Here is a 56,754-nt window from a genome sequence, read left to right on the forward strand (position 1 = left end):
CAACTCGCATGGCACTTGGGCGCGGCGCAATCGGACATCGCCTTCCTTGAGGCCGAGAACATTGATTGGGAGCACAACTTCATTTCGTTCGCGCGCAAGAAGACCGGCTCAATCGCCATCATGCGCTTCGATGAAGACGTGTCCGACGTAACGTCCGTCGAATTATCCGCGCATCTTCAGGTGAACTATCCGGCCAATAGCCGGGTATATTCGGCCAGCATCCGGGTAATGGACGGATAGCGTCCGAGCCGATGCTGGCGAATGTCCGGCACGATGTCCGCAGCCGCATTCAGTCCATGCCCACGGAATGTCCGCGCAGCATCCGCTCAACGTCCGATGAATCGTCCGGGCAATGGCCATCCATAAGTTGCATGCCGCCCTGGCAGATGGAAGGAACCAGCGTGGCGGCCTTGCAATTACCGTGTGATGTGCCGACGCGCACACCGGCGTATCTGGGTCAAGCTGGTTTTGCCACTCCTCTGTCGAAGGGAGGTTAGGCGGGGGCGAGGCGTGCGTGCGCGATGTGGGGCAACCAAGTGGCGATCCCACGGGATGCTATTTGTTGTAGAACAGGGTGCAGAAGATGACGATGGCGGTTCCTCCTTCAGTGGCAGCGCAATTACACTCCAGTAAAGGCGCAGCGGCTCCGCGGACGTCCTGGCTGCAGGTAAGAACAGGAGCAGTGTGTCGGTGAAACTGGCCACCATGCTAAACAGTGAGAGGATCAGCCCGATGGAAACGGCGGCCGGCAGGACTACCGCCAGACGGGTCCCAAACACGGCTTTCCACCAGGCAAAAGGCGTCTTAATTTTCATGTGCCGGGCCGTTTGTCTTTCATGACCTCACCCCGGCGGTGTGACGCAAGCGACAGCGGATTCGGGCGGCACTGGTTTCGCCCCCGCTTCTCAGACCCGCTTGAGCCGCAACACCAGCAACACGACTCCGCCGACGAGCATCAGCGCACCGACGACAGGCGGGATGAAATGGTTGTCGGTGGTCTCAATGTGCATCCCGAGAAAGTCGATTGGTTTGCCTGGCGTCTTAAAATGGACGCCCCGAGTAGGCGAGCACCACGATGCCAAGCGCAATCAAGATCACGGCAGCAATGGGTTTTACCTTCATAATGGTGATTCAATCCCTGTGCTTCGGACGACCGGGACTTAACTCAACCGCCGACGGCCAAACAGGAAGTCGACGAGGATCATGATGACCGCCAGCACCAGCAGGAGGTGAATGAACGAACCCATCGTGTAGCCAGTGAGCAGACCGAGCAGCCACAAGACGACCAAGACAATCGCAATGGTGTATAACATGGTTTTCTTCTTTCCATTGGCCTTGGATCACTGCCAGCGGGTGCATTTTCCGCACGCCGATGGCAATGAGGGTCAGACTGGATTTCAGTTGCCGACAATTCTCAGGTTCGTCGCCGGGGCAACGGGAGAAATCCACGCCGACACTGGCGCCGCGATCGTCATGTTGTTAATCACGCTGGTCACTCCGTTGATGTCGTTGACCAGCTTGGTGACGAGACTCTTTTCGGCGGAATTCCTGGCGATGCCGCTGACCGTAACCACGCCATCCGTCGTCTCGACCTTCGTCTTCAGGGCGCTGGTCGAGTGGTGCGACAGCAACTCCGACTTGACCTGGGCCGTAATGGAGGCGTCGTCAATCTTGTCGCCGATCGTTTCCTTCACCGGGGCTTCCGCCTTGTCAATCGTCATGTCGTTTTTCACGGATTTGACGCCTTCAACATCACTGGCGTATTCGGTGGTCAGTTCCTTTTGGGCCAGACTGGAGGCCTCGCCGCTCAGGGTGACGACGCCGTCGGCCACATTTACATCCGTTTTGGTGGCCCTCACGTTGCGATGGAACAGGAGCGTGGTTTTCACCTTCGTGCCCAGCCAGGCATCCGAATGTTCAGCGGGGCCTTCCCCTTTAACGGTCAGTTGATTGTCCACGCTGGTAACGCCGGGCAGACTTTCAACGGTGTCTTCGGCCAGCGATTTGTGGTTCGCTTCGGCAACGGTTCCGGTCAAAGTAACGGCCCCATCCTTGGACTCGGTCTTGATGGCATCGTCCTTGAGGTAGGTTTTGAACACATAGGACTTGCTGGCGGATGCCTCGATGCGGTCGTCCGTATCAGAGGCGCGCAACGAGGTGGTGGCCACCAACAGGGCGCCCGTGGCTACGAGGAGTGCGAGCGGATAGATTCGTTTCATAGGGTGCTTTGTCATTCTTTCTCTTGAGGAGTTTTGGTTTTACCGACAGATACACGCTACTCAGCGAGCCAGCCATCCGCTATGGGGTGTAACCCTACCAAGGAGCTGAACTCGAACTTCCGGCTCAAACCCGGGGGCACAGCCCGGCGGAGCCGCAACCAAAGGAGCGCGAGTCGCCGAGTCCGCCAGTGCGAGTTTCGTCCGAGTTGTCTCGCGGACTCGGCGGTCCGCGCTCCTGACAAATCCTCGCGCCGCATGGACGTGGTTATCGTGTAAAATCGCGCGGCGAGCGAAACGTGTTTACCGGCTGCTTTTGCGGTGCGACGGGTTCGTAGGGCGGATGGAGGCGCGGCGGGTTCGTTTTGTTCACATATTTGCGGAGGAGCCAGTGGCGTTGCATGGCTTCGATCAACCGCTCCAGTTCGCGCATTGAGGACTGCGTTTGCTCGACGAGGCCGGGCAGATCCTTCGCCTCGTTGGCCACGGCATCGGTGATTTCCGGGAGGCGGGTTGTGCCGGCCTGGATGTTCGCAACGGCAACATTCAGGTTGGTCACCACCCCGCGCAATTCGCCCATCGCTTCATTCGCCCGCGTCAGGAACTCCCGCGCGTCGTTGGCAATGGCGTCATTGGTGATCAACTGGCCGGCCGTGCCTTTGCCGGCCTCAACACCCGCCGCCATTTTGTCCAAGCGAATCGCGAGCTGATCCAGGTGTTGACGGGTTTCGCCCAGGTCCGCCCCCAGCTTGGTCCAGGTATCCAGTCCGCCGTTCACCTTCTTCAACACGAGCATCGCCTCGGCGCGGACTTGCTCAACGGCCGCTTCCAGCGCGCTCTGAAATTGATCTTTGCACACAATGGATGCGTTTCTTTCCGGGAGCGGTTGGCCCTCGCCGCGGCTGATTTCAAAAAACGAATCGCCCGCCACGCCAAATTTCTTTTTGACTACCGCCGACGAGTCCGCGCGCACGAACCGGAAGAAGTCGCGCCGGATGTTCGCTTTGGCTTCCATGCCGCCTTTCTCATCCACCAAAACGTCAGAAACAGTGCCCACGAGCGTGCCCAGAAAGTAAACCTCCGAGCCTTGCCGGATGCCCGCTGCCCCGGTTTCGGGCAAAACGATCCGCAACGTGACATTGCTTTTGAACCAGCGCTGGCTGCGGCCCGTCCACACCACGGCGGCGATCAGCACCGCGACCACCACGAGCACGAGCGTCCCGGTGATTTCGTTGACGTGCCGGAATTTGAAGCGATCTGCCAGCCGCCGGCTTCGGTCATCACGGGGCGAAGGTTCAGGGGCGTTAATCGTTTCGTTCATGGTCACAGGTAGGTCAGCAGTGAGACCACGGCGGAGATGACAAACAGCCCGGCGACGGAGCGGGTGAGTGCCTGTTGCGTGGCCCGCGGGATTCTCGCGTCCGACGCGCCGACCCCGAGCCCGCCGATGCAGCAAGTTGCAGCCGCGAACAGGGCGGGCAGGATGCTTTTGGCCAGGATATTGAGAATGTCCTTGGGTTGAACCGCGCCGGAAATGGTGTCCGCAAACAACAGCACATCCCGGCTGCCGGCGCCCAGCCACGCCGCGAACAGGTAACCGCTGGCGAACGCGATCAGGATGAACAGGATCGTCAGGCAAAACGCGGACGCCGCCATGCCCAGCACGCGCGGCAGGACCAGATGTGTGAATGGATCGCGGCCCTGGGCCTCCAACTCGCGCACACCGCCATTGATCTGGAGAACGCCCAGTTCGGTCGCCATCGAACTGCCGCTGCGGATGATAACGATGAGGATGATCAGCAGCGGGCCGAGTTCGCGGGCCACGACGGCCACCAACAGAGGTCCGAGCAGTTGCGATTGCCCCAGTTCGCCCGCCCAGAAAGTGAGCTGCACGACCACCGAGATGCCGACGAATACGGCCACGGCACTGACAAACCAGAGCGGTTCGACGCCAATGGCCAGCACCTGCCGCGCGAAAGCCCTCCGCACCGGGCGCACCCAGCAACGCGGTCGAAGGCACACGCACAACACGGTGCCGATCACCGCCGCCGTGTGTCGCAGCTCATCCCATTGCGCCAAAACTTCCGCGCCCAATCTGCCGGGGAGGCGCAGGGGAGAAGTCCAGAATGAGCCAACAACTTTGGACGCTTCCGTGGGCACGGTGGGCCGTGGTTATTGGGTGCCGTGCTGAATTCCCTGGCCGGCATCCTGCATATCTTCGCCGAAGCCGTGAGCCGTATGGCAGCCCGTGCTAACGAAGGCCAGCACCGCGGTGAGACAGAAAAGAACGATGATGCGTTTGAATGATGAGGTCATAATTGTTCCTTGGTTACATTGGGTTTGCTGACTGGATCAGGTTAGCCCTCCGTGTCACGCTTCACTATGGGGTAAAACCCTACCGTGGATGGGTCAGGGCAATCCGTTTGAAGCCCGCTTCGCGATCCCGGTTGGCCTGGCAGTTAACGGAACAACAGAACCAAAACGACGATGACCAGCAGGAGTCCGACGCCGCCGCCGATATAGAGCGTGCTGGCCAGTATTGGTGTGAATAATATGGGCATAGTTTTGCTTTCGTATTGAACAGCGAGGCGTTCGCCGTCCTTTTTCGAATCACGTTAAGTCGTGGGGTGGCCGTTAGCTATGGGGTGTTACCCCATCAAGAGTTTGCTCGCTTTCCGGCGAGCCGCGCCGGCCCCAAGAGCCGTTGTGTGGACAGACGATAACTGCATGAAGAGAATGCCGCGCTTGGAGTGTTCGTAATCTCCTCCGGCTTCGTTCACGGCGCGATTTTATCGCTCACCCACTGGCGCGCTTGGTCGAACCCGTCCTTCAAATCTTCATACGCTTTTCTGGAACCCGCCTTGACGCTGTCCCAGGTGGACTCGTTGGCGTTCTTGGCCTGCTCCAGTTGCTGGTTCAGTTGGGCTGCTTTTTCTCGCAGCGCCTTCAGTTTGGGAGTGGCTTCGGCTTTGACCACGTCACTAGACTTTTCAATTTTGGCGGAGAGCGCATCCAGGTCCGTGTTAATTGCGGCCAGTTGCGCCTGCATTTTTGCGGTGAACTCCGCCTTCTGGGCGAAGGTGTAATCCTTCATGTCCTCCGTTGCGGCGGTGGTCTTTTCCTGGACCTGGTCGAGTTGTTGCGTGGTGGTTGCCGGTTTGTCGCAGCCCGCCATGACAGCGGCAGCGGCGAGGGTTGTTAGGAGCATGGTTGCTTGTTTCATAAGTGTTCGTTCAACGGGGGGTTGCATTTCACTCGAACGTTACGCTACGTCCGGCGCGGGCGCCGGGCCATAGGGTGTAACCCCACCTCCCTGAGCCCCGTGCGGCAGGGCATCAGAGTTGCGCCCGGCCGGCGCAGACATCTTCCGGGCGGCGCGTGGCTGGGACATGTCCACGGAACCATGGAGCCCTTCCGCGCGGGTCAGTTCGAACCGGCGCAAAGCCAGACCAGCGCGGGAGTTGGAAGCAGCAACCGTGGCGAAGGCGTGTGGATACAGGGCGACCAGGGTTGTCAGGGTGCTTTCCTGGTCTGACGGCGTTTTTTCTGAATTCATCATCGCCCATAGTTTGGCGGAAAGGCGCTCCCAATACCATGGGGTGTTCTCCCCATGTTCACAACTCGCGCTGTGAGCGCTGCCGGGCCAACTGGGTCGTGGCCCGCCCGGCCAGCGCCGCATTACAACCCCAGCACGCGGCACGTCTTGCGGAAATGATGGCCGTAGATGGAGAGCGTGACCGCCAGCGGAAACAGCGTCGGACGCCGAAAAAAAGTCCAAAGGAGCAAACCCCAGTAGTGGAAACGCTCGCGGCCCAGGATGCCAAGCCGGATGCTTGCGTGCAGGAAGGCCATGAAATAGCGCCAGCTAAATGGCCCCGCATTTTTTGGGCGCTGATATTCGCGCAGAAATGTGCGAATCCGCTGGTAATACGGCCCGGGCGCATACAGGTATCCCATGAGACTCCGGTAGCCCGCCAGTAGCGTCTCCCGGTTCATTCGCGGAATGAAGTTGGTGGTCCCGTCCAGATTGTTGCCGGTGGTCGGACCGACCAGCCGCCCCTCGCCGTGCAATCGCTGATACAGCTTCGTGCCGGGGATGGCTTGCAGCAGGCCGACCATCGCCGTAACGATGCCGCTCGTTTGGATGAACTCGATCTGCCGCGCAAAGATCAAAGGCGTGTCGCTGTCAAAGCCCACGATGAACCCGCCCTGCACTTCCAAGCCCGCGCGCTGAATGCGTTTCACATCGGCCACCAGATCGCGCTGCTGGTTTTGCCGCTTGTGGCACTCGGCGAGACCCGCGTCCTCCGGCGTTTCGATGCCGATAAACACCTGGTTGAATCCCGCCTCCACCATCATCCGCATCAGCTCCGCATCGTCCGCCAGGTTGATGGACGCCTCAGTGAAGAACGGAGTGCCGCGCCGGCCCTGCTGCCACTGGATCAGCGCCGGCAGCAATTCCTCCCGGATCGCCCGCTTGTTGCCGATGAAATTGTCGTCCACGAAAAAGACCGCGCCGCGCCAGCCCGCCCGACGCAGTCCGTCCAGCTCGGCGATTACCTGGGCCGTCGTCTTCGTGCGCGGTCGATGGCCAAACATCGCCGTGACGTTGCAAAACTCGCAGTCAAACGGACAGCCACGCGAAAATTGCACGCTCATCGAGGCATAACGCCGCAGGTCCGCCAGCTCCCACAAGGGCGCAGGCGTCTGACGGATATCGGGGAATGCGAGGGAGGAATACACGCGCCGCGCCGTGCCCCGCTCGAAGTCGCGCAGAAACTCCGGCAGCGTCACCTCCGCCTCGTTCAACACGAAATGGTCAACGTCGGGAAATTGTTCGTGGCCCAGGGTGAAGAGCGGCCCGCCCGCCACAATGGTTTTGCCGGCCGCGTGGCAACGAGCGATGAGTTCATGCACCGAGTTTTGTTGGGCGATCATTCCGCTGATGAACACCACGTCTGCCCAGGCCAGATCTCGCGTGCGCAGGTGCCGCACGTTGACATCCACCAGACGCTTTTCCCAATCCGGCGGGAGCATCGCCGCCACAGTCAACAGCCCCAAGGGCGGCAGCGACGCTTTCTTGCGGATGAATTTCAGCGCGTGCTTGAAACTCCAGAACGTGTCCGGGAATTCCGGGTATAGCAGCAGGACGTTCATCCGTTGGGGAATATATGTCAAACAGACTGTGCGGGGCACATGGGGTGTTTACCCCATGGGCAAGTTGTTGGATTTACCCAATAACTATGCTGAGTGCCGGTGCGCCATGGAGCGCACCTGAATATGGCGCCCGATGGCCACCGGGCAGGGACGCAGCGTTTATGCCGCTTCAGCCCGACGTCGCCCGCAGTTCAGCCTGTTTTCCGGTCTGCCAACGGACGGTGAAGCGGCCTGAATGCCGCGCATAAGGGCCCCTGTCAGGATGCGCGCGCATTTGATTTGACCTGCGGCTTTTCGGTTGAGGTCGTCAGGGCCAAGGCGCAAGCTGGTTTTACCGCGATGAAGACTCGCCCCGCACGGTGCCACCGAATGGGCAGCCAACGGCAGAATCAGACTTTGCGAACGGACCCATGGGAAACATGAAACTGAAATCTGGACCAAATCTCCGACCCAAACGCCTGGCCCGCGCGGCCAGCCGAATCAAGGCAGCCCGCGAGCCCGGCACCCCGTTTCCCATCGTCGGCATCGGCGCCTCCGCCGGGGGGCTGGAAGCCTTGGAACAATTTCTCACCCATGTGCCGGCCCGCAGTGGCATGGCGTTTGTCATCGTCCAGCATCTGGACCCCACGCACAAGGGCATCATGCCGGAACTGTTGCAGCGCGGCACGGGCATGAAGGTCGTGCAGGTGAAGGACCGCACCCGGGTGCAGCCGGATTGCGTCTATGTGATTCCGCCGAACAAGGACATGTCCATCCTGCACGGCGTTTTGCATCTGCTCGCCCCGGCAGCCCCGCGCGGGCTGCGTCTGCCGATTGATTTTTTCCTCCGCTCGCTGGCGCAGGACCAGCAGGAGCACAGCATCGGCGTGATTCTTTCCGGCATGGGGTCGGATGGCACGCTGGGCCTGCGCGCCATCAAGGAGAAGGCGGGCGTGGTGCTGGTGCAGGATCCGGCGACGGCCAAATTCGACGGCATGCCGCGCAGCGCCATTGACGCCGGGCTGGCGGATATTGTGGCTCCGGCGGACGAACTGCCGGCGAAACTCACCGGTTATCTTGACCGCACGCCCCTGATCTCCAAGACGGAGCCGTCCTTGGAAGACAAGACGCAAACCGGCCTGGAAAAAGCCGTCATCCTGCTGCGCGCCCACACCGGCCAGGATTTTTCCCTCTACAAGCGGAACACCCTCTATCGCCGGATCGAGCGGCGCATGGGCATTCACCAGATCGGCAAGATGTCCACCTATGTGCGCTACTTGCAGGCGAATTCACAGGAGCTGGACCTGCTCTTCAAGGAATTATTGATCGGCGTGACGAATTTTTTCCGCGATCCCGACGTCTGGGACCAGATGCGGGAACACGCCATCCCGGCGCTGCTCGCAAGCCGTCCATCCGGTCAGGCGCTGCGGGCGTGGGTGCCCGGCTGCTCCACCGGGGAGGAAGCCTATTCCCTGGCCATCGTGCTCAAGGAGGCGGTTGAGGTGGCCAAACCCAAACGACAGTTCACGATTCAGATCTTTGCCACCGACCTGGACCGCGACGCGATTGACAAGGCCCGCCAGGGATTTTTCCCCGAGAACATCGCCGCCGACGTGTCGCCGGAACGCTTGAAGCGCTTCTTCATCAAGGAAGACCACGGCTACCGCGTGCGCAAGGAAATCCGCGAGATGGTGATTTTCGCCCCGCAGAATCTCATCATGGACCCGCCGTTCACCAAGCTGGACATTTTAAGCTGCCGCAATTTGCTGATCTACCTGGCTCCGGAGGTGCAGAAGAAACTGATTCCGCTCTTTCATTACAGCCTCGCGCCCGGCGGCATTTTATTGCTGGGCAGCGCGGAAACCGTGGGCGGCAACGGCGCCCTGTTTGCCCCGCTCCACGGCAAATCGCGCATCTATCGGCGAACGGAATCCGTCCTGCGGCCCGAGCCGGTCGAGTTTCCCTCGTCTTTCAGCGTCAGCCCGACCGTCGGTGCCGAGGCGCGCCCGGTTCCCAAGCCGCCCGCCAGTCTCCAGGCCCTGGCGGATCAACTGGTGTTGCAGCATTACGCCCCGCCGGCGGTGCTCGTCAATGACAGCGGCGACATCTTTTACGTCAGCGGCCGCACCGGCAAATATCTCGAACCCGCCGCCGGCAAGGCCAACTGGAACATCTTTGTCATGGCCCGTGAAAGCCTGCGCTATGAACTCTCCAGCGCTTTCCAGAAAGTGCTCCGGCAAGAAGAAAAAGTGGAGCTCCATGGACTCAAGGTCGAAACCAATGGCGGAACCCAGTGCGTGAATGTCACCGTTCAGCGGCTTAATGGGGCCGGCCCGCTGCACGGGCTGGTGATGATTGTCTTTACCGACGTGGCCGCGCCCGTGGCCGATAAAACGCCGGGCCGTCCGGCTTCGCCGCCCGCCCGCCATGCGCGGTTGCGGGAAGTGGAACAGGAGCTGTTGCGCGTGCGCGCCGAGGCGCGCAACACCCACGAGGAAATGCAGACCTCGCAGGAGGAATTCCGCTCCGCCAACGAGGAGCTGCAGTCCACCAATGAAGAACTCCAGTCCACCAACGAGGAACTCACCACCTCGAAGGAGGAGATGCAGTCGCTGAACGAGGAATTGCAGACGGTCAACACCGAGCTGCAGGCCAAGGTGGACGAACTGTCGCGGGCGAGCAACGACATGAAAAACCTGCTCGACAGCACGGACATCGCCACCCTGTTTCTGGACAAGGATCTCAACGTGCGGCGGTTCACCCCGCAGGCGACGAAAATCATCAAACTCATCCCGGCCGACGTCGGGCGCCCCATTACCGACCTGGCCACGGACCTGCGCTATCCGGAACTGGCCGATGACGCGCGGGAGGTGCTGCGCAAACTGACCGCCGCGGAAAAACCGATTGGCGCACGAGACGGACGCTGGTTCACCGTGCGCATCATGCCCTACCGCACGCAGGACGACCGGATAGACGGCGTGGTGATCACCTTTACGAACATCACGGCGTCCCGGACACTGGAAGCGCAATTGCGGGAAAAGAACGACCAGCTCTTAAATCCGAACCGGGGCGAAACAATCACACGAAAAAAGCCGTCAAAAAACGGCCAAACCAAAACGGCGCGGCGGCGCCGGAGAAATTCTCAAGGGGGATGAAACATGAAAAAGCAATCCCAGCCCATCGCGCCGGAAGGCTCGCCCGAGGCCGCCAAACTGCGGCAGCGTGCCGAAAAACGCCTGCAAGCGCGGCATTTGGAAGCAGGGCCGGCCCGGACCGAAGCCGACACGCAACGACTGATCCATGAATTGCAGGTTCACCAGATCGAGCTGGAGATGCAGAAGGATGAACTCCAGCAGGCGCGGAACGAGCTGGAGGCGGGGCTGGAAAAATACCGGGACCTCTATGATTTCGCCCCGGTGGGTTATCTGACGCTCGATTGCGAGGGAACGATCCAGGAGGCGAACCTCGCGGCGGCCAGCCTGCTGGGAATTCCCCGCTCCCGTTTGCTCCAGCAACGTTTCGGACATTATGTGTCCGCGTCCGACCGACACGCATTCAGCGACTTTCTCACGCGGATTTATTTGCACCAGACCCGGGAATCCTGCGAGCTGCATCTGCTCAAGGACGGACGCCCCGCAATCGAAGTGCGGATGGACGCGGCGGCGACAAGCAGACAGGAATGCCGGGTGGTTTTGGAGGATCTCACCGAACACAAACGGGCCGAGGCGGACCGGCTCATCCTGAACAAACTGGAGTCCACCGGCATCCTGGCGGGGGGCATTGCGCACGATTTCAACAACCTGCTCACGGTGATCCTGCTGGATCTGGAGCTGGCTCTGGAATCCACCGCCTCGGACATGAAGTTGACGGAACTGTTGGAGGAGGCAAAGAAGGCTGGCTGGGCTGCCCGTGGTCTGACCCAGCAGTTGATCACCTTTGCCAATGGCGGCGCGCCGGTTCGTCAGCCGGTCCATCTGGCCGGGCTGATTCAGGAAGCCAGCCAGGCGGCATTGAGCGGTTCCACGGTGCGATGCAATTTTTCTCTGCCCGACAATCTCCGGCCCGTGAATGTGGACGCGGGACAGATCGCACAGGTCATGCGCAATCTGGTTCAGAACGCGCGCGAAGCAATGCCCAATGGCGGCGTGGTTTCCGTCCGGGCGGAGAATGTCGTTCGCAAAGCCCGCGAAGAACCCGCGCTGCCGCCGGGTGAGTATGTGCGGGTGAGCATTGCCGACCAGGGCGACGGCATCGGGAAAGACGTCCTGCCGAAAATTTTTGATCCCTACTTCTCGACGAAAGTAAAGGGCAGTCAGAAGGGCATGGGGCTGGGCCTGACGATCTGCCATTCGATCGTTCGAAAACATAATGGCGCGATCACCGTGAAGTCCGAAATCGGAGCCGGCACCACCATTCACCTCTTGCTTCCAATTTCCCGCCCGCAGCCGGGACCGGAGCCGGCGAAAAAACACTCAAACCAGCAGGCCCCCAACGACCCGCGAAAATCCTGGTGATGGATGACGAGGAATCATTGCGGAAAGCGGTTGGGGCGATGCTCCAACAGATGGGTCATACGGTGGAACAGGCGGCGGAGGGCGGGATGGCCATCCAAGCTTACCAAGCCGCCAAACGTGGGGAAAATTCGTTTGACGTGGTGCTGCTGGATTTGACGGTGCAGGGAGGCGTTGGTGGCCTGGAAACACTCCAGGCGCTGCTCCGGTTTGACCCGGCGGTGCAGGCCATTGTCATGACCGGTTATTCCCATGATCCCGTGCTGCTCAATCCCAAATCCCATGGTTTTAAGGCCGGCCTGGCCAAACCCTTCAACCGCGAACAGCTCCAGAAAATACTGGTCGAAATTATTCCCGACCGTCCCGCGCCATGAAGAAAAAAGCGGACACAACCCTGCCCGCCGCCCAACTGCGGCGACGGGCCGAAGCCCGCTTGCGGAAACGGAAGCGCCTTCAGCGGTCCGGGATGGGCGCGCCAAAAACAGCCGCCGATTCGCAACGGCTGCAACACGAATTACAGGTTCACCAGGTGGAGCTGGAGATGCAGAATGCCGAGTTGCAGCAGGCCCGGGACCGGATGGAGCCGCTGCTCGAAAAATTCACCGACCTCTACGACTTCGCGCCCGTCGGTTATTTTTCCCTGAACGAGCAGGGCCGGATACAGGAGGTCAACCTGACCGGGGCCGTCCTGCTCGGCGTGGAACGTTCGCGGCTGCTCCATCAGCCTTTGCAGCGTTTTATTGACCGGCCGACCCGGCGGGTTTTTCTGACCTTCCTGGAACGAACCTTCGCCGGCAACGGAAAACAGGTTTGCGAGGCGAAGCTGCTGAAAGAAGGCGGGTCCGCTTTCTGGGCCGACTTTCACGCCATGCCCGCGCTTTCACTTACGGCCCAGCCGAAACGGTGCCGGGTGGCGGTTTCCGACATCACCCCCCTCAAGCGGGCGGAGGAAGCGCAACGGCGCATGGAGGCGCTCGCGGCCAAGAATCTGGAGTTGCGTCGGGAAATTCTCCGGCGCGAGAAGTTGCAGAAGGCTCTCTGCGTCAGTGAACGGCATCTGGGCCGGCTGCTGGAGCAGTCACGTTCCACGGCGGAACAGTTGCGGCAACTTTCCCATCAAATCTTGCACGCCCAGGAGGAGGAGCGGAAGCGCATCAGCCGGGAGTTGCATGATGAAATCACCCAGACCCTGATCCTCATCAATGTGCACCTGCAAAATCTGTCCCAAAAGGCCCGGATCAATCCGGCGATGCTCAAGAAGGAAATAACCCGCACGCAGGAACTGGTGGAACATTCAGTAGAGATCGTGCATGAGTTCGCCCGGGAACTGCGGCCGGCGGCCTTGGACGACTTGGGGCTGATTGCCACCCTTCACGATTTTCTAAAAGATTTTACAAAACGAACGGGCATCCGCGTTCATTTAACCACCTTCACCAACCGCCGGATTCGCGGCATGGACAACGCCTTGCGCACGGTATTTTACCGCGTCGCCCAGGAAGCGTTGACCAATGTGGTCCAACATGCGAATGCCAGCCGGGTGGATGTGCGCATTAAAAAAATTCCCCGGGCCATTCAAATGGAAATCACCGACAACGGTAAAGCCTTCAAGGTGGAGCGGGTGTTGCACCGCAAACGAAACCAGCGCCTGGGGCTGGTCGGCATGCGGGAACGGGTGGAAATGGTCGGCGGCCGGTTTGAAATCGAATCCCAGCCCGGCAAAGGCACCACCATTATCGCCCGGGTCCCTTTGGGAAAAATCCGGGGGGGGCGCAAATTCAGTCCGTTGAAATCCAAGCTTGAATTTGTATGAAGCGAATGACTTTTCGACTGGCGCTGCTCGCCGCCATTTGCGGCAGGGTCTGCGCCGCATCGGTTGAGACCAACTCCGCCGCGCCTGAGCGCATTCTCCTGATTGATCCCAGTTCCATGCCAGTGGCCGCAGGCAAAGCCACGCTGACCATCGGTCCGCTTCAGCGCGCGAACGGCGTTTACGCGGGCGATTACCAGTTCAAGGTGATTCCCTATTTTTGGAAAAACGAAACGGGCCGGCTGCCCATCGCCGTTTCGGATGCGAAACTGGCCGAGATCGGCCAGGGCAAGACCGTTGCGATCACCGGGACCGCCGTCACCAGCGGCGAGGACGGCAAGAGTCGGCCCATTGCCGCCACCGCCACGCCGGTTGATCCCGACCACGGAAAGCTCAAGCTGTGGTTCACGGCGGGAAAAAGGAAAATGCTTTTCGAGCCGGCCTATCAATTTGTCGGCCAAAAGATTACCGGGGATCTGGCGGAGACACACCAACTTTGAATGATTATGAAAAAAATCACCATTCTGCTCGCGGAAGACCACACCATCGTGCGCGAAGGATTTCGCCGGATGCTGGAACTGGAAAGTGACCTGGCCGTGGTGGGCGAGGCGGCCGACGGCCGGACGGCAATCAATCTCGCCAAAGAACTCAGGCCCGACGTGGTGTTGATGGACATCGCCATGCCGCGGCTCAATGGTTTGGAGGCCACGCGACAGTTGCTCAAGATCATCCCCGCCACCAAGGTCATCGTTCTCTCCGCGCACGGGGATGATTCGTATGTTCAGGAAGCCACCGCGGTCGGGGCCGTGGGTTTTTTGCTCAAACAATCCTCCGCCCACGAGGTGTGCCAGGCGATCCGCGCGGTGCAAAAGGGGAAAATCTTTTTCAGTCCCGCCATTTCCAAACGGCGAAAAAATCTCCAGGCGCAATCCCCGGGCCGCCCCGGGGAGTTCAACCTGAAAACGATCAAACTCACGGCGCGCGAGATGGAAGTGCTGCAGCTCATCGCCGAAGGCAAGGCCAACAAGGAGACGGCCGCGGAACTTGGCATCGGCATGAAGACGGTGGAAAAGCATCGGGAGCATCTCATGCGCAAGCTGGACATCCACGACACCGCCGGCCTCACCCGCTACGCCATCAGCGCCGGCATCATCGAGAGCAGCGTGCAGGTGACAATTATTTAGCCAACGAAGCAGCAGGAACAACGGCATTTCGCGTGCCGAGCGGGCACAGTAGGGTTTCACCCCATGGCGTCCCGCGGGTTGGCATGGAAGTGTGCAACACGTTGAGCGCCGCAGCTCCTTGCGTAAAACCATTTCAGGGAGCTGCACGGCTCGTGCGATATTCGCCCATGCAAGTATTCTTTGCCCGATGGAAGGTCGCGTTCCTGACTGGACTGGCCGTGATTCTGCCAGCGGCGGTTTCCGTCGCAATCGTCATCTGGATGTTTGGCGTCGTGTCCCACTTCACCAATACCTTGCTCGTCTTTGTGCCGTCAGCTTGGATGCAGACACGGGAGGGCGTGGGGCTGCTCTATTGGAACTTGCTGGCACTGGCAGCAGCGATTCTGCTGATCAGCCTGGCGGGCGGGATTGCGCGCTACTATTTCGGCCGGAAGTTGATCCAATTGGTGGACAGGATTCTCCTGCGCGTGCCCCTCTTCAACAAACTTTACCGTTTGATGAAACGTGTGAATGAAGCGCTGACCGCCAATCAGGCCAATACTTTCAAACAGGTGGTGCTGGTGGAATTCCCGCGCCCGGGCCTCTACGCCCTTGGATTCCTCACCAGCATGCACAATGACGAAATGCGGGCCCGAAGCCACAAGCCCCTGGTCAGTGTGTTCGTGCCCGCACCACCTCTTACCAGTGGGTCCGTTGTCCTGGTGCCGGAGGCGGATGTCATCAAACTCGAAATGTCCGTGCCGGAGGGCATCAAATTCATCATGAGCTTGGGAGCGGTGTCGCCATCGTATGGCGATGCCTTTCAGGGCAAGGAAGGAAACCGCCCAGCTACAGGTGTAAGTGTGCCAGCCCCCGCGCTCTTGGAACCCCAGACCCGTTGAGGAAAAATCATCATGACCAACACGCTGATGACCCACCTAAACTTCCTCTGGGCCGGTCTCCGGCAACATGGGCAGACTGGGGGCCTCGTTCCCTCCCAGCGATTTCTCATCGCCAGAATGATTGCTCCGGTCGCAAAAAATTATTACGGGGAAATCATTGAGTTGGGATCGGGCAGTGGCGCGCTCACCTTGCAGCTGGCCCGTCGCTGTCCCCGGGCGCGCATCCTCGCCTCCGAAATAAACCCAACGTTGGCGCGTGATTGCCGGCGAAATCTGACGCGTGCGGGCCGTGCTGATCAGGTTGAAGTGGTCTGCATTCCGGCCGAACGCCTGCTCACAGAGCTGGGGCGGCGCAGAGCCGCGCCCGCTGACTTCATCATTTCAGGGATCGCCCTTGGAAACCTCAGCAAGCAGAGGGCGGCAAGCTTGCTCGACGCCATCCGCCAAAATCTTGGTGCGGATGGGATGTTCATTCAATTTCAACACTCGCTGCTGGACCGGAAAAACATCCAGGCCAGATTCCCGAACACCCGCACCGTGCCCGTGTGGCTGAACTTCCCGCCGGCATTCATCTATTTCGCGCAGCCGTAGTGCCTGCCGCCCCGAGGGGACCGCATGGTTAGCACCCCAACCACGACGCAAGGAACATTCGGGCTTGGCGCGGGCAACGATCCTGTGCCAGTTCAACGACGAGCGGAAGGGAAGCTTTAGGCCGGCGTGTCAATAGTGTTCCGTTCGAACCCGATGGTTAGCGTGGTCCTGTGGCTCCAGTCCCAGTCACGGGTGGCACACCGTGACCTCATGGGCGCGGTGACGACCCCGATTATGAGACTGTTCATTTGAGACTTGGCTCCGCAGCCCGCTCCGACTCCACAAATTAAAGCTTCTCTCTGGCCGCGCGGGAAATTTCGCGTGCATCCACGTCGGCCTTTTTGTGTTGGTTTCACAAGAATCCCTCTAAACGCCATCGCTTCAAAAGCCCAATAAAAGCGGCCTTCGTCTTTCGGCCATGTTTCTTATGAACTGCAAGCAAGGAAATTCGCACCAGACAGACTCAATGACTGGGTAATACACCCCATGGTAGAACCACTTCGCTTCTGCTTTGGTTGTGCGCATGAAAGCCAAACTTGCAGCAGCATACGAAGCTCCCCGCGCGCCCAGCCAGTCCCTCCCCACCCCTCATTATCGCATTCTGTTGGTGGAGGACGACGAGGACATCCGGCGGCTCAACACCGAAGTGCTGATCCGCCACGGTTATCAGGTGGATGCCGCCGAGGATGGAGCTGTTGCCTGGGATGCGTTGCAATCGAACAGTTATAATTTGATGGTTACTGACAACGCGATGCCGAAGGTGACAGGCTTGGAGTTGCTGAAGAAGCTGCATGGCGCCCGGATGGCCCTCCCGGTCATCATGGCAACGGGGACACTGCCGACGGCGGAATTCATCTGCTCCCCCTGGCTGCAGCCCACGGCCACGATGTTCAAGCCCTACACGCTGGACGAGTTGGTGGGAACCGTGCAAGAGGTGTTGCGCGCCACCGAGGATGCCTGCGAGCGACCGGCACAACCGCCCATCCAACCCACGGTTTGATCCGCCAATCCATGGATTTATCAAACGATTTTGACCTGCCGGATTTCACTGCTTACGCCCGGTCGGCACGGCCGATGCAGCCGCGAACCGCCGGGCGGTGGTTGCCATACTCAACGAGTATAAGGCAGGCGTGCTGCATACTTTCCGCGACGAACCGGCAGAGGTTCTTAAGCTCGTTCAGTTGGCGATCAATGAGGCCGAGGGCCTCGCCTGGTCCACACCCAATGCTAATTTGATGTTTCCTTCCCTCGTTCAAGAGAAAATCCAGTCCAGCCAGCGATGGGCCGAGCACCAGCATTGGGCCAGTCCCGGACTTCATCCGGGCACCCACGTCAACAAGTCTCTTGATGTGATGCGGCGAGCAAAGCCGCCTATAGGGAGAACACCCCATGGCTCCCGAAACATTTCCCGTTCACTCTCATGCCTTCAATAACCGGGGTATTCACCCAATTTCAATTTCCTCTGCGGCGTGTCGCCGCAGAGGAGCAAGAACGGAAACAAGAACAGAATAAAACGCATATGAAAAACAGGATCCCACAACGTAACGGAACAGCGATGATGAAAATCTTCATCATCGGCATGTCGCTTGGTCTCGCAGTCATCGCGCCCGCGGCCATCATTCCATTTGACCTCTCGCCCGCCGGCTCGGGCGCGGCCGTCGGGTTGAGCCCCCTCAATGAAGTGCCCGCCGTCACCAACAGCGCCGGCAGCGGTGGTGAGATTTTTGGCGGCATCAGTTTTGATACCGACACCGCCTTGCTGTCGCTGGCCGTGGGCTATGGTTCCGCGGCAGGCTTCACCAACCTGACGGGGGTGGCCACGGCCATGCACATTCACGGTCCTGCCGGACCAGGAACCAACGCGGGTGTGGTCATAAACCTTGCCCCGCTCTCGTTCACGGCAGCAGATCCGACCAACGGTGGCATCATTTTTGGAACGGTGCCGGTGCCGACGAACGAAGTTGCCAATCTGCTCGCGGGGTTGAGCTACCTCAACATCCACACGGCCACCAATTCGGCCGGGGAACTTCGGGCACAATTAATCCCCAAGTCGGGGAGCCCTCCGGTTGTTTCCTGCCCCGAGCCGGTGACGGTCGAGTGCGGCAGTGTCACCACGGTCACGGTGCAGGTTTCCGATCCTGACAACGACGCATTGCAGGTGGTCTGGTCGGTGAACGGTGCTTCTCTTCAGACCAACGAGCTGGCGGCGGGGTCCACTGCTGCGCCGGTGGCGGTTTCATTCGCTGCCCAATATCAACTGGGCACGAACCTCGTCTCGGTGGCGGTCACCGACTCGACGAATCACTCGGCGGAGTGTTCTGCCACCGTCACCGTGGTGGACACAACCCCGCCGGTCATTACGGTGTTGACGGCAAGCCCATCCACTCTCTGGCCGCCCAATCACAAGATGGTCTCCATTCAGCTTGCGGCTACGGTCACGGATCTATGCGGTGACACGACCTGGAAAATCACCTCCATCACCAGCAGCGAGCCGGCGGATGCCAAGGGCAGCGGCAATACCTCCCCCGATTGGGAAATCACGGGAGATCATACCGCGAAGTTGCGCGCGGAACGCTCCGGCATTACTGGTTCGCGCGTTTACAACCTCACGGTGGAAGCCGTCGATGCTTCAGGAAATGTCTCCCTGCCGAAAACAGTGATCGTGACCGTGCCGCACAACTCGCGGTAACCAGCGCCGGTATTAAGCATGAGTTCTTAAGACTGTCGAACAAGGGGATGGGCGTATCGGAAGCGTGGCCCGGGACGCTTTCATCAAGTGGTCAGGCGTCCCGGACCAACCATGGCGCAAGAGAAAGCCCTCTGGAAGCCGCCGGCGCCCATCCCCAAGCGGTGAAGCAAACCACCGCCCACCACGGGACCAATTTATGAAGACAAATCGATCGAAGGAAGGTGCGTCGACTGAAAATTCCGCCGGTTCCGGAGCACGATTAAATGCTCCAAGCCGCCGGAAACCTGAATAACAAGGCTGAACCAGAATCGAGCACCACTTCACCTACCACCCACAAAACGAATCCCCGGCCACCGCATGCTGCAGTCCACTGCCATTCGCAGAGTAGCCTTTCTGGGCGATTATCCACCGCGCAAGTGCGGCATCGCCACGTTCTCGACCGTTTTGCGTTGCTCCGTTGCAGCGGCATTTCCCGCGATCCAATGTCTCGTCGTGCCGGTCAACGATCTTGCGGGCGGCTACGACTACCCCGGTGAAGTCCGCTTCGAAATAGCGGAGCAAGATCTGACGTCCTACCTGCGCGCGTCCGACTTCCTGAACATCACTGACGTGGATGTGGTTTGAGTGGAGCACGAGTTTGGCATTTTTGGCGGTCCGGCAGGCAGTCATGTGCTTGCGTTGTTGCGCGAACTGCAAATGCCCATCGTCACAACGCTCCACACCGTATTGCGTGAGCCGAACGAGGAGCAGCGCCGTGTGATGCGTGAGCAGACCCGGCTCTCGACCCGCCTGGTGGTCATGACCGAACGGGGCAGGGAATTCTTGCTGAACATCTATCAGGTCCCGGCAGCGAAAATTGATCTGATACCGCACGGCATTCCAGACCGGCCGTTTGCGGACCCCAACTATTTCAAGGACGAGTTTGGCGTGGCGGGCAAACAGGTGTTGCTCACGTTTGGCCTGCTCTCGCCCAGCAAGGGCATTGAATTCGCGCTGCAAGCCTTGCCGGACATCATTCGAGAGTATCCCAACATCGTTTACATCGTGCTGGGTCAGACGCATCCGAACCTGCTCCGCGATGAAGGTGAAGCCTACCGCTTGAGTCTGGAGCGCTGGGCGAAGGATCTCGGCGTGCAGAAGAACGTCGTGTTCTTCAATCGCTTCGTGGAACTGGACGAGTTGATGCGGTTCATCGGCGCGGCGGACATCTACCTGACACCCTATCTTAACGAAGCGCAGATCACCTCTGGCACGCTGGCTTATGCGTTTGGCGCCGGCAACGCCGTGGTGTCCACGCCATGCTGGCACGCCGCCGAAATGCTGGCGGCCGGGCGCGGCAAACTCGTGCCTTTCCGCGATGCGAAGGCGATCGCCATCGCGGTCTTGGAATTGCTGCGTGATGAACCCTTGCGGCACTCGATGCGCAAGCACGCCTACCACCTCGGTCGGGATATGGTGTGGAGCCGGGTGGCGCAGCGTTACGCGATATCCTTTGAGCAGGCGCGGAGAGATCATAGTTTCGTGGGCCGAAAATCATCCCCCATCAAGACGCTCGATGAACAGCCCGGGCAGTTGCCCGAATTGAAGCTGGACCATCTATTTCGCATGAGCGATTCGACCGGCATCTTCCAGCACGCGAGCTTTACGGTGCAAATTTTGCCGAGGGCTATTGCACGGACGACAACGCGCGTGCGCTGGTGCTGGCGCTGTTGTTGCAACGGCTGGGCCAGGGCTTGCCGCGTCTCGGCGCACAGGCCGCAACCTACGCGGCGTTTCTCAACCGGGCTTTTGATTCCCAAAGCGGACTCTTTCGCAACTTCATGAGCTTCGAGCGGCGCTGGCTGAATCAAGTCGGCTCAGAAGACTGCCAGGGGCAGGCACTGTGGGCGCTGGGTTTGTGTGTGGCACAGGCCGGCAGGGGCAGTTTTCAGATGCTTGCGGAACGACTCTTCGAACAGGCGCTGCCCGAGGCGGCCAAATTTACATCCCCACGTTCGTGGGCCTTCACGCTCATCGGCATTGATGAATACCTGCGCCGGTTCGGCGGCGACCGGCGGGCGAACCACATCCGCGACGCGCTCACGGCAAAGCTCATGCAGCGCTACGCCGATGCCGCCACCCCGGACCGGCACTGGTTTGAAGAGGTTGTCTCCTACGCCAACGCCAAGCTGCGCCACGCAATGATTCTGAACGGTCGCTGCCTGAAAAGCACAACGATGCTGGAGCTTGGGCTGAAAACACTGCGCTGGTTGATCAACGCTCAAACCTCCGGCGCGGGCTCGTTTCGACCGGTCGGCTCGAACGGTTTTTATCCAAGGGGCATGGCGCGCGCAATCTTCGATCAACAGCCCATCGAAGCCAAACCACGATTTCCGCCTGCATTGAGGCTTATCACGCCACGGGCGACATGTTCTGGGTGGCGGAAGCATGCCGGGCGTTCGAGTGGTTTCTCGGACGCAATGACCTGAGGCTGGCGCTTTACGACTCCACCACCGGCGGCTGTCGTGATGGCTTGCACGTGGACCGTCTCAGCCAGAATCAAGGGGCGGAATCCACCCTTGCCTTTTTGTTATCGCTCGCGGAAATGAAGGCGCTGCAAAACGCGCTCGTCAGTTTTAAGGAACCTGTTGGGAAATAGCTGGTGCAAGTATCCGCGGAAACCATGGTGAATCCGAAGACTATATGATATTAATCAAAACCAAGATGGTGAAGAAAGGCCTGTCATGGCTTGCCTGTTTTTGGACATCAGTGGCGTCTTGCTGATCAACGGCTGGGATCATCGCGCCCGTCGGCGGGCGGCGAAGATGTTTCAACTGGATTTTCGGCGATGGACGCTCGCCATCACCTCGTCTTTGGCACTTACGAATTGGGCAAGCTCAGTCACAAAAAAACCATTGGAGGAATTGCATCGCATCAGCCCAAACGACCCGGATCATCTGCCGCGCGAGATAGAATTGATTGAGACGTTCCGTCACCGGCATCCAAAACTGTCCCAAGTGGCCTGCTTCGACACGGCGTTCCACCAGACCACGCCGCACGTGGCCAGGCTGCTGCCAATTCCGCGCCGCTTCGATGCCAAAGGAATTCAGCGCTACGGTTTTTACGGCTTGTCCTACGCCTACCCGATGGAAGAACTCGCGCGGCTTTCGTTCGCTCGACGTCGCGCGGGCCGAGAGCGACGGACACTGGCAGTTTCCGGGCGTGTTGCCGCCGTTCGATCCGCCGCGCGATGATGCCAAAGCGACCATCGCGCCCGCGCGGGCGATGGGCGTAAAGATAAGATGGTGACGGGCGACGCCTTGGCTATCGCGCAAGAGACCGCCAAGAAGCTAGACATGGGCGCGAATATTTTGGATGCCAGTGGTCTCGGTGACTCGAAGAAGCTGGAAGACAATGCGGTCGCGGAATCCATTGAGAAGGCGGACGGTTTCGCCCTAGCATTTCCCGAACACAAGTTCCACATCATGGATGTGCTCCAAAAGCGCGGCCACATCGTCGGCATGACCGTCGACGGCGTGAACAACTCGCCTGCACTGAAGAAAATCGACTGCGGCATCGCCGTTTCGAGCGCGACAGACGAGGCGCGCGGCCCGTTCTGGTCGATCCGGCCCGCGCGGATTCTGCTACTGATGGCGTTCGGCACGCAAATCGTGGCAACATTGATTGCCGTTTGTGGATTATCCATGCCACCCATTGGCTGGGGGTGGGCGGCCTTGGTTTGAGGCTGCTCGCTGGTGTGGTTTCTCGTAAATGACCGCGTGAAACTGCTCGCGTATCGGATTTTGATCCGGTCAAAGCCAGCACGCCGCCCGACTTGACGCCGCAAATCACCAAACTTGCCTATCAATTTTACGATCGGCGAGGCCGGCAGGATGGCAGTGCGGCTCAGGATTGGGACCATGCGGAACGAATAATTCTGAAAAACGAACCTCGCGAATAAAATGAAACGAGCAAATTTGAAATGAACGACCGGAGTCATTGCTCGCTTTCCCGCCCATTCAGGCGAGACTATAAAATTGAAAACCGCCGCCCTCCACGCCAAACGCATTGGACCAACATTGACCCCGGACTGGTCGCGGGTGCTGATGCGTCCGTTTAACCCGAGCACCGACGACATCGTGCGATGCATCGTCGCCCGCGTCATGGCTCTTTCCGAGGATGAGGTCGTGCGCCTGCTGGGCCAGGCGCTGGGCGAATTTGAGGACCGGCACAAAAACGTCGCCGAAATCCTCTGCAATCGCTTTGAGCAGGTGCGCCATTTTCTCGAACCCGGCGCGCAGCCTTCGCCGGAGCGGCAGGCGCTCATCGGCTCCTATTTGACGCACGAATATTCCCCGGAATCCGCCGCGCTCTTCAATCCATCCATCGTGCCGCATCCGGACCAGTCAGGACTGCCAAGAGGTTCGCAGCGCTTCATCCTGAGCCTGCGCGCCACGGGCGAAGGGCATATATCCTCCATTACTTTTCGCGTCGGCGTCGTCAGTGCGCATCAGCACATCACGCTGACGCCGCCCGTGCCGTTCGTGATGGAGCCGGAACGGGTGCCCAACGTCGCATACCTCAAGGGATTGTTCGCCCATAAGCTGGAAGAAGCTGGCGTGCAAAATGACTTCTGCCGGCGCGTGCTCGACCAGTTGCACGAGGATTTCACGCTCAAGGAACTGCGTGCGGTTCTGGCTGCCTCGGGCCTGACCGAGGACACCTCGGACGCCACGGCCACCCGCGCAGCGCGCGGCACCCTGCTGCTGGCGGAATCCAATTATGAAGTAAACTTCGCGCCCGACAGCAAGGTCTCGCAGCGCGTGCTCTTTCCCGCGGCGCCCAGCCAGAGCAACGGCATCGAAGATGCGCGTTTCGTGCGGTTTGAGAACGACGCAGGCCGCTTCACTTACTATGCGACCTACACGGCCTGCGACGGCAAGATCACCCTGCCGCAATTGTTGGAGACGCCGGACTTCTTGCATTTCAAATTCAGCACACTGAATGGTCCCGCAGTGCAGAACAAGGGGATGGCACTGTTCCCGCGCAAGCTAAACGGTGAATACGTCATGCTCTCGCGCCAGGACGACGAGAACATCCTGATTATGTTCTCTGACAACCTCCATTTCTGGCAGACGCCGAAGGTGCTGCTGTCGCCGGCGCAACCGTGGGAGTTCATCAAGATTGGCAACTGCGGCTCGCCCATCGAAACCGAACGCGGCTGGCTGGTGTTGAGCCACGGCGTCGGTGCGATGCGAAAGTATTGCATCGGCGCATTCCTGCTTGACCGGAAAGACCCCACGCGGGTGATTGGTCGCCTGCGCGAACCACTGATCTGCCCGAATGCCGCCGAGCGCGAGGGCTATGTGCCGAACGTCGTTTACACCTGCGGCGCCCTGCTGCAAGGGTGCGAACTCATCATCCCCTACGCGATGAGCGACTCCGCCACGAGCTTTGCCACGGTTTCTTTCGATGACATTTGGGCGGCGATGGCCTGAGACCGGGTGCGCGGACGGGCTTCCGGGTAGGGTTATACCCCATGGCACTTGTTCCCACTCCGCCTTAGCTTTAGGGCGTGAAGCTAACCATACCGAACCCAACCAAAGGCAGCCCATGTCACTGATATCTCTGGTCGTCACCCTGGTCGTCGTCGGCGTGTTGCTTTGGCTGATCAACGCCTACATCCCGATGGACGGAAAAATCAAAAAGATCCTCAACATCGTCGTAGTCGTTTGCGTCATTGTCTGGCTGTTGTTCGCCTTTGGCATTCTCAGTCACGCAAGCGACATCAGCGTGCCGCAAGTCCGTTAACCTTCGCCGTCAACGCCAGCAATGCCATGATCGCCAATCACGCCCAGTTCATCGCCGCCCTTGAGGAGAAACGAAAGGTGCGGGTGCAGTTCTACTCGCTGCCCGACAACGGCGTTCTCGACCGTGTCTGTGCCCCGATCGATTATGGCCCTGGCGCCGATAATAAAGACGGGCTCAACCGCTACTGGCTCTGGGATTACGCCAGCAATACCGGTTCACACACCCTTGGCCTGATGCCCCAGCAAATTGAGGATTTGCAGGTTCTCGGCGAGGTGTTCGATCCCGCGGAATTCACCAGCAGGTCTTCACCCGCTCCCGTCGCCTCGTCCGGCGGGGGCAAACCTCCGCTCCTATGAACGCATCCCTGGAAACCGCAAGCGGCAAACCCAGACCACGCCTACCAGATGTCGGTCGAATCCAATCGCACCTGTTTTCATGGCGGACCGACGTGGATTTCCCGACCCGGGAACAAACCTGCGTCCGGAGCGCCAGCCGGACGTGGCGGGCGATGTGGATGAAACTCAAACCGTGAACGCGGGATCTTCCAAAGTTATTTTCCGCCGGCGGACGCTGGCCCGTTACCGAAGCGGGCCTTCGGCGGGCAGGCTCGCTACCTCATAGCCTGCCCAGCATTCCCCGTTCATCTTGAAACGAGCGAAATGAAAGAAACGGATCAAAAAGCGGAACGGACCGGCAACAATTCGCGGGTTGAACAAGCTGAAGCGCGCACCGAGCAGGCCGAATCGCGCACGGAACAAGCCAAAACCCGGACGGAGCAGGCGAAGCTGACACTACAGCGCGAAGTGCAAAAGGATGTTCAACTACATCTCGAAACCTCCCCACGACGGCTCAAGAACGTCGTCACGAATGAGACAGCCGAGCCGGAAAATTTACTGGAACAGTTGACCAGGCGGCAGAGCGAGATTCTGCAACTGATTGCGGAGGGTCAGAACACCAAACAGATCGCCGAGTTGCTGAAGGTCAGCCCCAAGACCGTAGAGTATCACCGCATGAAGCTGATGGTCGGCCTAAACTTACACGACGTTCCCGGCCTCGTGCGATACGCCCTGCGCGTGGGCTTGATAGCGGCAGGCACTTGATGAGCAACTCGCAGCATCGGAGCTGAGTGTCGCGGGCACAGTAAAAGCGTTTAGGGAAGCTCGGTGCATTCGCGTCAATAAAATCGAGCAAACCTTCAGCGCCCAGCGAGACGTTTCCTATCGTTGTCCACATCCTGAAATCCGGCGTCGCTTGGATGTCATAGGTGCGGCCAACCGGGCCAGCCACGGTCAGAATTACGCGCCGGTCGAATGCCACTCGTATCCGAAGGTCGACCGCACTCGGCGTCGTGTAGACAACTTCCGCAGAGTAATCGCTTTCCGGCCCGACGGAGTTGATGGCGGTCGCCACAAAATAATAGGTCTGACCGGCTTGGAGGTTGGTGATGGTGGCGTTCTTTACCGCGCTGCTGACGGATACTCTGGCAGTGTAAACCCGCGTGGTGGTGCCGCAATAGACATTGTAACCTGCGAGACTTGCCTCGTTGTTGTTGGAATCCCGCGCCAGGTTCACATTCACCGTTGAGCCCCGAATTCCAGTCAAGGACGCTAACATCAGCAAGGCCATGAAGAGAGCGTGAAAGAGACTGGCTCCCGGCACACCAGCCAGCCACGTGATCGATGAATTGCAGCAACGCTCCAAGCCGGCCCGTCCATTGGTTTGTTCAATGTTGTTTCTCATGAACAACCATCACGGATTGGCGGAGTTCTCGCGACTAGGACATTCCTTACAGCCACCAGAAAAACTCTTGGTTGCAACTCTGTAGTCCCGACCTGGAACGCAAGCAGGTGAAAGGAACGGGACAACAGCAATCCTGGCGTAAAAGTGTATCGTGTCTGCTCCAAGCTGGAGTCTGTAACCCGGAGGTAGGGTAATACCCCATATCGCCCGGCAGGCGCACTGTTCATTATGATCACGTTCAGCGAGGCCATTCTTCCGCGCCCGGAAGACAAGCGGCTCGGGACATTCACTCCTATGAAACATAACAAAAAGAAGGACCTGACAAGCAGCGCCGCTTCTCAACAACCGGAACCTGTCTGCTTTGAATTCACTCATCCGACCGCCCGCTCCGTTTGCATCGCCGGAACGTTTAACGACTGGCAGCCACAAGCCAAACCCATGCACCGCATAGAAGCGGGTCACTGGATGGAGAGCACGGCTTTGGCCGCCGGGACCTACGAATACTGCTTCGTGGTGGACGGTCAATGGATGCCTGACCCGCTGGCCAGCCAAACCGTGCCCAACCCTTTCGGTGGGATGAACTCGATCCTGAAAGTTCACAGTTCGCCGCAGGTCGCCCATCGTGCCGACGGAATGACTTTACCACTCAAAAATGCAAACAATCCACCAACACAAAAATCATGAGCAAGGAAGCCCAAGCCATCAGTAACGACGCCAGCCAACTGGCCGAAAACGCACGCACCTTGGTGGCGGCAACCGCAGACGTGGCCGGAGAAAAGGTCAGCGAAGCCCGCAAGCGCCTCGCCACGGCACTGGAAAGTGGCAAGGAGATGTATGGCCGCGTGCGCGACAAGACAGTCGCCGGCGCCAAGGTGGTGGATCAAACCGTCCGCGAAAATCCTTATCAAGCCATCGCCATCGGCGCCGCGGTCGGCGCACTGATTGGTTATTTGGCCGCCCGCCGGTGCGCTTGCAACCGTGATTGATTCCGTATGGCAGGATCCATGATCAGTTACCGGCATCTGCCCGCAACCTTGAAGCGGACGGTGCGCCGGCTGTTGCGCATCGGGGAAAACCGGCTTGAACTATTGACGGTGGAAGTGCAGGAGGAGCGTATGCATCTCCTGCACACGTTCCTGCTGGCCTTGGGCATGGCGGTGTTCGGGCTGCTTGCCGCGCTGACGCTTAGTGCGGCCATCGTGATCATGTTCTGGGCTTACTCACCGGTGATCGTCCTCCTGATCTTGACCGGCCTCCACGCAGCCGCAGGAGCTTGGCTCGCCCGGCTACTCGCCGGACGACTGCGCGACTGGCAGATACTTCCCGCCACGCTGGATCAACTTCGAAAGGACCGGGCATGTTTGGAAACCATTCTGGAATGAATCCGCTGGCTGCGCGGAGGCAGTTATTGATCGCCGAAAGCGAACTCAACCGCGCCGGACTGGCCGACGATATGACCACGCTGACGGTGGGTGTTCGCACGCTCATCGCGCGAGCCAAATCCTTCGGTTCGCTTGCCTCGGCAGCCGCTGTGCTCGTGGCGGGCGTCACCGCCTTCCGCCGCGGCAAGTCCAGGAACGCCGAAGCAAAGCCATCATGGTTGCCGAAAATTCTCAAAGGCACAGGGCTGGTCTCAACCCTCTGGCAAGCGTTCCGCCGGCAAGGTGGCAATCAACCAGAATGATAGAAACACACCGGAAAGGCAGAGGTATGCTACGAAGCTTGAAACAACTCTACGGAAACCAACTCGGCGCGTCCGATGGCGACATCGGCTTGGTGCAGGATTTTTATTTTGACGATCATAACTGGGCGATCCGTTATCTGGTCGTGGACACAGGTTCGTGGTTGCCGGGCCGACAGGTGTTGCTTGCGCCTCATGCCCTCGGCCGCCTTGATCAGTCGGAAAAAATCCTGCGCGTGAACCTGACCCGGAAACAGATTCAGGACTGCCCGGTGATTGAGTCCCGCCAGCCGGTGTCGCGCCAATACGAAGCGGAGTATTACCGATACTATGGCTGGCCCTACTACTGGCAGGGTGCCGGCTTGTGGGGCATGAGCGGCTTTCCCGTCTTGGAACTGCCTGTAAAGCCGCTCCCGAGCGAATCAGCCGCCGTATTTGGCCCGCAACTGGAAAGGCCCGAGTCGCATCTGCGGAGCACGCAGGCGATGAACGGTTACCACCTCCGGGCCGGCGAGGAAATCATCGGCCACGTGTGTGACTATATGATGGACGCGCAAAGCTGGGCCATTGGTCAACTCGTCATCCGGACCGGACATCGCCTGACCGGCAAGGAGGTGCTGGTTGAAGTGAAGAACATAAACCGCATCAGCTACGAAGAATCCACTGTTTTTGCCAGTCTGACCAAGGACGGCATTGAGCAAAGTCCTGCACGCTTGCTCACTCCAGTCGGCAATTGAGAATCGGTTGGCAAAGCTGGTGAAGTTGTGGAGACGTCTGCCAGCAATGGACGAGTTTTCAGCAGCCGTGCCTGGAAGACGTTCACATTATGTGGCCTCTATGATCTTACGGCGGGATTCAACTCATCAATAAGACTCCTATCGAATACATGCGGGGGCTTCTCTCCCGGTTCTAGCTGTCCAGGAAGCTGGCACAAGCCATGGATTCTCGGGGCTTCAAGGTGGGGTTTCACCCCATGGCACAAGACGCCGCGTCAAGGCACATTCGGGTGTTGGCCCCGCGCGAAACACGGCAATCGCTTTCTCAAACGCCTTGTCCATGCGGCGCCGGCAATGAACAAGAAAGGCGTAGAACGCGAAGGAATTATTATGTTAAGCAAAGCCAAAACACTGAGGGGTTATTCATTGCAAAATATCGACGGGGAAACCATCGGAAAGGTCAAGGAATTCCACTTCGACGACCGGTATTGGACCGTTCGCTATCTGGTCGCCAACACGGGCCCCCGGCTCACGGGCCGACAGGTGCTGATCTCCCCGCAAGCGCTGATCGCAGTGAATCATGATCATAAAAATATCGTCACCGATTTAACCAAAAAGCAGATCGAGAGCAGTCCTGTCGTGGCCACTGACAAGCCCGTCTCGCGACAGCGTGAGGAAGAGTTGCAATCTCACTATGGCTGGTGGCCCTACTGGAGTATGGGCCCATATGCCGGGCTCGGGCATCCCGTGCCTGACTCACTATCCGAGAGGGCCCAAGCAGGGACACGAGTGGAAGCGAAACCGACGGGCGATCCAACCCTGCGCAGCATGCAGCACGTTAGGGGGTATCGCATTCAGGTCGCGGACGGCGAGATTGGCCACGTCGAGGATTTTCTCATCGATGACGCGACGTGGGCGATTCGCTACCTGCTGGTTGCCACGCGGAACTGGTGGCCCGGAAAGAAGGTCCTGGTTTCACCGCTATGGATCGAGCGCGTGAGTTGGAGCGAGTCGAAAGTTTTCGTAAATCTCTCCCTCGACGCCATCAGGCAGTCGCCCGAATACACGGAGGCAGCTCTCCTGACTCGGGATTACGAGACCAGACTCCATCGCCATTACGACCGCCACGGTTACTGGGTTGCAGAAATGGTGGTTGCGGAGCACACCCTTTGGCAACTCAAGGACGGAACCATCCAGTCGCAGGCTAATCGCGGCCCAGCGAAAGCGACCTTGTTATGAACCATACCAAACTTGGATCAGGCTCTTGGCGGCGGAGCATGCGTTAGAGCTGGAATCTGTACGCGTCAAAGTCACTGCTTTCCGCCGGCACTTTCGGGAAACTTTTCAACCCGATGCGAACATTGTTACAGAAAGCGAAACAGTCAAACTGCTGGCGCGCCGTCAAGCAGGCCCGAACGCGTTGGGCGGAAGTGGATGGCGACCAACGTGCCGCCGCCTTTGCCTATTACCTGCTGTTGTCGCTCCTGCCTTTGACCATTCTGCTCGTGACCGTGGGGTCGCTGTTCGTCGACCGCGAAGTAACGACACAAGCGATCATTAAGTTGGTCAATTACTACATGCCGCTGACCAGCGAACAAGAGAGCGCTGCCGTGGCGGGTATCAGCGAATGGTTGCAAGCGCGCGGCAAGATCAGCCTCGCCGCACTGCCGCTGTTGGTCTGGGGCGCGCTGAAATTCCTGCGCACGCTGATTCGGACCACGAATCGCATCTGGCATTCGAAGACTTACAACTGGTGGCGCTTGCCGTTGCAAAGCGTCGGCTTGTTCGGCATCACAGCCAGCGCGGTGATGATCGGCGTCTTGCTGCCCGGGGTGGCGCAGCTGGTCCGGGACTGGTTCACGGCTCCTCTCCAATTTCCCGAGTGGACGTTTACCCTGATGTTCAAGTTCGTCCCGTGGCTCGTGCTGTTCTATGGCTTGATCATGATCTACCGGCTGGCGCCCAGCAGGGCCACCCGGTTTTCCGAAGTCTGGCTCGGTTCGCTGGGTGCGACCGGATTGATCTGGCTTGCCGAAGGGCTATTCCTGGTTTACGCGACACACTTTGCGCACCTAAACCTGCTCTACGGTGCACTCGGCGGCATCGTGGCATTCCTGCTCTGGCTGTATCTCTCAAGCTGCGTTGGCGTGTTCGGCATTTGCTTTCGTGCAGCGCGGGGGGAGGTTCGAGGGAGTTTACTGGCAGCGCCAGGACCAATGAGACCTTCTCAGGGCCGCCTTGAGGGACCGATCCATCTCCAAGTTGCCGCCGATTTTTCAATGGCTGTCGGGCAACAGGTTTCCCCACATTCATCACTTAACGCCGCGGATTCCCAATTACACCCTTGACGGCGCCACCAAGGCGGAGCCTTTGTTTCAAAAGGTGCCGGCGATCACGCAGTTCGCTAGCCTGAAATCCTTCACCTCCCGCCTCTGGGATGAGAAGCCGCATCATCTGGCTGGCCTCGGTCATCTTCGAAATCTTCAGCGGATGACACCCAATTGACCGGCCTCTTCCCTCACTAAATTGCGGGTGAAGCAGGGCCTCCAAAACACCACACCCGCCCTCCTCATTGCTTCACCAACCGGCGCACGACACCCTTGAGCGTCAGACCCTGGGCTAGAATGGAAAAGATGACCACGATGTAGGTCACGGCCAGCACGATTTCTCGTTCGTTCCCGGCAGGGAGTGACAACGCCAACGCAACGGAAATGCCGCCGCGTAGTCCGCCCCACGTCATGATGGTGACGGCGCCGGGTGTGAAATCACGACAGCGACGGATGACGGTCAAGGGCAGGACCACACTCACCCAACGCGCCAGCAGAATGGCCGGAACGGCGATCAGTCCCGCGAGAAGCAAATCACGCGTGAAGGCCAGCACCAGAATTTCCAGGCCGATCAGCACGAAGAGTAATGCATTCAGGATTTCATCAATCAATTCCCAGAAAGCATCGAGATTTTTGCGCGTGATGTCACTCATGGCAAACTGCCGCCCGTGATTGCCGATGAACAATCCCGCGACCACGACGGCGATGGGGCCGCTGACGTGAATCGCGGCGGCTAACGCATAACCACCCATCACCAAGGCCAGGGTCAGCATCACCTCCACCCGATAATTATCCACACTTTTCAACAGGCGATAGGCAATCCACCCGATGAGGAAGCCGAAGATTGCTCCACCCACAGCCTCTTCGAGAAACAGCAGTCCGATGTGTCCCGCCGAAGCGTGCTGGCCGCTTACGGCGATTTCCCGAAGGACAATGAATGCCACCACGCCAATGCCGTCGTTGAACAGAGATTCCCCGGCGATCTGAACTTCCAGACTGCGCGGCACTTTAGCCTCTTTCAAAATCCCGATCACCGCGACCGGATCGGTTGGCGATATCAACGCGCCGAAGAGCAGGCACCAGACGTAGCTCAGTTTGAACCCGAGCCACCCCAACGCAAACCAAACAAGCGTGCCGAACACGAACATCGAGATGAGCACGCCCACGATGGCAAGCGTGGCGATGACGCTTCGGTGTTCGGCCAGATCCGTTAGGTTAATATGCAGGGCACCCGCGAACAGGAGAAAACAAAGCATGCCCTGCATCAGCGTGTTGTCGAAATCAATTTGCCCGAGCAAATGCTCGGCTGCCTGATGGATTCGCGGCGCAAAATGTCCGGCACCAATCAATCCAAGCGAGACAAGGAGCGCAATCAGCATCACCCCAATCGTCGCCGGCAGCTTGAAGTAGCGGAAGTTCAGATAGCTGAAGATCGCCGTCAACGAGATGAGGATCGCGGTGATTTGAAACACGGTCACTGGCATAAGCCTAGAGCCGTCTCTGCGAAAAGGAAAGCAACGCAGACCCGGCTTTCGCCCCCGGAAGCTTAACTCCACGAACCTGAACCGCACGCGGGGTGAACGCCCCATGGCAAACGGTTATCATCGTGACAAGAACACGAAGACATGCCTGCGCATTGACCACGGGTTTGTCGTCCACCGTGTCATAGACCGTGGGCGTCTTGAGATGGGGCGCTCAATTGAGTGAGGCTGACCGGGAACTCTTGCGCGGGTTGAACAAACCCGTGACCGAAGAGGAGAGGCAGCGCGCTTGCATTTCGGCGGCAGAGGCGGTGCAGTGGGCGGAAGAGCATCTATTCGACCGCAACTCGGTCGTGCAGGAGTGCCAGGTGTGGCAGGAAGCGCTGGGCCGGGCGCGCGGAGAAGATTTCTCGCTGGCCGAACTCAAGCAGCTCACGGAGCGACGCGGTTACATCCGGGATGCGGATCGTCCCGGTGAATTGACCAAGCGCGACGTGCTATTGCGCGAGTGGGAGATTGTTCAGACCGCCAAGGAAGGTGTCGGCGACTGTTGGCCGCTCGTGCCGAGTCCGCAGCCTGCCAACCCAAAGCTCGATGATGAGCAGCGCAAGGGGCTTGATGGGTTGCTTGGCTCAACGAATCTGGTTTCTGTCTTTCGCGGTGGTGCGGGCACGGGAAAAAGCTTCGTGCTGCATGAGTTGGTCCGGCAAATCCAACAATCAGGACGGCCGGTGACCGTTCTAGCGCCGCAGCGTCAGCAAGTGGTGGATATGGAAAAGGCAGGGTTTCCGTCACCGGCGACGGTGGCGAGTTTTCTCACCAAGGCTGAATTGCCGGAACGAGCCGTGATCGTGGTCGATGAGGCTGGCCAGATTGGCGGTCGGCAAATGCTGGCGTTACTCCGACTCGCCAAGGAGCGAAATGCACGGGTCATTCTCTCCGGCGACACCCGGCAGCATGGTGCGGTGGAAGCATCGGATGCGTTGCTCGCCATCGAGCGTCATGCCGGGGTGAAGCCAGTGGAGTTGCACAAGATTCGTCGCCAAGACCCCGGCCTCGCTCGCGACAATAGCGAACGCGCCAGCATCAAGCGGTATCGGAGCGCCGTTGAAGCAGCGGCAGCCGGACGATTGGCGGAGTCCTTCAAACGCCTCGATCAAATGGGCGCGCTCGTCGGTTGCGGCCTGGGCGAACAGGCCGAAAAGCTCGCCGATGAATACGTTCGACTCGCAAAGCAAAGCGCTTCGGCGGTCGTGGTGTCACAGACCTGGGGCGAAGTGCATCGCGTCAACACGCGCGTGCGCGAGGCGCTCAAGGCGAAGGGATTACTCGGTGCAAGTGATACCACCATTCAAGCGCTCGAACGCGTGGACCTGACCAATGCACAGAAGCGCGACGAACGATTCTATCCGCAAGATGCGGTCATTGTGTTCAATCAGAAGGTGCGCGAAGCCGACGCTGGGGCGAAAGGAAAGCTGTCGGGAATCATCAAAACCGGTCTGCTCGTGGAAGTCGGCGGACGATTCGTCACCGTCTCGAACAAGATGCTCGACCGGATTTCGGTCTGTCAGGCGCGTGAGATTGCCGTTGCGTCTGGCGACCGCCTGCACCTGAAAGCCAACCGGAAGCTGGCATCCGGTGGACGCGTCACGAACGGAGAACTTGTCGCGGTTAAGTCAGTTCGTGGTGATGGCAGCATTGAACTCGCCGATGGCCGTGTGTTAGATGCGAGCTTCCGCGAATTCCTGCCGGGCTACGCCGTCACGTCCTACGGGTCGCAAGGCAAGACGGTGGATTACGTCCTGTTCTCCGATTCCACCATCAAGGCGGCAACGAGCGCGCAGCAATGGTATGTGACCATTTCGCGTGGACGGCGTGGCATCCGCATATTCACACCGGACAAGGAGCAGTTGCGCGAGAACGTGGCTCGCTCCGGCCACAGGCCATTGGCACTCGAACTCGCGGCTGGTCTAGTCCCTCGAAACGGTGTGCGCCTCTGGGATCGGCTGCATGGTTACATGCGGCGCTTTGGTCGTCGTGCCGCCGACAACTTCTGTCGCCTGAAACTTTCTCGTCATCGTCATCAACCCATTGAAACCCATGAGCACAAAAACACCCGAATGTTGGGCGAGCGATCCGAACGCTCGCGCGGTCAAAATCGAAGTATCCGCTGAACAAAGCCTCCTGCTGCCGTTCGATCAATTCGCCTTTGCTGACCTCAAGAACGAGGGTAAGGAGCAGCGCCTCCGTTTGGTTTTCGCCACCCATGAAATCACGCTTCGCGGCCACGCTCTGCGACGTATCGAGACAGCAATGCAGCGGATGGAACTATCCTTCCTAATGGCGCTGGTCGGCAATCAGCGAAATCTCCTCGCGGAAGGTCAGCCGGCAATCGCTGAAATCACCGTGAAAGAGGCCATCGTCGAACACAAGGAAGCGGAGTCCAGACAGTGAACATCAAGCGTCCGTCAAACACCAGGCGGAGACTGTCCCGTAGAGATAATCTGTAATTTCACGAGTTGCTGGTTGAGCACGACCACACCGCCGTCGCTTCTGCGACTCGGAAAAAGAATGCCGCTCGCGTTACCAGTGTGACCGAGTGTGTTGAGGCATTCGACGACGAATTGAGATTTCAAGTATTGCCCTGTGGCTAGTTCGCGGTCTGCGTAAATCGCTTCGCGATATTCCTCTGGAAGTTTGTTCATGTTCCAAACGGGCGTGTCCTGGCCCAAGCACGAATACTCGTATATGGTTGGGCCAGCAGGCGGCCTTTCGGCCAGAGCCACGCCAAAGGACGTTCCATACCAGCTCCCACTCTCACCCTGCGATTTGAAGCTGCCCCCAGCCGTGGAGACGTAGCCAGTCCAATAATTCGCTGGCTCGATTTGCACAACACGGCAAATGCCGCTGCCCGATGGGAGCGTGTCTAACAGACTGTTTCCGCTGGCCTTTAGCCAGCCTGATACGAGATTGAAATAGTTATCCATACTATTCTTTACACGGCCTTTGTCGTTGGGATTGGTCGAAGGAGCATTTTTTGTGAGATATATTTTTTCACAAGTCGCGAAAAAAAGTGTATGCGCTCACGCGCCGAGGAAATATCGGCTTTTTTGAGCATGGCCCGGCTGGGCCTAGCTGAAAAAATAGCCCAGACTGCGAAGACTCGTGTGGTTTGGGTTTCCAACAACGATGTGATCGAGAACTTCGATTTTAAGAAGTTGACCAGCTCGAATGAGGTCACGGGTGATTTTGATGTCGGCCTCGGAAGGAGTCGGCTCACCGCTCGGATGATTGTGCGCGATGATGATTGCAGCGGCGCTCGCCATGATTGCTAAACGAAATACCTCCCTGGGATGACAGAGAATGGTATCCATTGTCCCAATGGACACCAGATAGTGGCCTTTGATGCGCCGACGTGTGTTTAGGATGAACACCACCAGACATTCACATTCAGAATTGAAGTAGGGATGGGTCGCGATATGCGTTCTCCAATAGGCGGCTGCCTGATCCGGGGTCTCGCAAGGTTGCATGGTGTCGGGAGTGGGACATTCCCGAAGTGATACGATTTTCCATTCCTGTGGCCGGGGTGGAAATTTGATGGGTTTGACGATTTTGTTCTGCGGTTGCAGAGCGGTGGTGGGGCATCCGGTGGCGATGAGGTTTTCTGTTGTGTTCATGTTTTGCGTTTCGTTCTGAAGGAGCGGGACTGCTCTCTTCACCACCGGACCGGGAGAGCAGCCCCGCTCCGAACGAAACGCACCCGTGTCTGACTGCGCCGCCGGGCAGCGGAGCATCAGCAACGAAGTGACAGCGGGCGAAAGGATGTTTCGACCGCTGGCGCGAGGTTGCGCGGAGCAACCAGAGGCGCGGGCAGACGCGGGATGAACACGACGGAAAATTTCAGCGGCGGATGCCAGACGGTTGCCAGAGCATTAGTGCCTGAAGTTTGTTACTTGAATGGTGCAAGCCTGGCGATCGCTTGGTGTCACAAAAACAAGGCAGTTTTTGTGACAGGCATTTCCATTGCATCATCCTGGCCTTGCCTCGGTTTGGTGGACAGGTGGTGAATGCATGAGACATCGGTGTTTTGGTTTTAGTTGAGTTGGGTTTCAAAGTCCACAGGGGATTGGTAGCCGGCGGCGCCGCGGCGCAGTGCCGGGCTGACCTCGATTTGGGGACTGGGGCTGTTGCTGATATTCTACGCCCTGAGTCCCGGTCCGGTCCTGAAATACTTCGGGCCTAATCCGCCCAATGCCGTCGCCATGCTGTATGTGCCCCTGATCTACCTTTACGGCAGGGTTCCCGCCGTGCACAACTTCTACGAATGGTATCTCAAGCTTTGGGGCGTGTAGTGGCGCCCTCAACTTGCAACGCCCGGTCGTTAAACACGCAAGTGACGAGCGGTTGACGCCGGCTGCCCTTACTGGTGAGCCCGCAAGCGCGCCTCGGCCAGGTCGATGTCGCGCTGGATGCGGCGCAGGACCTCGTCGCTGATGACGTTCTCATCGCGGAGCTGGAGGATGGTGCGGCGTTCGACCTGAAGCGCCGCGTGGGAGAGCCGTTCAAATTCACTGGAGAACCGCCGCAGGCGGGCGCCGGAGGGCCGGGCCTCGTCGCCCTTCAACTGGAGGATGTGATCTTCGTATTCCACCCGCAGGCGCTGGCGGGCGTCGAGAAAGGCGGGCTCGCTGCCGGCGGTTTCAGTGAGCCGGGCCAGCGCCGCGTGGTTGGCCTTGAGGCGCGCCTCGTGCTCCTCGCGATCTGACGTGCCATCGTCCTCGACGCCAAGGGCACGGATGAGCAGCGGCAGCGTGAGCCCCTGCACCACCAGCGTGGCGATGATGACGATGAAGGTGAGAAACAGAATCAAGTTGCGCTCGATGACCATCAACGGCAGGGCCAGCGCCGCCGCCAGCGAAACCACGCCGCGCATGCCCGTCCAGGCCACGATGGCCACGTTGCGCCAGCTCGGCGCGGGGTCGCGTTCGCGGAGGCGCCGGGACAGAAGCCGTGGGATGTAGGTGGCGGGAAACACCCAGAGCACCCGGATGAGAATAACCGCCACACTGATGATGACGGCGTAACCAACGCGATGCCGCAACGGAATGGCGTCGTGCGACAACGCCGCCATGACCTCGGGCAGTTGCAGGCCGATGAGGATGAAAACGCAGCCGTTCAGGAGGAATTCCACCATTTCCCACACCGGGCCGCCCTGTAATCGCGTTTCGAAGGTGAACAGCTCGGGCACGCGCCGGCCGAGATACAGTCCGGCCGCAACGACGGCGAGCACGCCGGAGACGTGCAGGCGTTCGGCGGCGAGATACGCCACAAACGGCGTCAGCAAGGACACGGTAATCTCGATGGGCGCATCCTCGACGCGTTTGTGAAATTGCGCGCCCAGCCAGCCGATGAGCAGACCCAGCGCGATGCCGCCCAAGCCGACGATGAGAAACTGGCCCCCGGCCTTGGCGAAGGAAAACGAACCCGTCACGATGGCCGCCACGGCAAAGCGATAAGCAACCAGCGCGGTCGCGTCGTTCACGAGGCTTTCGCCTTCCAAAATGGTGACGATGCGCCGGGGAATTTTCAGGCGTTGCGCAATGGCCGTGGCCGCGATGGCGTCCGGCGGGGAAACGATGGCCCCGAGCACAAAGCCGGACGCGAGCCCCAGGTGCATGAATGTGTGGCCGAGCCACGCGACGATGACGGTGGTGAACAGCACCAGCCCGACCGCCAGCAGCGTGATGGGCCGGAGGTTCGCACGGAAGTCCCGCCACGAGGTGAACAGGGCCGCCGGAAACAGCAGCGGCGGCAGGAAGAAGAGAAAGACCAGTTCCGGATCGAGGCGGACCTTCGGCAGGCCGGGAATGAGACCGATGCCCAGCCCGCCAATGACGAACAGGATGGGATAAGGGATGTGGAGTTTGCGCGCCAGCAGCGCCATCACCGCCACGGCGATCAACAAACCCACGAAAATTTCCACGACGCCCGTCATGCGCGCGGGACAATACGGGCGAACGATGAATTTGAAAAGAGACGGAGTGAGACCGGCAAACGACGGGCCGCTATAGCAGTTTCATAAATACTGTAGCCGTCCTGACGGCAGCAGCCCCTCACCCCGTCCCTCTTCCCCATCCGATGGGGAGAGGGTGGCCGAAGGCCGGGTGAGGGGCCGGCGAATAACCCGACGGCTACGACATTATTTAAACCGCTCTAGTCGATGGACGGCCAGCGGGCAGCGGTCACGCGCCGGCGCAGGCCCGCGTAGAGCCCAACCATCAGGACCGTTTCTCCCGCCACGAGCCACCAGAACCACCCGCCGTGCCACGCCCATGCCGTCACGCCCGCCAGCGCCAGCGCCACGAGCATGACGCCGATCATGGCCAGGCCGCGTCCGGCGGATTTGGCCTCCTCGGTGGGCAGGGAGAGCGGCACGGCGCGGCCGCCGAGGCACGGCAGGAGCGCGTAAACCGGCAGGGCAATGATGCCGGGCAGCATGAGTTCGAGCTGGCCCAAATCCCGTTTCACGAGCCACGCCAGCAGGCCGAGCCCGACGAGCACGGGAAACGCCAGCAGGCACAGCACGGCGCGCCGTGCGCCATGACACAACGGCGCCGGGCCCGGCATCGGCGCCACGCGGAACAAATCCGCCGCCTGCCATTGCTGCGAGTATTGCAGCAGGTTCAGCCCGAGCAATGGGACGAGCCCGAGATACGAGCCGGCAAAGGCCGTGGTGAAGCCGCCGCCGCTGCCGCCGCGCCGCGCGAAATCCTGAAAGAGAAACAGCAGCGGCATCACCATGATGGGCGCAATGCCCGGATACACGCGCAGCTTCACGTCGCGGTCGCGGAAGAGATAGGCCGCCGTCAGCCGGAACGCCGCGCGGGACACGGAATCGCGCAGCCACCAGCACAGCGGCGGCCGGTGCAGGAGCACGTCCAGGCCGCGCCGCCGGCCGCGGGAGCGCGGCGCCGCCACGGATTCGTTGAGCGTTTGCAGGCCGGCCCCGTAATCCCGGGCCAGTTGCCCAAACGCCAGCCACAGCGACAGGAGCGTCACCGCCACCGCCAGCGCGGCAAGCAGCCACGAACCCTGATGGCGTCCGCCCGCCAGCGCATCGTCCAGCCCGGCGAACCACGTGGGCGGCAGCAGCGCGAGCCACCAGGATTCGGCATTCAGGGACAGCTTCGGCCCGAACCGCCCGATCAACTGCGGCAGCAACTGGCCGCCGAGGACGGCGAAGAGCGCCAGCAGCACCTGCGCCGTGGTCATCAACCCTTCGAGCCGCTCGCGGCCGAACCAGCGCAGGCACAGTTGATAGACCACCACCACGGCGCTCACGCAGAACAGCGCCTGCAAGACCGTCGAAAACGCGTGCACCAGCGGGAAGCTCCAGCCGCCGTCCGCAGCAAAGGCGCCGGCGACAAGCCCGGCCAGATTGAAGGCGCCGGCCAGCCACAGCGAGACCTGCACGAGCACGGCGATTTTGGCCCACAACAACGCCCGCGGCGTCACCGGCCGGTGCAGGAGAATGTCCGCCTCCTCCTTGTTGAACAGCACCTCGCCCGACGAGGCGGCGATGAACATGCCGAGGAACACGAAGGTCATGCCGTGCAGATAAACGGACAGCAGAAAGACGTTCTGGCGGACGAAGGCGAGCGCGGCAAGGCCGACCACCGCATAGATGAACAGCGCCCAACCCAGCTTGGAGGCGACGGATTTGGGCACGCCGGATTTCTGAAGCCCGCGCGCGCCGCGCCCGCGCAGGAAGAGCGTCAGGAACAGGCGGCGCAGCGTGCGTTCCGGCGCGGCCGCGGGACGCAGGACCGGCGGGCGCGGTTCCGGGGCGGGGTTCATGAGCGAAAGGTCCGGGCAAAATCGGCGGCGCGCTGTTCCAGTTCGGTGCCGCCCGTCAATTGCGTGAAGAGCCGCTCCAAGGTGCCGCTGCCGTGCGCGGCGACGAGTTCGTCCGGTTTGCCGTCGAGCAGCAGCCGGCCCTTGTCGATGATGATCACGCGGTCGCACACGCGTTCCACCACGTCCAGAATGTGCGAGCTGTAAACGATGGTCTTGCCCTCGCGCGCCAGGGTTTGGATGAGCGCCTTGAACCCCACCGCCGCGTTGGCGTCGAGGCCGTCGAGCGGTTCGTCGAAGAAGACGACCGGCGGATTGTGCAGCAGCGCCGCGGTGATGACGACCTTGCGGCGCATGCCTTTCGAGTAGGCGCCGAGCAGCTTGTCGGTCAACGTCTCAAAGCTGAGGTCGAAGAAGGCGATGAACTGCCGGATGCGCACGCGCGCGGCGTCCTCAGGAATGCCGTAAAGCGCCGCCACCATCTCGAGGTATTCGAGGCCGGTGAGGGATTCGAAGACCGCGCCGGATTCCGGGACGAAGCCCACGCGGCGTTTGACCTCGAGCAGGTCATCGCGCAGGTCGAATCCGCAGAGGCGGGCGGTGCCGCGGGTGGGCTCGATCATGCCGGTCAGCATCTTCAAGGTGGTGGACTTGCCGGCGCCGTTGGGACCGAGAAAACCGACGATCTGGCCGGCGGGGATTTCACAGCTCAACGCATCGACGGCCGTCTGGGAGCCGAACACCTTGGTCAGTTGCTGCACGGAAATCATGGGCGCGCGGCCATTCCTGCCCCAAGGCCCGCCGCTTGGCGATAAAAATCCGCACCCCGCCCGGCCCGCGCGGATTGACGACAGCGACCTTGCCCCGGACTGCTTCCAGCAACGCAGCGGCAGCTACACTCAAGCCCTCGAAAACGGAGGCGCGTCGCCGCGCAGGGCGACTGCACGGGAGGCGTTTGCAAACGTTTCGGACCGGCCGTCCTCCCGTCGGACTTGTGATTCCGGCCGGCGCGCGTAAGCTCCCCGGCGTGAAAGGAAAACTCGCATTGCCCATCGCCTTGATGGTGGTGTTCGCGCTGACGCGCGTGCCGGGCATGTTGCCGCAGAATTTCAGCGCTGCCTACGCGCTGGTGTTCTGCGCAGGCGTGTATTTTTCCGGCCGCATGGCGTGGTGGCTGCCGCTGGGAACCATGCTGGTCACGGACATCGGATTGAATCTGTATTACTGGCTGGCGCTGGGATGGAACGTGTGGACGCCGACCAACATTGCCTATCAAAGCTTCAACTACGTGGCCTATCTCGCGTTGATCTGGCTGGGGCGGCGGTTCAAGCCAACAGCGTCCTTCGTGTCACTTCTCGGCGGTGGGATTCTCGGGGCCATTCTGTTCTATTTTATCACGAACACGGCATCGTGGCTGTTCAACCCTTTCCACAACCCCGAATATACCAAGACGTTCGCAAGCTGGCTGCTTGCATTGACCAAAGGCATCGGCGGCTGGCCTTCTACTTGGGAATTTTTCCGCAATACGCTCCTGAGCGGCGGGCTGTTCACCGGCCTGTTTGTCGGCGCCATGAAGCTCAGCGAGGCCGCCGAGGAACGGGAGGAGGAAGCCGAGGAACCCGACGCCACGCCCGAGGCCGAACCGGAAGAATCACAAGCATAGGATGGCCTTGAATAGACCTCCGGTGCTGCACGTCAGCCTCCACCCATGAGTGCCAGAACCAAAATTGGAGTGATTTCCGACACCCACGATTTTCTTGATCCGCGGGTGAAGGAGCTGTTCGCCGATGTGCAGCACATTTTGCACGCGGGCGACATCGGCACGGTGTGGATCACGTTCCAGCTCGAACAAATCGCCCCGGTCACGGCCGTGGTCGGCAACACGGACAGCGGCCTGGATTTCAAGGAAGTGGCCGTGGTGACGGTCGCGCAGCGGAAGTTTCTGCTCCAGCACATCGTGAACCCGGCAGCGCCGGACGACCAGTTGCGGCGGCAGCTCGCGAAGCACCGGCCCGACGCCGTCATCTTTGGCCACACGCACAAGACCTACAATGACGCGCAGTCCGGCACGCTGTTCTTCAATCCCGGCTACGCGGGCCGGCCCCGGCTCAACCAGCCGCGCAGCGTGGCCATCTTTCACTGCGATGCCGCGGGCATCACGCCGGAATTCGTCCCCCTGCCCGACTGAGCCGGCGCGCCGGCCTTCAGCTTCAACGCCAGCCAAAGCCAGAGCAGCGCCCCGACGCCCAACGCCACGGGCAGCACCAGCACGGCCTTTTGCAGGCTTTGCCATTGGTCGGACAACCAGCCCACCATGAGCGGGGACGGCACGTCGCCAAACAGATGGATGAGGAAGATGGACAACGCCATGGCGCTGGCGCGGAGATTCACCGGCACGGTTTCCAGAATCAACGTGTTCACCGGCCCGGTGCCGAGGAACAGCAGGAACATGGCCGCGGCCAGACAGGCCATGGACACCGTCTGGGACTGCGCGAGAAAGGCGCCGGCTGACACCGGCACGGCCACCAGCACGGACAAGCCCAGCACCCACGCGTAGGCGGCGCGATTGCGCTTGTGCCACGCCGTCGCGGCAAACCCGCCCACGAAGGTTCCCAGCAGGCCCGCCACCACCAGCACGAGACCGAAAAATTCCGCGGCCCGGGCTTCGGCCATCCCGTGGACGCGATTCAGAAAGGTCGGCCCCCACAGGGCAAACGCGCCCAGGGCAAACGTGTAGGCCACGTAGCCGCCGACCACGAGCAGGTAATCCGGCAGGCAGAAAAGCCGCAGCACATCGGCCACGCGCGGTTTGCTGACGTGATCCACGCCATCGGCCGCGCCGCGGCCGGGTTCGGCAAAGGGCAGCAGGAGCAGCGCGAGCAGCAACCCGGGCGCGCCGGCCCAGATGAACGCGTGCCGCCAGCCCCAATGTTCGGAAATGAGCCCGCCGATGATGGTGCCCAGCGCCGCACCGACGGGAATCGCCACGTAGAAAATCGTCAACGCGTTGTTCCGCCGGGCGGACCCAAACGTGTCGGAAATGTAGCTGGGGCTGATCGTCGCGTAGCTGGCTTCGCCCACGCCAACGAGCACGCGAAAGCCGATCATCATCGCAAACGTCGCCGCGAAGCCGGTGAGCAGCGTGCCCACGCTCCAGACGAAAATGCCCACCGCGATCAGCCATTTGCGCGAGGTCCGGTCGCCCAGGTAGCCGAACACGGGCGACGTGACGAAGTAGCCCAGCATGAACGCCGTGCCGAGCCAGCCGTTCTGGCTGTCCGTCAGGACCAGATCGCGCTGCACGGACGGCAGCACGGCGGACAGGACGTAGCGGTCGAAATAGTTGAAGAGGTTCAGCCCGGTGAGGATGAACAACGTCCAGAACGGCGACAGTTTGCGGCTCATGTGAATCCGGCCCCGGCCGGCGATGGGCGGAGCTTAACCCAGCCCCCGCCGCCGGCCCGCATCGAAAAAACTTCCCGCCCGCGCCGGATTCTCAATCCGGCCGGGATTCGTCCCGCCCGCACTTTTGCTCGAAGCGGTCGATGTGCGTGCGCCTGCCCGTCACGGCGAGCAGGTCATTGAACTGGAGCACGAAATCCGGTTCGGGCTCGAAATTCTCCATCGCGTCGTCCTCCGCCGCGGCCTCCCCCGCGGGCCGGTCGCGGCTGATGAGCACGACGGTGACGCGATACTTCCCCGGCAACTGGGCATCGCTCAATTTCACGCGGTCCAGGACGCGGCCGGCGCGGATGTAGGCGAGCTGATATTCGCCGCTGATGGGCCGGCGCTCGGACACCGAACCGGCCCGCAGGGTTTCGGCCAGTTGATAAGCCATGTCGCGGCTGGGCAGCACCACCAGGTCGGCGCCCACCTTCTCGAGCACCTGCGCGTGTTTGATGTCCACCGCGCGGGCCACGACCTTTTTCGCCTTCAGCTCCTTCAACGTCAGGGTGGCCAGAATGCTCGCCTGCATGTTTTCGCCAATCGAAACCACGACCGCGTCAGCCTCCGGCGCACCGGCGGCCCGGAGCGCCTCCTCGTCATCGGCGTCCAGTTCCACGGCGTGAAAGCCGTCCTCGGACAGGTCCTCCACGCGTTTCGGACTGGAGTCGGCGATGACCACTTCGCAGCCGAATTCGCACAGGCGGGAGGCGAGGTGGGTGCCAAAGCGGCCGCCGCCCAGAATGAAAATGCGCAAGCTCATGATTCAACCCAGTGAAATGCTTTCCTCGGGATACCGGACATGCCACGGCACCAGCGGCCGGCACAGGTGCATGGCCAGCATCAGCGGCCCAACGCGCCCGAGGAACATGAGCGCGATGATAATCGCCTTGCCCGGACTGGTCAAAAGCGGCGTCACATCCGCGCTCAACCCCACGGTGCCGAAGGCGGACACCGCTTCGAACACCACCCCCAGCCAGCCGTGCCGCGCGTGCACCGCAAGACTGCCGCCTTCGGTGATCATCAACAGGATCACCGCCAGCAACAGGCTCGCCGTGGCCAGCAGCAGAATCATCACGGCTGCGCTGGTCTGGCTGCCCGGCACACGGCGGCCAAACAGATTCACCTCGCTGCGGCGGCGCAGGGCCGCCCAGGCCGCCAGCACCAGCACCGCCGTGGTGCTGGTCTTGATGCCGCCCGCCATCGAACCGGGCGCCCCGCCGATGAACATGAGCACAATGCTGATTTGCAGCGTCGCCGGATGCATCTGCGCCAGATCCACGACGCTGAAGCCCGCCGTGCGGGTCATGGTCGAATGAAAAAACGCCCACGACAGGCGTTCACCGAACGAATGCGCCGCCGCCAGGGTGCGGTTCCATTCCAGCGCCAGCGTCAGCAACGTCCCGCCCGCGAGCAGCAGGACCGTGAGCACCACGGATAGCCGGGTCTGCACGCTCAGGCTGCCGCGTTTGCGCGAATCGCGCCGCCACCAGCGGTAGTAACGGAGATTGACCAAGGTCAGCAGCCCGATGCCGCCCGTGATAACCAGCGCGTCCACGACGCCGAGCAGGGCCGGCACATTTTTCCAGCGCGCCAGCCCTTCGGGAAAAATCGAAATCCCCGCGTTGCAAAAGGCGCTGACCGAATGGAACACCGCCTGCCAGAGCGCGATGCCCACCGGCTGCTCCGGCCATTGCTGGGAAATCAAGCTGAACAACGCCACCGCACCGGCCAGTTCCGTGACCAGCACGACGACGCAAGCGTAGGCAAAAATGTCGCCGGGCCGGACCGAACGCAATTGTCCGAACGCACCGGCAATGGATTGCTCGTGCGCGAGCGACAGCCGGTTCCCGGTCAGCACCAGAAAAAACGTGCCCGCCGTCATGATGCCGATGCCGCCGGCCTGGATCAGCACCAGCAGCACCGCCTGGCCGAAGCCGTTGAAAACCTCCGCCACGTTCACCGGACTCAAGCCGGTGACGCAGGTGGCGGACGTGGACAGGAACAGCGCATCGAGCGAGGAAATGCTCCGCCCCGGGTTGTGCGCCAGGGGCAGCCGCAGGAACAGCGCGCCAACCAGAATCAGGGCCCCAAACGCATACGGAATCGGGCGGAGCGGCGCCTCGTGGCCGCGCAGGGTTGACTTGTAGCCGGTGCGGCCCCCGAACCGCGCCATGAAGCGCTGCCAGACCCGGGGCGTGGCCCCGCCACGCCGGCCCGGCACGCCGCGGGATTCATCTGACTTCTCTCGGCCCCACCAATGCATGTTCGGCCGCCAAGCTGCCGGGCCGGTTTCCCGTTGGCGAGCGTATTTGCCGCCGCCCGCGGCGGGCGCTCATTGCCGCACCAGCTTGAGGGTTTCCGCAAACGCGTTGGTGTCATCGCGATATTGGAGAATGAAGCGTTGCAGTTCGGCCGTGTCCGCCGTGAGCACGAGCTTGCCGCTGTCCGGCTGCTGCGCATCGCGATCCACCCACACGTGGCGGATGGCAGCGGGATTCGTTTTCACCAGTTCCTGCAACCAGCCGTAGCTCAGGAGCGACAATTCCAACGCCGTGCCATCGAGCCGCGAGACCGCCAGCAAATAATGCGGCGGAATGAAATCATCCTCGCGCTTCGTGGGCAGCGCATCGAGATAACGGCGCCCGGGCAACGCAAACAGGTGGGCGGTGAACCCGGTCTTTTCGGCCGTATCACGCACCGTGAGCAGGTAGGACTGGTCCGGGCCCGCGGCGAACTGCCAGTTCTTCTCCGCCGCATTCGTTTCGCCGGCTTCGGCCCACGTGCCGATCAACGCCGGATCGGAAACCACGTCCTTGGCAGTGTAATAGGGATAAACGGAAGTGACCACGCAGCCAACCAGCGCTACGAGGCTGGTCGCGAGCAGGCCGTAAGCGATTGTTTTAAGGTTTGGTTTCATGGGAATCGGATGGGTTGATGATTCAATGTGCGCCCTTTCGGCTCGGTGGCAACCGGCCGCATCCGCGGCGAAGGGGTTTGACCGATGGACGTTAGCGGCCGGCCAGCGTGGCGCGAAATCGATAAAATGAAGGCCGCTTCGAGAAAAGCGATGGCGTGCCCGCGTGATTGACTTCCCGGCGCTGCGGCATAGGATGAACGCCGCTGGAATTCGGGCTGGCGCGCTCGTCTATCGGCTAGGACACGGCCCTCTCAAGGCTGAAAGACGGGTTCGATTCCCGTGCGCGCTACCAATCCGGCTCAATCCCCGACATGACCGCGTTTCAAATCATTTTCACTCCGACGGCGGCGGCGGAACTCGCGCGGATGCCCAAGGATCTGCAACTGCAAATCCTCGGCGAATTCCGCGGCGTGCCGCATCAGGTCATGGCCACCGACCTGGAGGATTTCGGCAAGCTGGAACGGGACGGCCGCGTGTTGCACCGTCTGCGCATCGGCGACTACCGGATTTACTTCGAGAAACACGACCTCGGCGTGCTCGTGCACCGCATCCTGAGCCGGCACACGCTGAAGGATTTTTACTTCCGCCACGGCTTGAAGGTGCCGGAAGACGAAGCCCTGCAAAGCAACCCCCGCTTCTGGGAGCTCATCGAAAGCGCCCGCACGGCCAGCAAGGGGTGAGGGCCCGATTGAGTGGGGCTATTTCGGCCCGCTTTGGCAAAACAAGTCAGTTCCCTACCCCGCCTCTTCGCCGAGTTCCACGTTCCAGTAGGCGAGATCCACGAAGTGCTTCCAGCTTTCGTGCTGTTGGAAGTGCAGATTGATCTGCACGAACGGACGCCACTTGGGCTTCTTCGGCTTGCGGACGAGGTGCATGCCGGCCTCAATCGGCGTCCGGTTGCTCTTGCGCGTGTTGCAGCGGATGCACGAGCAGACGATGTTTTCCCACGTCGTCGGCCCGCCGCGGTCGCGCGGGATGACATGGTCGAGATTCAAATCCTTCCGGTCGAACACATGGCCGCAATACTGGCAGGTGTTCTTGTCGCGCTCGAAGATGTTGTGCCGGGTGAATTTCACCTCCTTCTTCGGCATGTGGTCGAACATGGCGAGCAGGATCACCCGCGGCACGCGGATGCGGAACGAAATGGTGTGGATGCTTTCCGGATGCGGTTCGGCCTGCGACAGGCTGTGCCATTCGCGGAAATCGAACGTCTGGAAGCTGCCGTCCGGCCGGCTGAGCACGACCTCGGCGTGCCCTTGAAACAACAGCGTGAGCGCGCGGCGGACAGAGCAGACGTTGACCGCCTGCCACAGCCGGTTGAGAACCAGCACCTGCGAATTGAGGAACGAAGTGCTCATGGCCTTCGATGGGCGGACGCTAGCATGGCGACGCCGGGAGTGTCAACGGGCGCGGGGCGTGGTTGCGCAGGCGGCAACCGCGCTTGACGCCACGGGCGGAACGACTTGGCCGGGCACGCCGCCGAATGGCCGGCCCGTCCGCTTGTGTCCCCTCGCCGCTCCACGTATCTTCGCGCCCATGACCAATGGCAATGGCGACAACCACTTCATCAAGGAGGATCCGTGGCGCATCTTCCGCATCATGGCGGAGTTTGTGGAATCCTTTGAAACCATGTCGCGGGTGGGCCCGGCCGTGACGGTGTTCGGCTCGGCGCGGATGAAGCCGGCCGACCCGTGCTACCAGTTGACGGTCGAACTCGGCAAGCAGCTCGCCAAACACAAGATCGCGGTCATCACGGGCGGCGGACCGGGGCTGATGGAGGCGGCCAACAAGGGCGCGGCCCAGGCAAAGGGAAAATCGGTCGGCCTGAACATCGAACTGCCGCACGAACAAAAGGGTAATCGCTACGCAAACCTCCCGCTGCACTTCCACTACTTTTTCGCCCGCAAGGTCTGCTTCGCCAAATACAGCATGGGATTCATCTTCATGCCGGGCGGCTTTGGCACCCTGGATGAATTCGCCGAAATCCTGACGCTGGTGCAGACGGGACGCATCCCCCGCTTTCCGCTGATTCTCTTCGGCAAACAATTCTGGTCCGGCCTCATCGCGTGGATGCAGGCGCAGATGCAGCAGCGCCGCAAACTCATCGGGCCGCGCGACCTCGAACTCTTCAACGTGGTGGACCGGCCGGAGGAGGCCGTCGAGCTCATCCTCGACTATGAACGCCGCGTCGGTCCGCCCGAGACCGTGCCCACGGCATTCCAGTGACGGCCGGCGCCAGTTCAATCCAAACAAAGGCGCCAAGGGCGGAACCGCGTCCGCCAGAAAACCGATGTATTCACTGACCACTCTCCCGAACGGCCTGCGCGTTGCGACCGCCGAAATGCCCCACATGGCCAGCGTCAGTGTGGGCCTCTGGGTCGGCGTGGGTTCGCGTTACGAGCCGGCGCCGCTCAACGGCGTCAGCCATTTCATCGAACACATGCTGTTCAAGGGAACGCACCGCCGGTCCGCCCGCGAGATTTCCGAGGAGGTTGAAGGCATCGGCGGTTATTTGAACGCCTTCACCAGCGAGGAAATCACCTGCTTCCACGCCCGCGTGCATCACCACCACTTTGCGGACGTGCTGGACGTCCTGATGGACATGCTGCACCACTCGTGCTTCGCGCCCGCGGACATCGTCAAGGAGCGCGACGTCATCAAGGAGGAGATCGCCATGTATCGCGACCAGCCGGCGCAGCAGGTGCAGGAACTCCTCAACGCCATCGTCTGGCCCAACCATCCGCTGGGCCGCTCCATCACGGGCACCAACCGCTCGCTCGACCGCCTGCGCCGGCTGCAATTGACCGGCTTCCTGGGACGGAATTACGTCGCCGGCAACACGGTGGTGGTGGCCGCCGGCAACATCCGGCATGCCGCCGTGGTGCGGGCCGCAAGCCGTTATGCCCGGCATTTTCGCACCGGCGCCCCGCCCGTTTGTCCGCCCGCTGAGGCGCGCCAGCGCGGACCGCGCCTCAAATTGTTCGCCAAACCCATCGAACAGGCGCAGCTCGCCCTCGGCCTGCGCACGTGCTCGCGTCATGATGATCGGCGTTTTGCCCTGCGCGTCTTCAACGCCATCCTTGGCGAGAACATGAGTTCACGGCTGTTCCAGCGCATTCGTGAAGACCTGGGACTGGCCTACACCATTTACAGCACGCCGAGCTTCTATGCGGACACGGGCGACCTCGTCATCTCGGCCGGGCTGGACACGGACAACCTGCCCCGCACCCTGCGGCTGATCCGGCAGGAGCTGGAGCGTTGCGCCGCCGCCGCGCCCGGCCGCGCCGAATTGCAGCGTGCCCGCGACTTTGTCATCGGCCAGTTCGACCTGACCCTGGAAAGCACGGAAAACCAGATGAACTTCGTCGGCGAACAAGTCCTCGGTTACGGCCGTCTCACCGCACCGGAACTGACCAAACGCCGGCTCGCGGCGGTGACCGCCACGCAAATCCGGCTGGTGGCGCAGACGTATTTTCAGCCGGACGGGCTCAGCCTCGCCGTCGTCAGCCCGCTGCGGGACGACGCGCAGCTGCGCGCTGAACTGCGGTGGTCGTGAAGCGGGTGTTTGCCGTGGGCGGTGAACTGGGCTATCACTTGCCGGCGTGCAGGCCGAACACCTCAACGAACCCATCACCCGCCTCGCAAGCAAGGACTTCACGGCCCTCGCCGTGGACCTGACCGTGGCGGGCGCGCTGGCCCAAATTCGCGAACGGGGGGTCGCCGAGAAAATCATTTATTTCTACGTGGTGGACCACGACGGCAAGCTCATGGGCGTGGTGCCGACGCGGCGCCTGTTGACCGCCGCCCTCGACACGCCGCTGGCGCAAATCATGATTGCCCGCGTGGTCGTGGTGCCGGACACGGCCACCATCATGGAGGCCTGCGAGATGTTCCTGCTCCACAAGTTCCTCGCCTTTCCCGTGGTGGACTTGCGCCACCGGCTCGTCGGCGTCATGAACGTGAGCCTGTTCACCGACGAGGTGTTTGACCTGTCCGAGAAATCGCACATGGACGACGTGTTTCAGACAATCGGTTTTCGCGTGGCCGAGGTGCAGAACGCCTCGCCGACCCGGGCGTTTCGGCTGCGTTTTCCGTGGCTGCTCGCCACCATCGGCGGCGGCATTTGCTGCGCCCTGCTGGCGGCGCGCTACGAAGCGACGCTCGCCACCAGCCTCGTGCTGGCGTTTTTTTTGACGCTGGTGCTCGGCCTCGCCGAAAGCGTCAGCGCGCAATCGCTGACGGTCGCGATTCAATCATTGCACGGACGCGAGCCCGATCGCGCCTGGTTTTTGCGCGCCATGGGCAAGGAGTTCCTCACCGCGGTGCTGCTCGGCGGAGCGTGCGGCCTGATCGTCGGACTCGTGGCGTGGCTTTGGCGCGGCAGCCCGAGTGCCGCCGCGGTCATCGGCGGCAGCATCACCCTCGCGATGGTCACCGCGTGTTTGCTGGGGCTGGCGGTGCCCACGATCCTGCACCGCTTGAAACTGGATCCCCGCATCGCCGCCGGACCGATGACGCTGGCGCTGGCGGACATCGGCACGTTGCTGTTCTACTTCAATCTGGCGAAGTTTGTCCTCTCACGCGAATGACGCCGGCCATCCAGTCCGTGGTCACCACCCACACCCCGGAGTCGCTCGTCGAGCTGCTTCACGGCGAGCCCGGGATTGTGCTGCTGCGCAGCGGGCTGTTCGACTCACCACAGGCGCGTTACTCCTTCGTTGCCGCCCGGCCGTTTCTCACCTTTCGTGCCTGCGGATCGCGCTGCGAGGTGACGCCGCACGATGCCGTCGGCCGGCCGCACGTTCAATTCGGCAACCCGTGGCGCGGTCTGGAGGCGCTGCTGGCCCGCTATGAATTGCCGGATGAAGTGGACCTCCCCTTCCCGCTCGGCGGCTGTTTCGGTTTTTGGGGTTATGACCTGAAGGAATTCGTCGAACCCAAGTTGCGGGTTCACACCGCGGCCGACCTTGACCTGCCCGACTGCCAGCTCGGCTTCTATGCCAGCCTCGTCGCGTTCGACCATCGGCTGGGCCAGGCATGGATCATTGCCACCGGGCTGGGCGCCGACGGAGCGCGCGACGAACACCGGCAAGCCGCGCAATTTAACTTCTGGCACGCCCGCCTCACCGCCCGCCCGCAGCCGGAGAGGGTAATTCCACGGCCCAACTGGCACGTGCGCGAGGTCACCTCGAGCTTCAGCCGCGCCGGCTTCATCGCCGCAGTGGAAGCGGCGCAACGCTACATTCACACGGGCGACATTTATCAGGTGAACCTCGCCCAACGGCTGTCGGCGCCGTGCGACGGGACCTCCGTTTCGCCCGCGGCCTTGGGCTGGAATTTGTTCCGCCGGTTGACCGAAGTTTCGCCCGCGCCGTTCGCGGCGTTTCTGGACGGGGGTGATTTTCAACTCGCTTCGTCCTCGCCCGAACAGTTCCTGCGGCTGAGCGGACCGCACATCCAGACCCGACCCATCAAGGGCACGCGCCCGCGTCACCTCGATCCGACGCGCGACGCCCAACTGGCTTACGAACTGCAAACCAGCGCCAAGGAGCAGGCCGAGCTCGTGATGATTACCGACCTGCTGCGCAACGATCTTGGCCGAGTCTGTGAATTCGGCTCCGTGCAGGTTCCGGATTTGCTGCGGCTCGAAAAATTCGCGCAGGTGCAGCACCTCGTTTCCACCATCGAAGGGCGGCTCCGGCCGGAGATCACGCATCTCGACGCTTTGGCCGCGTGCTTCCCTGGCGGCAGCATCACTGGCGCCCCCAAGTTTCGCGCCATGGAAATCATCGATGAACTCGAACCGGTCGCGCGCGGACCTTATTGCGGCGCACTCGGCTACCTCGGGTTCAATCGGGAAAGCCAGCTAAGCATCCTCATCCGCACCGCCATCTGCAAGGACGGCGTCGCCCATTTCCCGGTCGGCGCCGGCATCGTGGCCGATTCGGATCCCGCGGCCGAATACGAGGAGACGCTGGCCAAGGCGCAGGGCTTTTTCGCGGCATTGGAACGGCCTGACGCTCAGTCCGTCAGCCAAGGGACCGGAGCAAAGCCGGACCGGGTTCCGCACTCGCAGCCGGATGTCAAAACCCCATGATTGTTTTCCTCAACGGACAGTTCGTCTCGGAGGCGCAGGCAACCGTCTCGGTGTTCGACCGCTCGTTTCTTTACGGCGACGGCCTGTTTGAAACCCTGCGCGTGACGAACGGCAAACCGTTCCGCTGGGAACAACATCTGGACCGCCTTGTGCGCGGCGCAGAATTTTTAGGCCTCAAAATCCCGTTCGACCGTCCGGCGCTGGCGCGGTTTGCCGGCGAATTGATCGCACAAAATCGCCTGCCTGAAGCGTTGCTGCGGCTGACGTTGTCACGCGGCGTCGGTCCGCGCGGTTACTCGCCGCGCGGCGCGGACCAGCCGTTGCTGGTGATGGCGCTGCACCCATTCAAGATGCCGACGGCCGACCCTGAGTCTTCAATGGGTGGGGTCGTGGCAGCCGGCGGATTGGTTCGCTGGCGGGCGCACACGGCGGGTTGCCGCCTGCCAGCGGGCGAAGCGCTGGCGCAGTTCAAAACCTGCAACAAACTGGCGCAGGTGCTGGCGCGGGCGGAAGCCGAGGCCGCCGGTGCGGATGAAGCCCTGCTCCTCAACACCGCCGGATTTCTGGTGGAAGGCGCGGGCAGCAATCTTTTTTGGATCCGGGATGGCGTCGTCAGCACACCGCCCCTGGCCAGCGGCATTCTCGCCGGCGTGACGCGGGCCGTGGTGCGCGAACTGTGCGAGGCGCGCGGCGTGCCGTTCACGGAGGCGCAGTTGAAACCGGCCGAACTGCCGCAGATGGACGGCGCGTTTTTGTCGCTCAGCTCACTCGGCCTCGTGGAACTGGCGGAAGTGGACGGAACCCCGATCAATCGTGCGCCCATCCTGCCGCAACTGCACGCTGCCTACCAAACGCTGCTGGAAAGGGAGTGTGGCGCCCGTTAGAAAGTTTTTTCCAACTGGAGCACGCGCGGATAGACCGGTGAATTCGTCGGGGTCCGTTCCTTGACGGCCAGGAAAACCTTCTTGGCTTCGTTGGGATCCTCCCGCATCAACGCCAGCGCATAGTCCATTTCAATCCAAGCCTTGCGCGGATCCTGCACCTGCGCGCCATAGGCTTTGAGCCAGTTGCGCATGCCGGTGGCGCCGTTCTTTTGCGCTATCTCCAACGAGGAAGCCAGTTCCCACGGCAGACCGGGAAGCTGGTCAGGTCGCAGGTCCGCACCGGTTTCGACCGTCTGCTTGTGTTTGGCTTCCTCCGCGACCTGCTGGTAATAGGAAAAGAGCTTCCATCCCGCCACCAGAACCAACACGACGATGAATATGGAAATGATTTTGGTCATGAGTCGCTAATCCGCTCGATGCGCGCCCCGAGCCGGCGCAATTTGCCATCAATGTTTTCGTAACCGCGGTCCAAATGGTAAATGCGGCTCACGCTGGTGGTGCCCTTGGCCGCCAGCCCCGCAATGACCAAAGCCGCCGACGCCCGCAAATCGCTGGCCATCACGGGCGCGCCGCTCAACGGCCGGCCACCCTTCACAATCGCACTGGGCCCTTCGATTTCAATGTCCGCCCCCAGGCGCGACAGCTCGCTCACATGCATGAACCGCGATTCAAAGATGCGTTCCGTGATGATGCTGATGCCGGGGGCCAGTGTCAGCAACGCCATCATTTGCGCCTGCACGTCCGTGGGAAAACCGGAATACGGCAGCGTGGTGACATCGACGGCGCGCAACCGGCCGGCGCGCTTCACGATCATGTCATTGCCGCGGCGAGTGACGGCCACCCCGGCGGACCGCAACTTGTCGAGCACTGCATGAAGATGATCGGCCCGCGCGCCCTTGAGCGTCACCTCGCCATCAGTGGCCGCCGCAGCAATGGCAAAAGTGGCGGCCTCGATGCGGTCCGGAATCACCTCGTGTTCGGCGCCGTGCAGTTGTTTGACGCCCGTGATGATGAGAGTGGGACTCCCAGCCCCCGTGATCTTCGCGCCCATCGCAATGAGGAAGTTGGCCAGATCAACCACCTCGGGTTCGCACGCCGCGCTTTCAACTACCGTAACGCCCTCCGCCAGCACGGCGGCCATCATCACATTCGCCGTGCCCAACACCGTCGAACCGGCCCGGCCGCCCAGAAAGACCTCCGTGCCGAGCAAACGCCGCGCCGCGGCCTGCACGTAACCGGCTTCGATGGTGATTTTGGCGCCAAGCGATTCAAAGCCTTTCAGATGCAGATTGATGGGGCGTGCACCAATGACACAACCGCCGGGCAGCGACACCCGGGCGCGTTTCAATCGCCCCAGCAACGGTCCCATGATGCAAATTGAACCGCGCATCTTGCGGACCAGTTCGTAATCCGCCATGCCCTTGATCTTGCGCGCCTGCACGCGGACAGTGTCCCCCTCGATCTTCACATCGGCGCCCAGCCAGCGGAGGATTTCGCCCATGTATTTGACATCGCTCAGGCGGGGCACGCGCCGGATGACGCAGGGTTCTTCAGTGAGCAGAGTGGCGGCGAGAATGGGCAGCACGGCGTTTTTGGCACCGCTGATCTGGACCTCGCCGGCGAGCGGAACACCGCCCTTGATCATCAAACTATCCATGAAATGCGTTGTGGCTGCCGGTCATTGGTTGCGCTCATCAAAACGCCGTAAAACGTCACGGACGCCGCGCAAGAAGGAACCGGTCGCGCAGAGAGTAGTCCTGCCTTGTGCCTTCGACAATCCACTTCTGTGCGGCGAAAATTTCACTCACGGACGCGGCCTGATCATCGCCCAATTCGACCGCAATTCTCCCCGCCGGGTTCAACCAAGCACTCCCCTGCGCCGCGATCTGACGGTAAAAGCGGAGCCCATCCTCGCCGCCATCCAGCGCTTGATGAGGATCAAAATCGCGCACCTCGGGCTGCAATGTGGCGATCTCGGGCGTGGGAATGTAGGGCGGATTGCTGACGATGAGGTCAAAGCGTTGATCATGCGGCAGAGCGGCAAAGCCGTCGCCCGGCACGAACTGAATGCGTTCAGCAGCGCCGGTCCGGACCGCATTGGCCCGGGCGAGTTCCAACGCCGGCGCCGAAATGTCGCCCGCCCAAATCCGGGCGCGGGGCACCTTCAGCGCCAGCGCGATCGCCAGACAGCCCGTGCCGGTGCCGAAGTCGAAAACGCACGGTGCCGGCGCCGGATGTTGCGCGAGCAGTTCCCAGCCGATTTGCGCAAGGGTTTCGGTTTCCGGGCGCGGAATCAATGCAGCCCGGGTGGAGGCGAGTTCGATGCCACAAAAGGAAACCGTGCCGAGAATGTGCTGGAGCGGCTCGCGCTGTCCGCGGCGCCGGACCAGTTCACGGAACGCATCCGTTTCTACGGCCTGGAGCTGCCGCTCGAAATTAAGATACAATTTCAAGCGCGGCAGCTGGAGCACGTGCGCCAGCAGCAGTTCGGCCTGCAGGCGCGACGACTCCACGCCCTTTTGGTCGAAAAACGCGGCGGTTTTCTGAATGGCCTCGAGAACGGTCACGCGTCCGCTGCTAGCCGAGAATGCGCTTGCCCTCGGAGAGGAAGATGCCCTTGAAGTTCATCTCGAGCGCCTGCGGATTGGTGGCCTTGGCCAGGGCTTCCTCCTTGGAAACCTTGCCTTCCTGCACGAGTTTGAACAACGACTGGTTGAAGTTGATCATGCCATCGTCCGTGCCGGTTTCAATGGCGGCAGCCAGCTTGTCGAGGCGGTTTTCCTCGATCATCTTTTTGACGGTCGG

57 protein-coding genes, 1 tRNA gene and 3 pseudogenes (1 of these 61 only partly in view) are annotated in these 56,754 nt (G+C 61.0%); 39 read left to right on the forward strand and 22 right to left on the reverse strand.

The features are described 5' to 3' along the window. Positions 1-240: hypothetical protein (locus VFV96_09860; GenBank protein HEU5070701.1), on the forward strand; the 240-nt coding region annotated here is incomplete at its 5' end. 920 nt (positions 241-1,160) lie between these two features. Here VFV96_09860 and VFV96_09865 read toward each other — a convergent pair. The 7 genes from VFV96_09865 to VFV96_09895 all read right to left on the reverse strand — a co-directional run bounded on the left by VFV96_09865 (position 1,161) and on the right by VFV96_09895 (position 7,373). Continuing rightward, positions 1,161-1,313, reverse strand: a complete 153-nt coding sequence (locus VFV96_09865) for a lmo0937 family membrane protein (GenBank protein ID HEU5070702.1) — start codon at positions 1,311-1,313, stop codon at positions 1,161-1,163. An 84-nt stretch (positions 1,314-1,397) separates the two neighbouring features. Beyond that, a complete protein-coding gene (locus VFV96_09870; protein HEU5070703.1) occupies positions 1,398-2,219 on the reverse strand; it encodes a BON domain-containing protein in 822 nt (273 codons plus the stop codon). Between the two features lie 265 nt (positions 2,220-2,484). After that, on the reverse strand, positions 2,485-3,537 hold the full coding sequence (locus VFV96_09875) for an MlaD family protein (protein HEU5070704.1): 1,053 nt from the start codon (positions 3,535-3,537) through the stop codon (positions 2,485-2,487). A gap of 2 nt (positions 3,538-3,539) precedes the next feature. Beyond that, on the reverse strand, positions 3,540-4,295 hold the full coding sequence (locus VFV96_09880) for an ABC transporter permease (GenBank protein HEU5070705.1): 756 nt from the start codon (positions 4,293-4,295) through the stop codon (positions 3,540-3,542). Between the two features lie 93 nt (positions 4,296-4,388). Further along, entirely contained in the window at positions 4,389-4,532 is a 144-nt protein-coding gene (locus VFV96_09885) for an entericidin A/B family lipoprotein (GenBank protein HEU5070706.1), read from the reverse strand. Positions 4,533-4,992: 460 nt separating this feature from the next. After that, positions 4,993-5,439, reverse strand: coding sequence for a hypothetical protein (locus VFV96_09890; protein HEU5070707.1), 447 nt, complete (start codon positions 5,437-5,439; stop codon positions 4,993-4,995). 455 nt (positions 5,440-5,894) lie between these two features. After that, on the reverse strand, positions 5,895-7,373 hold the full coding sequence (locus VFV96_09895; GenBank protein ID HEU5070708.1) for a DUF4070 domain-containing protein: 1,479 nt from the start codon (positions 7,371-7,373) through the stop codon (positions 5,895-5,897). 419 nt (positions 7,374-7,792) lie between these two features. On the opposite strand from VFV96_09895, the gene VFV96_09900 reads away from it, so the two are divergent. From VFV96_09900 to VFV96_10025, 26 genes and pseudogenes are all read left to right on the forward strand, one after another. Further along, positions 7,793-10,507 carry a chemotaxis protein CheB gene (locus VFV96_09900; GenBank protein HEU5070709.1) on the forward strand — a complete coding sequence of 905 codons (2,715 nt, stop codon included), beginning with the start codon at positions 7,793-7,795 and terminating at the stop codon, positions 10,505-10,507. A 3-nt stretch (positions 10,508-10,510) separates the two neighbouring features. Further along, complete coding sequence (locus VFV96_09905; protein HEU5070710.1) at positions 10,511-11,866, forward strand: ATP-binding protein; 1,356 nt, start codon at positions 10,511-10,513, stop codon at positions 11,864-11,866. Then, positions 11,866-12,237 carry a response regulator gene (locus VFV96_09910; GenBank protein ID HEU5070711.1) on the forward strand — a complete coding sequence of 124 codons (372 nt, stop codon included), beginning with the start codon at positions 11,866-11,868 and terminating at the stop codon, positions 12,235-12,237. Before VFV96_09905 ends, VFV96_09910 begins: the two co-directional genes overlap by 1 nt. Beyond that, the gene (locus VFV96_09915) at positions 12,234-13,673 is read left to right on the forward strand and encodes an ATP-binding protein (GenBank protein HEU5070712.1); all 1,440 of its coding nucleotides are present in this window, start codon (positions 12,234-12,236) and stop codon (positions 13,671-13,673) included. Before VFV96_09910 ends, VFV96_09915 begins: the two co-directional genes overlap by 4 nt. A gap of 5 nt (positions 13,674-13,678) precedes the next feature. Next, positions 13,679-14,170 carry a hypothetical protein gene (locus tag VFV96_09920; protein ID HEU5070713.1) on the forward strand — a complete coding sequence of 164 codons (492 nt, stop codon included), beginning with the start codon at positions 13,679-13,681 and terminating at the stop codon, positions 14,168-14,170. A gap of 6 nt (positions 14,171-14,176) precedes the next feature. Continuing rightward, the gene (locus VFV96_09925) at positions 14,177-14,854 is read left to right on the forward strand and encodes a response regulator transcription factor (GenBank protein HEU5070714.1); all 678 of its coding nucleotides are present in this window, start codon (positions 14,177-14,179) and stop codon (positions 14,852-14,854) included. A gap of 167 nt (positions 14,855-15,021) precedes the next feature. Beyond that, positions 15,022-15,735: a DUF502 domain-containing protein gene (locus VFV96_09930; GenBank protein ID HEU5070715.1), complete on the forward strand. Its 714-nt coding sequence runs from the start codon at positions 15,022-15,024 to the stop codon at positions 15,733-15,735. A 12-nt stretch (positions 15,736-15,747) separates the two neighbouring features. Further along, a complete protein-coding gene (locus VFV96_09935; protein ID HEU5070716.1) occupies positions 15,748-16,326 on the forward strand; it encodes an L-histidine N(alpha)-methyltransferase in 579 nt (192 codons plus the stop codon). Positions 16,327-16,849: 523 nt separating this feature from the next. Beyond that, positions 16,850-17,326, forward strand: coding sequence for a response regulator (locus VFV96_09940; GenBank protein HEU5070717.1), 477 nt, complete (start codon positions 16,850-16,852; stop codon positions 17,324-17,326). A gap of 555 nt (positions 17,327-17,881) precedes the next feature. Next, positions 17,882-19,015, forward strand: a complete 1,134-nt coding sequence (locus VFV96_09945) for a CHRD domain-containing protein (protein ID HEU5070718.1) — start codon at positions 17,882-17,884, stop codon at positions 19,013-19,015. 357 nt (positions 19,016-19,372) lie between these two features. After that, a complete protein-coding gene (locus VFV96_09950) occupies positions 19,373-19,639 on the forward strand; it encodes a hypothetical protein (GenBank protein ID HEU5070719.1) in 267 nt (88 codons plus the stop codon). Next, positions 19,640-20,839 (forward strand): glycosyltransferase family 4 protein, encoded by a 1,200-nt coding sequence (locus VFV96_09955; GenBank protein ID HEU5070720.1) that lies wholly within the window; start codon positions 19,640-19,642, stop codon positions 20,837-20,839. After that, positions 20,836-21,483: a hypothetical protein gene (locus VFV96_09960; GenBank protein HEU5070721.1), complete on the forward strand. Its 648-nt coding sequence runs from the start codon at positions 20,836-20,838 to the stop codon at positions 21,481-21,483. Before VFV96_09955 ends, VFV96_09960 begins: the two co-directional genes overlap by 4 nt. A 411-nt stretch (positions 21,484-21,894) precedes the next feature. Next, positions 21,895-22,161 (forward strand): annotated as a pseudogene (locus tag VFV96_09965) (acetate/propionate family kinase). After that, positions 22,154-22,833 (forward strand): annotated as a pseudogene (locus VFV96_09970) (hypothetical protein). Before VFV96_09965 ends, VFV96_09970 begins: the two co-directional pseudogenes overlap by 8 nt. Positions 22,834-23,100: 267 nt before the next feature. Beyond that, positions 23,101-24,492 carry a glycoside hydrolase family 130 protein gene (locus VFV96_09975; protein ID HEU5070722.1) on the forward strand — a complete coding sequence of 464 codons (1,392 nt, stop codon included), beginning with the start codon at positions 23,101-23,103 and terminating at the stop codon, positions 24,490-24,492. Positions 24,493-24,607: 115 nt separating this feature from the next. Then, a complete protein-coding gene (locus VFV96_09980) occupies positions 24,608-24,805 on the forward strand; it encodes a Thivi_2564 family membrane protein (protein ID HEU5070723.1) in 198 nt (65 codons plus the stop codon). 26 nt (positions 24,806-24,831) lie between these two features. Beyond that, on the forward strand, positions 24,832-25,161 hold the full coding sequence (locus VFV96_09985) for a hypothetical protein (protein HEU5070724.1): 330 nt from the start codon (positions 24,832-24,834) through the stop codon (positions 25,159-25,161). Between the two features lie 537 nt (positions 25,162-25,698). Continuing rightward, positions 25,699-25,905 (forward strand): annotated as a pseudogene (locus VFV96_09990) (LuxR C-terminal-related transcriptional regulator). Between the two features lie 868 nt (positions 25,906-26,773). Continuing rightward, positions 26,774-27,229: a glycogen-binding domain-containing protein gene (locus tag VFV96_09995; GenBank protein HEU5070725.1), complete on the forward strand. Its 456-nt coding sequence runs from the start codon at positions 26,774-26,776 to the stop codon at positions 27,227-27,229. Further along, entirely contained in the window at positions 27,226-27,531 is a 306-nt protein-coding gene (locus VFV96_10000; protein ID HEU5070726.1) for a DUF883 domain-containing protein, read from the forward strand. Before VFV96_09995 ends, VFV96_10000 begins: the two co-directional genes overlap by 4 nt. Before the next feature lie 18 nt (positions 27,532-27,549). Beyond that, a complete protein-coding gene (locus VFV96_10005) occupies positions 27,550-27,927 on the forward strand; it encodes a phage holin family protein (protein ID HEU5070727.1) in 378 nt (125 codons plus the stop codon). Beyond that, positions 27,924-28,229 carry a hypothetical protein gene (locus tag VFV96_10010; GenBank protein ID HEU5070728.1) on the forward strand — a complete coding sequence of 102 codons (306 nt, stop codon included), beginning with the start codon at positions 27,924-27,926 and terminating at the stop codon, positions 28,227-28,229. Before VFV96_10005 ends, VFV96_10010 begins: the two co-directional genes overlap by 4 nt. A 38-nt stretch (positions 28,230-28,267) precedes the next feature. Next, the gene (locus VFV96_10015; protein ID HEU5070729.1) at positions 28,268-28,963 is read left to right on the forward strand and encodes a PRC-barrel domain-containing protein; all 696 of its coding nucleotides are present in this window, start codon (positions 28,268-28,270) and stop codon (positions 28,961-28,963) included. A 333-nt stretch (positions 28,964-29,296) separates the two neighbouring features. Then, the gene (locus tag VFV96_10020; protein HEU5070730.1) at positions 29,297-30,181 is read left to right on the forward strand and encodes a PRC-barrel domain-containing protein; all 885 of its coding nucleotides are present in this window, start codon (positions 29,297-29,299) and stop codon (positions 30,179-30,181) included. 113 nt (positions 30,182-30,294) lie between these two features. After that, on the forward strand, positions 30,295-31,290 hold the full coding sequence (locus VFV96_10025; protein HEU5070731.1) for a YihY/virulence factor BrkB family protein: 996 nt from the start codon (positions 30,295-30,297) through the stop codon (positions 31,288-31,290). A 221-nt stretch (positions 31,291-31,511) separates the two neighbouring features. Here the strand turns inward: VFV96_10025 and VFV96_10030 are convergent, their stop codons facing one another. Then, entirely contained in the window at positions 31,512-32,825 is a 1,314-nt protein-coding gene (locus VFV96_10030) for a sodium:proton antiporter (GenBank protein HEU5070732.1), read from the reverse strand. A gap of 188 nt (positions 32,826-33,013) precedes the next feature. Here VFV96_10030 and VFV96_10035 point away from each other — a divergent pair, with 188 nt between their 5' ends. Next, on the forward strand, positions 33,014-34,924 hold the full coding sequence (locus VFV96_10035; GenBank protein ID HEU5070733.1) for an AAA family ATPase: 1,911 nt from the start codon (positions 33,014-33,016) through the stop codon (positions 34,922-34,924). Continuing rightward, positions 34,851-35,204 carry a hypothetical protein gene (locus VFV96_10040; GenBank protein HEU5070734.1) on the forward strand — a complete coding sequence of 118 codons (354 nt, stop codon included), beginning with the start codon at positions 34,851-34,853 and terminating at the stop codon, positions 35,202-35,204. Before VFV96_10035 ends, VFV96_10040 begins: the two co-directional genes overlap by 74 nt. A gap of 14 nt (positions 35,205-35,218) precedes the next feature. On the opposite strand, the gene VFV96_10045 is transcribed toward VFV96_10040, so the two are convergent. Together VFV96_10045 and VFV96_10050 are read right to left on the reverse strand one after the other, a co-directional pair. After that, a complete protein-coding gene (locus tag VFV96_10045) occupies positions 35,219-35,737 on the reverse strand; it encodes a hypothetical protein (GenBank protein HEU5070735.1) in 519 nt (172 codons plus the stop codon). 144 nt (positions 35,738-35,881) lie between these two features. Next, positions 35,882-36,427 (reverse strand): JAB domain-containing protein, encoded by a 546-nt coding sequence (locus VFV96_10050; protein ID HEU5070736.1) that lies wholly within the window; start codon positions 36,425-36,427, stop codon positions 35,882-35,884. A 510-nt stretch (positions 36,428-36,937) separates the two neighbouring features. Between VFV96_10050 and VFV96_10055 the strand changes: the two genes are divergently transcribed. Then, a complete protein-coding gene (locus VFV96_10055) occupies positions 36,938-37,102 on the forward strand; it encodes a hypothetical protein (GenBank protein ID HEU5070737.1) in 165 nt (54 codons plus the stop codon). Between the two features lie 68 nt (positions 37,103-37,170). Here the strand turns inward: VFV96_10055 and VFV96_10060 are convergent, their stop codons facing one another. The 3 genes from VFV96_10060 to VFV96_10070 all read right to left on the reverse strand — a co-directional run bounded on the left by VFV96_10060 (position 37,171) and on the right by VFV96_10070 (position 41,374). After that, positions 37,171-38,745, reverse strand: a complete 1,575-nt coding sequence (locus VFV96_10060; protein HEU5070738.1) for a Na+/H+ antiporter — start codon at positions 38,743-38,745, stop codon at positions 37,171-37,173. Positions 38,746-38,963: 218 nt separating this feature from the next. Beyond that, positions 38,964-40,607, reverse strand: coding sequence for a hypothetical protein (locus VFV96_10065; GenBank protein ID HEU5070739.1), 1,644 nt, complete (start codon positions 40,605-40,607; stop codon positions 38,964-38,966). Next, positions 40,604-41,374: an ABC transporter ATP-binding protein gene (locus VFV96_10070; GenBank protein HEU5070740.1), complete on the reverse strand. Its 771-nt coding sequence runs from the start codon at positions 41,372-41,374 to the stop codon at positions 40,604-40,606. The genes VFV96_10065 and VFV96_10070 overlap by 4 nt, the downstream gene beginning before the upstream one ends. Before the next feature lie 257 nt (positions 41,375-41,631). Between VFV96_10070 and VFV96_10075 the strand changes: the two genes are divergently transcribed. Both VFV96_10075 and VFV96_10080 read left to right on the forward strand, forming a co-directional pair. Continuing rightward, positions 41,632-42,267, forward strand: coding sequence for a DUF6580 family putative transport protein (locus tag VFV96_10075; GenBank protein ID HEU5070741.1), 636 nt, complete (start codon positions 41,632-41,634; stop codon positions 42,265-42,267). Positions 42,268-42,312: 45 nt separating this feature from the next. Further along, entirely contained in the window at positions 42,313-42,792 is a 480-nt protein-coding gene (locus VFV96_10080; GenBank protein ID HEU5070742.1) for a metallophosphoesterase family protein, read from the forward strand. Here VFV96_10080 and VFV96_10085 read toward each other — a convergent pair. The 4 genes from VFV96_10085 to VFV96_10100 all read right to left on the reverse strand — a co-directional run bounded on the left by VFV96_10085 (position 42,741) and on the right by VFV96_10100 (position 46,968). After that, entirely contained in the window at positions 42,741-44,009 is a 1,269-nt protein-coding gene (locus VFV96_10085) for an MFS transporter (protein ID HEU5070743.1), read from the reverse strand. The two genes, VFV96_10080 and VFV96_10085, sit on opposite strands and share 52 nt — an antisense overlap. Positions 44,010-44,100: 91 nt before the next feature. Beyond that, complete coding sequence (locus VFV96_10090; protein HEU5070744.1) at positions 44,101-44,811, reverse strand: TrkA family potassium uptake protein; 711 nt, start codon at positions 44,809-44,811, stop codon at positions 44,101-44,103. Between the two features lie 3 nt (positions 44,812-44,814). Continuing rightward, positions 44,815-46,314, reverse strand: a complete 1,500-nt coding sequence (locus tag VFV96_10095) for a potassium transporter TrkG (protein HEU5070745.1) — start codon at positions 46,312-46,314, stop codon at positions 44,815-44,817. Positions 46,315-46,383: 69 nt separating this feature from the next. Further along, positions 46,384-46,968 (reverse strand): hypothetical protein, encoded by a 585-nt coding sequence (locus VFV96_10100; GenBank protein ID HEU5070746.1) that lies wholly within the window; start codon positions 46,966-46,968, stop codon positions 46,384-46,386. A 217-nt stretch (positions 46,969-47,185) separates the two neighbouring features. Between VFV96_10100 and VFV96_10105 the strand changes: the two genes are divergently transcribed. Together VFV96_10105 and VFV96_10110 are read left to right on the forward strand one after the other, a co-directional pair. Continuing rightward, positions 47,186-47,260: transfer RNA gene (locus tag VFV96_10105), tRNA-Glu, on the forward strand. A 19-nt stretch (positions 47,261-47,279) separates the two neighbouring features. Further along, positions 47,280-47,648, forward strand: coding sequence for a type II toxin-antitoxin system RelE/ParE family toxin (locus VFV96_10110; GenBank protein ID HEU5070747.1), 369 nt, complete (start codon positions 47,280-47,282; stop codon positions 47,646-47,648). A 54-nt stretch (positions 47,649-47,702) separates the two neighbouring features. Here VFV96_10110 and VFV96_10115 read toward each other — a convergent pair whose 3' ends face one another. Next, positions 47,703-48,326 carry an HNH endonuclease gene (locus tag VFV96_10115; GenBank protein HEU5070748.1) on the reverse strand — a complete coding sequence of 208 codons (624 nt, stop codon included), beginning with the start codon at positions 48,324-48,326 and terminating at the stop codon, positions 47,703-47,705. A gap of 178 nt (positions 48,327-48,504) precedes the next feature. Between VFV96_10115 and VFV96_10120 the strand changes: the two genes are divergently transcribed. The 5 genes from VFV96_10120 (at position 48,505) to VFV96_10140 (ending at position 53,949) form a co-directional block, all read left to right on the forward strand. Further along, a complete protein-coding gene (locus VFV96_10120; GenBank protein ID HEU5070749.1) occupies positions 48,505-49,194 on the forward strand; it encodes a TIGR00730 family Rossman fold protein in 690 nt (229 codons plus the stop codon). Between the two features lie 64 nt (positions 49,195-49,258). Next, positions 49,259-50,524 (forward strand): pitrilysin family protein, encoded by a 1,266-nt coding sequence (locus VFV96_10125; GenBank protein HEU5070750.1) that lies wholly within the window; start codon positions 49,259-49,261, stop codon positions 50,522-50,524. Between the two features lie 46 nt (positions 50,525-50,570). After that, positions 50,571-51,557 (forward strand): magnesium transporter, encoded by a 987-nt coding sequence (locus tag VFV96_10130; protein HEU5070751.1) that lies wholly within the window; start codon positions 50,571-50,573, stop codon positions 51,555-51,557. After that, on the forward strand, positions 51,554-53,065 hold the full coding sequence (gene pabB / locus VFV96_10135) for an aminodeoxychorismate synthase component I (protein HEU5070752.1): 1,512 nt from the start codon (positions 51,554-51,556) through the stop codon (positions 53,063-53,065). The genes VFV96_10130 and pabB overlap by 4 nt, the downstream gene beginning before the upstream one ends. Further along, positions 53,062-53,949, forward strand: a complete 888-nt coding sequence (locus tag VFV96_10140) for an aminotransferase class IV (GenBank protein HEU5070753.1) — start codon at positions 53,062-53,064, stop codon at positions 53,947-53,949. The genes pabB and VFV96_10140 overlap by 4 nt, the downstream gene beginning before the upstream one ends. Here VFV96_10140 and VFV96_10145 read toward each other — a convergent pair. The 4 genes in view from VFV96_10145 to VFV96_10160 are tightly spaced (at most 55 nt apart) and all read right to left on the reverse strand, a layout consistent with a single transcriptional unit that may run on beyond the window. Continuing rightward, a complete protein-coding gene (locus VFV96_10145) occupies positions 53,946-54,347 on the reverse strand; it encodes a hypothetical protein (GenBank protein ID HEU5070754.1) in 402 nt (133 codons plus the stop codon). The two genes, VFV96_10140 and VFV96_10145, sit on opposite strands and share 4 nt — an antisense overlap. Further along, positions 54,344-55,606, reverse strand: coding sequence for a UDP-N-acetylglucosamine 1-carboxyvinyltransferase (murA, locus tag VFV96_10150; GenBank protein HEU5070755.1), 1,263 nt, complete (start codon positions 55,604-55,606; stop codon positions 54,344-54,346). Before murA ends, VFV96_10145 begins: the two co-directional genes overlap by 4 nt. 55 nt (positions 55,607-55,661) lie before the next feature. Continuing rightward, complete coding sequence (gene prmC / locus VFV96_10155; GenBank protein ID HEU5070756.1) at positions 55,662-56,516, reverse strand: peptide chain release factor N(5)-glutamine methyltransferase; 855 nt, start codon at positions 56,514-56,516, stop codon at positions 55,662-55,664. 10 nt (positions 56,517-56,526) lie between these two features. Next, a protein-coding gene (locus VFV96_10160) for a PilT/PilU family type 4a pilus ATPase (GenBank protein ID HEU5070757.1) crosses the window boundary here: on the reverse strand, positions 56,527-56,754 show its 3' end. 861 nt of this gene lie beyond the right edge of the window; only the last 228 of its 1,089 coding nucleotides appear in the window; the start codon falls outside the window, past its right edge; the stop codon is at positions 56,527-56,529.

The organism is Verrucomicrobiia bacterium (assembly GCA_035765895.1).
GTDB lineage: Bacteria > Verrucomicrobiota > Verrucomicrobiia > Limisphaerales > DSYF01 > DSYF01.

Excerpts from the sequence above, each read along its gene's own strand:
- VFV96_09865 (HEU5070702.1), bottom strand. The coding sequence starts at position 1,313 with ATGTTATACACCATTGCGATTGTCTTGGTCGTCTTGTGGCTGCTCGGT.
- VFV96_09870 (HEU5070703.1), bottom strand. The coding sequence starts at position 2,219 with ATGAAACGAATCTATCCGCTCGCACTCCTCGTAGCCACGGGCGCCCTG.
- VFV96_09875 (HEU5070704.1), bottom strand. The coding sequence starts at position 3,537 with ATGAACGAAACGATTAACGCCCCTGAACCTTCGCCCCGTGATGACCGA.
- VFV96_09885 (HEU5070706.1), bottom strand. The coding sequence starts at position 4,532 with ATGACCTCATCATTCAAACGCATCATCGTTCTTTTCTGTCTCACCGCG.
- VFV96_09890 (HEU5070707.1), bottom strand. The coding sequence starts at position 5,439 with ATGAAACAAGCAACCATGCTCCTAACAACCCTCGCCGCTGCCGCTGTC.
- VFV96_09895 (HEU5070708.1), bottom strand. The coding sequence starts at position 7,373 with ATGAACGTCCTGCTGCTATACCCGGAATTCCCGGACACGTTCTGGAGT.
- VFV96_09900 (HEU5070709.1), top strand. The coding sequence starts at position 7,793 with ATGAAACTGAAATCTGGACCAAATCTCCGACCCAAACGCCTGGCCCGC.
- VFV96_09905 (HEU5070710.1), top strand. The coding sequence starts at position 10,511 with ATGAAAAAGCAATCCCAGCCCATCGCGCCGGAAGGCTCGCCCGAGGCC.
- VFV96_09910 (HEU5070711.1), top strand. The coding sequence starts at position 11,866 with ATGGATGACGAGGAATCATTGCGGAAAGCGGTTGGGGCGATGCTCCAA.
- VFV96_09915 (HEU5070712.1), top strand. The coding sequence starts at position 12,234 with ATGAAGAAAAAAGCGGACACAACCCTGCCCGCCGCCCAACTGCGGCGA.
- VFV96_09920 (HEU5070713.1), top strand. The coding sequence starts at position 13,679 with ATGACTTTTCGACTGGCGCTGCTCGCCGCCATTTGCGGCAGGGTCTGC.
- VFV96_09925 (HEU5070714.1), top strand. The coding sequence starts at position 14,177 with ATGAAAAAAATCACCATTCTGCTCGCGGAAGACCACACCATCGTGCGC.
- VFV96_09930 (HEU5070715.1), top strand. The coding sequence starts at position 15,022 with ATGCAAGTATTCTTTGCCCGATGGAAGGTCGCGTTCCTGACTGGACTG.
- VFV96_09935 (HEU5070716.1), top strand. The coding sequence starts at position 15,748 with ATGACCAACACGCTGATGACCCACCTAAACTTCCTCTGGGCCGGTCTC.
- VFV96_09940 (HEU5070717.1), top strand. The coding sequence starts at position 16,850 with ATGAAAGCCAAACTTGCAGCAGCATACGAAGCTCCCCGCGCGCCCAGC.
- VFV96_09945 (HEU5070718.1), top strand. The coding sequence starts at position 17,882 with ATGATGAAAATCTTCATCATCGGCATGTCGCTTGGTCTCGCAGTCATC.
- VFV96_09950 (HEU5070719.1), top strand. The coding sequence starts at position 19,373 with ATGCTGCAGTCCACTGCCATTCGCAGAGTAGCCTTTCTGGGCGATTAT.
- VFV96_09960 (HEU5070721.1), top strand. The coding sequence starts at position 20,836 with ATGAGCTTCGAGCGGCGCTGGCTGAATCAAGTCGGCTCAGAAGACTGC.
- VFV96_09975 (HEU5070722.1), top strand. The coding sequence starts at position 23,101 with ATGCGTCCGTTTAACCCGAGCACCGACGACATCGTGCGATGCATCGTC.
- VFV96_09980 (HEU5070723.1), top strand. The coding sequence starts at position 24,608 with ATGTCACTGATATCTCTGGTCGTCACCCTGGTCGTCGTCGGCGTGTTG.
- VFV96_09985 (HEU5070724.1), top strand. The coding sequence starts at position 24,832 with ATGATCGCCAATCACGCCCAGTTCATCGCCGCCCTTGAGGAGAAACGA.
- VFV96_09995 (HEU5070725.1), top strand. The coding sequence starts at position 26,774 with ATGATCACGTTCAGCGAGGCCATTCTTCCGCGCCCGGAAGACAAGCGG.
- VFV96_10000 (HEU5070726.1), top strand. The coding sequence starts at position 27,226 with ATGAGCAAGGAAGCCCAAGCCATCAGTAACGACGCCAGCCAACTGGCC.
- VFV96_10005 (HEU5070727.1), top strand. The coding sequence starts at position 27,550 with ATGATCAGTTACCGGCATCTGCCCGCAACCTTGAAGCGGACGGTGCGC.
- VFV96_10010 (HEU5070728.1), top strand. The coding sequence starts at position 27,924 with ATGAATCCGCTGGCTGCGCGGAGGCAGTTATTGATCGCCGAAAGCGAA.
- VFV96_10020 (HEU5070730.1), top strand. The coding sequence starts at position 29,297 with ATGAACAAGAAAGGCGTAGAACGCGAAGGAATTATTATGTTAAGCAAA.
- VFV96_10025 (HEU5070731.1), top strand. The coding sequence starts at position 30,295 with ATGCGAACATTGTTACAGAAAGCGAAACAGTCAAACTGCTGGCGCGCC.
- VFV96_10040 (HEU5070734.1), top strand. The coding sequence starts at position 34,851 with ATGAGCACAAAAACACCCGAATGTTGGGCGAGCGATCCGAACGCTCGC.
- VFV96_10045 (HEU5070735.1), bottom strand. The coding sequence starts at position 35,737 with ATGGATAACTATTTCAATCTCGTATCAGGCTGGCTAAAGGCCAGCGGA.
- VFV96_10050 (HEU5070736.1), bottom strand. The coding sequence starts at position 36,427 with ATGAACACAACAGAAAACCTCATCGCCACCGGATGCCCCACCACCGCT.
- VFV96_10060 (HEU5070738.1), bottom strand. The coding sequence starts at position 38,745 with ATGACGGGCGTCGTGGAAATTTTCGTGGGTTTGTTGATCGCCGTGGCG.
- VFV96_10065 (HEU5070739.1), bottom strand. The coding sequence starts at position 40,607 with ATGAACCCCGCCCCGGAACCGCGCCCGCCGGTCCTGCGTCCCGCGGCC.
- VFV96_10070 (HEU5070740.1), bottom strand. The coding sequence starts at position 41,374 with ATGATTTCCGTGCAGCAACTGACCAAGGTGTTCGGCTCCCAGACGGCC.
- VFV96_10080 (HEU5070742.1), top strand. The coding sequence starts at position 42,313 with ATGAGTGCCAGAACCAAAATTGGAGTGATTTCCGACACCCACGATTTT.
- VFV96_10085 (HEU5070743.1), bottom strand. The coding sequence starts at position 44,009 with ATGAGCCGCAAACTGTCGCCGTTCTGGACGTTGTTCATCCTCACCGGG.
- VFV96_10090 (HEU5070744.1), bottom strand. The coding sequence starts at position 44,811 with ATGAGCTTGCGCATTTTCATTCTGGGCGGCGGCCGCTTTGGCACCCAC.
- VFV96_10095 (HEU5070745.1), bottom strand. The coding sequence starts at position 46,314 with ATGCATTGGTGGGGCCGAGAGAAGTCAGATGAATCCCGCGGCGTGCCG.
- VFV96_10100 (HEU5070746.1), bottom strand. The coding sequence starts at position 46,968 with ATGAAACCAAACCTTAAAACAATCGCTTACGGCCTGCTCGCGACCAGC.
- VFV96_10110 (HEU5070747.1), top strand. The coding sequence starts at position 47,280 with ATGACCGCGTTTCAAATCATTTTCACTCCGACGGCGGCGGCGGAACTC.
- VFV96_10115 (HEU5070748.1), bottom strand. The coding sequence starts at position 48,326 with ATGAGCACTTCGTTCCTCAATTCGCAGGTGCTGGTTCTCAACCGGCTG.
- VFV96_10120 (HEU5070749.1), top strand. The coding sequence starts at position 48,505 with ATGACCAATGGCAATGGCGACAACCACTTCATCAAGGAGGATCCGTGG.
- VFV96_10125 (HEU5070750.1), top strand. The coding sequence starts at position 49,259 with ATGTATTCACTGACCACTCTCCCGAACGGCCTGCGCGTTGCGACCGCC.
- pabB (HEU5070752.1), top strand. The coding sequence starts at position 51,554 with ATGACGCCGGCCATCCAGTCCGTGGTCACCACCCACACCCCGGAGTCG.
- VFV96_10140 (HEU5070753.1), top strand. The coding sequence starts at position 53,062 with ATGATTGTTTTCCTCAACGGACAGTTCGTCTCGGAGGCGCAGGCAACC.
- VFV96_10145 (HEU5070754.1), bottom strand. The coding sequence starts at position 54,347 with ATGACCAAAATCATTTCCATATTCATCGTCGTGTTGGTTCTGGTGGCG.
- murA (HEU5070755.1), bottom strand. The coding sequence starts at position 55,606 with ATGGATAGTTTGATGATCAAGGGCGGTGTTCCGCTCGCCGGCGAGGTC.